The sequence below is a fragment of the Vibrio sp. 1F169 genome (assembly GCF_041439605.1).
In the GTDB taxonomy this organism is placed as follows: domain Bacteria; phylum Pseudomonadota; class Gammaproteobacteria; order Enterobacterales; family Vibrionaceae; genus Vibrio; species Vibrio tasmaniensis_A.
Genome location: NZ_JBGOOI010000035.1, coordinates 1 through 48,437, shown reverse-complemented (window position 1 = coordinate 48,437; position 48,437 = coordinate 1). Strand labels below are relative to the sequence as shown.

39 protein-coding genes are annotated in these 48,437 nt (G+C 45.7%); 31 read left to right on the top strand and 8 right to left on the bottom strand.

Annotated elements, in window-relative coordinates:
- Window positions 1-171: 171 nt before the first annotated feature.
- From pfkA to ACED53_RS14240, 3 genes are all read right to left on the bottom strand, one after another.
- Complete coding sequence (gene pfkA / locus ACED53_RS14250) at window positions 172-1,134, bottom strand: 6-phosphofructokinase (protein WP_009848871.1); 963 nt, start codon at window positions 1,132-1,134, stop codon at window positions 172-174.
- 316 nt (window positions 1,135-1,450) lie between these two features.
- Window positions 1,451-2,359 (bottom strand): CDF family cation-efflux transporter FieF, encoded by a 909-nt coding sequence (gene fieF / locus ACED53_RS14245; protein ID WP_029225530.1) that lies wholly within the window; start codon window positions 2,357-2,359, stop codon window positions 1,451-1,453.
- A 163-nt stretch (window positions 2,360-2,522) separates the two neighbouring features.
- Window positions 2,523-3,032: a CpxP family protein gene (locus ACED53_RS14240; protein WP_012604971.1), complete on the bottom strand. Its 510-nt coding sequence runs from the start codon at window positions 3,030-3,032 to the stop codon at window positions 2,523-2,525.
- A gap of 179 nt (window positions 3,033-3,211) precedes the next feature.
- Between ACED53_RS14240 and ACED53_RS14235 the strand changes: the two genes are divergently transcribed.
- The 4 genes from ACED53_RS14235 to trmL all read left to right on the top strand — a co-directional run bounded on the left by ACED53_RS14235 (window position 3,212) and on the right by trmL (window position 6,531).
- A complete protein-coding gene (locus tag ACED53_RS14235) occupies window positions 3,212-3,901 on the top strand; it encodes a response regulator (protein ID WP_017101332.1) in 690 nt (229 codons plus the stop codon).
- Window positions 3,901-5,280 (top strand): envelope stress sensor histidine kinase CpxA, encoded by a 1,380-nt coding sequence (cpxA, locus tag ACED53_RS14230; protein ID WP_012604972.1) that lies wholly within the window; start codon window positions 3,901-3,903, stop codon window positions 5,278-5,280. The genes ACED53_RS14235 and cpxA overlap by 1 nt, the downstream gene beginning before the upstream one ends.
- 76 nt (window positions 5,281-5,356) lie before the next feature.
- Window positions 5,357-5,974: a superoxide dismutase gene (locus ACED53_RS14225; RefSeq protein WP_012604973.1), complete on the top strand. Its 618-nt coding sequence runs from the start codon at window positions 5,357-5,359 to the stop codon at window positions 5,972-5,974.
- Window positions 5,975-6,051: 77 nt separating this feature from the next.
- Window positions 6,052-6,531 (top strand): tRNA (uridine(34)/cytosine(34)/5-carboxymethylaminomethyluridine(34)-2'-O)-methyltransferase TrmL, encoded by a 480-nt coding sequence (gene trmL, locus ACED53_RS14220; RefSeq protein WP_009844716.1) that lies wholly within the window; start codon window positions 6,052-6,054, stop codon window positions 6,529-6,531.
- Window positions 6,532-6,651: 120 nt separating this feature from the next.
- Here the strand turns inward: trmL and ACED53_RS14215 are convergent, their stop codons facing one another.
- Window positions 6,652-7,176 (bottom strand): FxsA family protein, encoded by a 525-nt coding sequence (locus tag ACED53_RS14215; protein ID WP_012604974.1) that lies wholly within the window; start codon window positions 7,174-7,176, stop codon window positions 6,652-6,654.
- Window positions 7,177-7,460: 284 nt separating this feature from the next.
- On the opposite strand from ACED53_RS14215, the gene aspA reads away from it, so the two are divergent.
- The 11 genes from aspA to ACED53_RS14160 all read left to right on the top strand — a co-directional run bounded on the left by aspA (window position 7,461) and on the right by ACED53_RS14160 (window position 22,192).
- On the top strand, window positions 7,461-8,912 hold the full coding sequence (gene aspA, locus ACED53_RS14210; RefSeq protein WP_009844714.1) for an aspartate ammonia-lyase: 1,452 nt from the start codon (window positions 7,461-7,463) through the stop codon (window positions 8,910-8,912).
- Window positions 8,913-9,093: 181 nt separating this feature from the next.
- Window positions 9,094-10,401, top strand: coding sequence for an anaerobic C4-dicarboxylate transporter (locus tag ACED53_RS14205; protein ID WP_017101331.1), 1,308 nt, complete (start codon window positions 9,094-9,096; stop codon window positions 10,399-10,401).
- A gap of 510 nt (window positions 10,402-10,911) precedes the next feature.
- Window positions 10,912-12,360 (top strand): YfcC family protein, encoded by a 1,449-nt coding sequence (locus ACED53_RS14200; protein ID WP_017101330.1) that lies wholly within the window; start codon window positions 10,912-10,914, stop codon window positions 12,358-12,360.
- An 803-nt stretch (window positions 12,361-13,163) separates the two neighbouring features.
- Window positions 13,164-14,387 (top strand): arginine deiminase, encoded by a 1,224-nt coding sequence (gene arcA, locus ACED53_RS14195; RefSeq protein ID WP_009844709.1) that lies wholly within the window; start codon window positions 13,164-13,166, stop codon window positions 14,385-14,387.
- Window positions 14,388-14,459: 72 nt separating this feature from the next.
- Window positions 14,460-15,371, top strand: coding sequence for a carbamate kinase (gene arcC, locus ACED53_RS14190; RefSeq protein WP_009844708.1), 912 nt, complete (start codon window positions 14,460-14,462; stop codon window positions 15,369-15,371).
- Window positions 15,372-15,549: 178 nt separating this feature from the next.
- Complete coding sequence (locus tag ACED53_RS14185; RefSeq protein WP_017101329.1) at window positions 15,550-16,560, top strand: ornithine carbamoyltransferase; 1,011 nt, start codon at window positions 15,550-15,552, stop codon at window positions 16,558-16,560.
- A gap of 523 nt (window positions 16,561-17,083) precedes the next feature.
- Window positions 17,084-18,013 carry an aspartate carbamoyltransferase gene (gene pyrB / locus ACED53_RS14180; RefSeq protein ID WP_004729720.1) on the top strand — a complete coding sequence of 310 codons (930 nt, stop codon included), beginning with the start codon at window positions 17,084-17,086 and terminating at the stop codon, window positions 18,011-18,013.
- Window positions 18,014-18,028: 15 nt separating this feature from the next.
- Window positions 18,029-18,493: an aspartate carbamoyltransferase regulatory subunit gene (gene pyrI, locus ACED53_RS14175; protein WP_009844706.1), complete on the top strand. Its 465-nt coding sequence runs from the start codon at window positions 18,029-18,031 to the stop codon at window positions 18,491-18,493.
- 327 nt (window positions 18,494-18,820) lie between these two features.
- Window positions 18,821-19,309, top strand: coding sequence for an arginine repressor (locus ACED53_RS14170; protein ID WP_009844705.1), 489 nt, complete (start codon window positions 18,821-18,823; stop codon window positions 19,307-19,309).
- Between the two features lie 175 nt (window positions 19,310-19,484).
- Window positions 19,485-21,350: a protein-disulfide reductase DsbD gene (locus tag ACED53_RS14165; RefSeq protein WP_017101328.1), complete on the top strand. Its 1,866-nt coding sequence runs from the start codon at window positions 19,485-19,487 to the stop codon at window positions 21,348-21,350.
- A gap of 212 nt (window positions 21,351-21,562) precedes the next feature.
- Window positions 21,563-22,192, top strand: a complete 630-nt coding sequence (locus tag ACED53_RS14160; RefSeq protein ID WP_012604978.1) for a response regulator transcription factor — start codon at window positions 21,563-21,565, stop codon at window positions 22,190-22,192.
- On the opposite strand, the gene ACED53_RS14155 is transcribed toward ACED53_RS14160, so the two are convergent.
- On the bottom strand, window positions 22,189-23,940 hold the full coding sequence (locus ACED53_RS14155) for a potassium/proton antiporter (RefSeq protein ID WP_017101049.1): 1,752 nt from the start codon (window positions 23,938-23,940) through the stop codon (window positions 22,189-22,191). The genes ACED53_RS14160 and ACED53_RS14155 overlap by 4 nt on opposite strands.
- A gap of 426 nt (window positions 23,941-24,366) precedes the next feature.
- Here ACED53_RS14155 and ACED53_RS14150 point away from each other — a divergent pair, with 426 nt between their 5' ends.
- The 4 genes from ACED53_RS14150 (at window position 24,367) to ACED53_RS14135 (ending at window position 28,328) form a co-directional block, all read left to right on the top strand.
- Window positions 24,367-24,633, top strand: a complete 267-nt coding sequence (locus tag ACED53_RS14150) for a DUF4212 domain-containing protein (protein WP_004729726.1) — start codon at window positions 24,367-24,369, stop codon at window positions 24,631-24,633.
- A gap of 10 nt (window positions 24,634-24,643) precedes the next feature.
- On the top strand, window positions 24,644-26,347 hold the full coding sequence (locus tag ACED53_RS14145; RefSeq protein WP_017101050.1) for a sodium:solute symporter family protein: 1,704 nt from the start codon (window positions 24,644-24,646) through the stop codon (window positions 26,345-26,347).
- 199 nt (window positions 26,348-26,546) lie between these two features.
- Window positions 26,547-26,930, top strand: a complete 384-nt coding sequence (locus ACED53_RS14140; protein WP_017101051.1) for a hypothetical protein — start codon at window positions 26,547-26,549, stop codon at window positions 26,928-26,930.
- Between the two features lie 12 nt (window positions 26,931-26,942).
- Window positions 26,943-28,328 carry a lyase family protein gene (locus ACED53_RS14135; protein WP_017101052.1) on the top strand — a complete coding sequence of 462 codons (1,386 nt, stop codon included), beginning with the start codon at window positions 26,943-26,945 and terminating at the stop codon, window positions 28,326-28,328.
- A gap of 83 nt (window positions 28,329-28,411) precedes the next feature.
- On the opposite strand, the gene ACED53_RS14130 is transcribed toward ACED53_RS14135, so the two are convergent.
- Together ACED53_RS14130 and ACED53_RS14125 are read right to left on the bottom strand one after the other, a co-directional pair.
- The gene (locus ACED53_RS14130; protein WP_032499250.1) at window positions 28,412-31,843 is read right to left on the bottom strand and encodes a PAS domain-containing hybrid sensor histidine kinase/response regulator; all 3,432 of its coding nucleotides are present in this window, start codon (window positions 31,841-31,843) and stop codon (window positions 28,412-28,414) included.
- A gap of 117 nt (window positions 31,844-31,960) precedes the next feature.
- Window positions 31,961-33,157: a 3-phenylpropionate MFS transporter gene (locus tag ACED53_RS14125; RefSeq protein WP_017101054.1), complete on the bottom strand. Its 1,197-nt coding sequence runs from the start codon at window positions 33,155-33,157 to the stop codon at window positions 31,961-31,963.
- Between the two features lie 242 nt (window positions 33,158-33,399).
- Here ACED53_RS14125 and ACED53_RS14120 point away from each other — a divergent pair, with 242 nt between their 5' ends.
- The 10 genes from ACED53_RS14120 (at window position 33,400) to ACED53_RS14075 (ending at window position 44,337) form a co-directional block, all read left to right on the top strand.
- Window positions 33,400-35,229 carry a DUF294 nucleotidyltransferase-like domain-containing protein gene (locus tag ACED53_RS14120; protein WP_017101055.1) on the top strand — a complete coding sequence of 610 codons (1,830 nt, stop codon included), beginning with the start codon at window positions 33,400-33,402 and terminating at the stop codon, window positions 35,227-35,229.
- A gap of 11 nt (window positions 35,230-35,240) precedes the next feature.
- A complete protein-coding gene (locus ACED53_RS14115) occupies window positions 35,241-35,873 on the top strand; it encodes a 3'-5' exonuclease (RefSeq protein ID WP_009844694.1) in 633 nt (210 codons plus the stop codon).
- Between the two features lie 218 nt (window positions 35,874-36,091).
- Window positions 36,092-38,041, top strand: coding sequence for an acetate--CoA ligase (gene acs / locus ACED53_RS14110; protein ID WP_009844693.1), 1,950 nt, complete (start codon window positions 36,092-36,094; stop codon window positions 38,039-38,041).
- 323 nt (window positions 38,042-38,364) lie between these two features.
- Complete coding sequence (gene aroQ, locus ACED53_RS14105) at window positions 38,365-38,814, top strand: type II 3-dehydroquinate dehydratase (RefSeq protein ID WP_009844692.1); 450 nt, start codon at window positions 38,365-38,367, stop codon at window positions 38,812-38,814.
- A gap of 74 nt (window positions 38,815-38,888) precedes the next feature.
- Window positions 38,889-39,341 carry an acetyl-CoA carboxylase biotin carboxyl carrier protein gene (accB, locus tag ACED53_RS14100; RefSeq protein ID WP_004729736.1) on the top strand — a complete coding sequence of 151 codons (453 nt, stop codon included), beginning with the start codon at window positions 38,889-38,891 and terminating at the stop codon, window positions 39,339-39,341.
- A gap of 15 nt (window positions 39,342-39,356) precedes the next feature.
- Window positions 39,357-40,700, top strand: coding sequence for an acetyl-CoA carboxylase biotin carboxylase subunit (gene accC, locus ACED53_RS14095; protein ID WP_009844691.1), 1,344 nt, complete (start codon window positions 39,357-39,359; stop codon window positions 40,698-40,700).
- Window positions 40,701-40,888: 188 nt separating this feature from the next.
- On the top strand, window positions 40,889-41,776 hold the full coding sequence (prmA, locus tag ACED53_RS14090; RefSeq protein WP_017083825.1) for a 50S ribosomal protein L11 methyltransferase: 888 nt from the start codon (window positions 40,889-40,891) through the stop codon (window positions 41,774-41,776).
- A gap of 141 nt (window positions 41,777-41,917) precedes the next feature.
- Complete coding sequence (dusB, locus tag ACED53_RS14085) at window positions 41,918-42,886, top strand: tRNA dihydrouridine synthase DusB (RefSeq protein ID WP_009844689.1); 969 nt, start codon at window positions 41,918-41,920, stop codon at window positions 42,884-42,886.
- A 23-nt stretch (window positions 42,887-42,909) separates the two neighbouring features.
- Window positions 42,910-43,206: a DNA-binding transcriptional regulator Fis gene (fis, locus tag ACED53_RS14080; RefSeq protein WP_004729744.1), complete on the top strand. Its 297-nt coding sequence runs from the start codon at window positions 42,910-42,912 to the stop codon at window positions 43,204-43,206.
- Between the two features lie 171 nt (window positions 43,207-43,377).
- A complete protein-coding gene (locus tag ACED53_RS14075; RefSeq protein ID WP_017101056.1) occupies window positions 43,378-44,337 on the top strand; it encodes a GGDEF domain-containing protein in 960 nt (319 codons plus the stop codon).
- A 77-nt stretch (window positions 44,338-44,414) separates the two neighbouring features.
- Here the strand turns inward: ACED53_RS14075 and zntR are convergent, their stop codons facing one another.
- Complete coding sequence (gene zntR, locus ACED53_RS14070) at window positions 44,415-44,825, bottom strand: Zn(2+)-responsive transcriptional regulator (RefSeq protein WP_029225500.1); 411 nt, start codon at window positions 44,823-44,825, stop codon at window positions 44,415-44,417.
- A 325-nt stretch (window positions 44,826-45,150) separates the two neighbouring features.
- Between zntR and purH the strand changes: the two genes are divergently transcribed.
- Together purH and purD are read left to right on the top strand one after the other, a co-directional pair.
- Window positions 45,151-46,743 carry a bifunctional phosphoribosylaminoimidazolecarboxamide formyltransferase/IMP cyclohydrolase gene (gene purH / locus ACED53_RS14065; protein ID WP_012604990.1) on the top strand — a complete coding sequence of 531 codons (1,593 nt, stop codon included), beginning with the start codon at window positions 45,151-45,153 and terminating at the stop codon, window positions 46,741-46,743.
- Window positions 46,744-47,025: 282 nt separating this feature from the next.
- Window positions 47,026-48,315, top strand: a complete 1,290-nt coding sequence (purD, locus tag ACED53_RS14060) for a phosphoribosylamine--glycine ligase (protein ID WP_017062702.1) — start codon at window positions 47,026-47,028, stop codon at window positions 48,313-48,315.
- Window positions 48,316-48,437: the final 122 nt, after the last annotated feature.

The window sequence follows — 48,437 nt, the reverse complement described above, 5'->3', positions numbered from 1 at the left end:
CCACAACGGTATGCTAAGAACAAAAATGCCGTTCACTCTTAAGTGAACGGCATTAAACTTAGGTTGGCCTTTTTTGTGCCTGCCGTTTGTGAAAACTCAAACGACAGGCACAAAAAAACCGCTGAACAATCAGCGGTTTTTAATATTTTTTAAGCGAACGCTAAGCTTGGCTTAGAATAACTCTTCTGCAACGCGGAACAACTCAGAACGGTCTGGGTTCTGCATGTTCTCGATACAGTCGATGATATCGTGGTGAACAAGAGCTTCTTTCTCGATACCAACACAACGACCACCTTGACCTTCTTGAAGAAGGTGAACGGCGTAGTTGCCCATACGAGAAGCTAAAACACGGTCAAATGCAGTAGGACGACCACCACGTTGAATGTGACCAAGAACGGTTGCGCGAGTCTCACGACCTGTTGCCGTTTCAATCTCTTTAGCCAGTTCGTTCGCGTCCATCATTAGCTCAGTTAGAGCGATAATTGCGTGCTTCTTACCTTTCGCAATACCATCTTGGATATTGCTGATTAGCTGATCTTTATCTAGGCCAGTCTCAGGTGTAATGATGTACTCACAACCACCCGCGATTGCTGACATAAGCGTAAGGTCACCACAGTGACGGCCCATGATTTCAACAATAGAAATACGTTGGTGAGAAGAAGACGTATCACGTAGACGGTCGATTGAATCGATAACAGTGTTAAGCGCAGTTAGGTAACCGATAGTGTAATCAGTACCCGCGATATCATTATCGATTGTGCCAGGAAGACCGATACATGGGTAACCCATCTCAGTCAGTTTCTTAGCACCCATGTAAGAACCGTCACCACCGATAACAACAAGTGCTTCGATACCGTGCTTCTTAAGGTTCTCGATGCCTTTCTCACGAACAGCCACGTCTTTGAACTCAGGGAAACGTGCAGAACCTAAGAAAGTACCACCACGGTTGATCACGTCAGATACGCTTGAACGGTCAAGCTTTTCGATACGGTCTTCCACAAGGCCTTGGTAGCCGTCGTAAATGCCGTAAACTTCAATGCCAACTGATAGCGCAGTACGAACTACACCGCGAACTGCTGCGTTCATGCCTGGAGCGTCACCACCACTGGTCAAAACACCGATCTTCTTAATCATGCTCACCCTCGATTTTTGGGAATCTATTATTCAATTCTTGTTCTTGCTGATTGTATATCAACAAGATTTTAAATCTATATTTGTACGTTATGTTACATTTCCTCAACAGGAATAGCACTTAAATCACGTAAAATTATGTAACATTTCTACTTCTGTAAGAGTATTACAGTTTTACTCAATAACTTTGTTGATTCACATCAGAATCAACATTAATTGTTACTAAGGTGATTTTTGAATCACCTTTGAGTTAGCAATTTTTACTCACTTTAGTTCAAAAGCCATTCACTTGCCATTTACTGCCTAATTTTTAGACGCATTACCATGAGTGAAATTTCTGCTGCTTCTCTGGGCCAAATACGACCGAATATGGATCTTGATGAATTAATACATCAGCATCAGGGAACACTGAAATAAGCTTTTCCTCTACTTCGTCAGAAATGCGGTGTGCTTCAATCAGTGGGATATTATCTTCGAGTTCTAAATGCAATTGAATGAAACGAACAGGCCCAGAACGGCGCGTTCTTAGTTGATGTACACCCAGTACCCCTTCCACACTCAACGATGCCTCTTTAATTTGCTTGAGCTCTTCATCGGGTAGCTTGTGATCAAGTAGAGATTGCACCGCTTCCATCGCCATTTGGTAAGCACTGTAAAGAATGTAGATGCCGATACCAATCGCGAATACCGAGTCTGCTTGACCGATACCAAACCAGCTCAGTGCTAGCGCCAGCATAATCGCCGCATTCATATAGAGGTCAGATTGATAATGCAGTGAGTCAGCCGCAATGGCTTGGCTACCCGTTTTGCTCACAACATGCTTTTGGAATCGAACCAAACCGAAGGTCATGACCATTGCGAACAAGCTGACATAAATACCAATTTCAGGAGAGTTCAGCTCATGCGGTCGGAAGAAACGTTCAATACCGTTAAGAATAAGGAAACAAGCTGAACCAGAAATAAACATCGCTTGTGCTAATGCAGCAAGAGATTCGGCCTTGCCATGACCAAAGGTATGTTCTTTATCAGCTGGCTGCAGAGAGTAACGAACCACCACAAGGTTAACGACAGAAGCGGCGATATCCAACAGTGAGTCAACGACAGAAGCTAATAAACTGACTGAGCCTGTCACCCACCACGCTGCAACCTTCACAACCAATAATATGGAGGCAATGATGGTGGCAGCCCAAGCGGCGAGCGTAACTAAACGTGCGTATTCTTGTTTCATAAATTGGCTATAAAGTGACTGATAGCACAAAGTATAACCCGCAAAACACCGATTGAATATGACAGCTAGGATCTAATACATTCATTTTAAAGATCAAAAAAAGCGGCACTAGGCCGCTTCTTTCTAAACACTTTCAATCAATCCAGCTTTTTCAAACCATGAATTACTTGTCTTTGTTCATGCGTTTTTCCATTTTGTCCGCACATTTAGCCATGCGATCTTGCTGGATTTCTTTCAGTTGAGTCTTCTGTTCAGGTGTTAGTACGCTCATCATTTGATGTTGCTTCTTCAGCATGGTTAAACGACGCTCTGTTTGCTTCTCTACCATTTGGCTTGCTAGGTCGTTTGCCGCCGCTTCATCAAAGGTATCGGCTAGAACTAAATCTTGAACTTTCTCGTGGTGCGCTTTCATCTGCGCCATCTTGTCCGCTTTATTACCTGAATGCTTTGCTTTCATCTCAGCACGGTTCGCTTCACGCATCTCTTTTAGCTCTGCTTTTTGAGCATCCGTCAGATCCAGTTGACGCATCACTTTTTTGTCAAAGCCGCCACACTTGCCATGCATGCCTTTGTGGTCACCTTTATCGCCACCGCCATATGCGAACGCGCTTGCTGTACCTAACATAAGTGGAAGTGCCGCAGCTACTAGTACAAGTTTCTTAGTCATTTTCATAATTTTTGCCTCAATTCGGTATAATCAGTCATGTGTTGCGTTTGTTTTCAGCGCTTAGATATAGATTAGTCTTTCCCTCGTAAAGCGACGTTTAGAAAGCGTAAAGAATCGTAAAGAGTGAAAGTTGACGAATAATTAGCAGTATTATTAACCTATAAACAACTGATTAAGGCTTCCCAATGGCGAACATTCTTCTTATTGATGACGACTCCGAGCTAACCGGCTTACTTAAAGACATACTGAGCTTTGAGGGATTCACTGTTTCCGAAGCCAACGACGGCTATGCGGGGTTGGAAGCTATCAATGATGAGATAGATTTGATTCTTTTGGACGTGATGATGCCGCGCCTTAACGGTATGGAAACGCTAAAGAAACTAAGAGAAAATTGGGAAACGCCAGTACTGATGCTGACAGCTAAAGGTGAAGAGATCGACCGTGTTATTGGCCTTGAGCTTGGCGCAGATGATTACTTGCCAAAGCCTTTCAGTGACCGAGAGCTGCTCGCTCGTATTCGTGCCATCTTACGTAGAACGCAGATCAACACCGCACCTAAAGCAACCAGTGATAAGGTTCAATATCAAGACATTGAAGTGTTCCCCGGCAAGCAAGAAGCTTATTGTAATGGCCAGCTTATCGATCTTACCACCACCGAGTTCGCTTTGCTGAGTCACCTAATCCAGAACCCAGGGCAAGTGATCACCAAGGAAGCGTTGAGTTTGGATGTGCTGGGCAAAAGGCTTGCAGCGTTTGACCGTGCGATAGACATGCACATATCCAACCTACGTAAAAAAATCCCAGAACGCAGTGACGGTAAATCTCGCATCAAAACCTTACGAGGCCGTGGCTACTTATTGGTAGAGGAAGATTAATGCGTATACCTAAAATCACCAGCTTATATGGACGTATCTTTGCTATCTTTTGGTTCACCATGTTACTGGTGCTTTTGTCGGTACTGTCACTTCCCCATTTAGACCCGCGAGTGGCGCGCGATGTGCCTGCCGATCATCTCGATAAACTCGAACGTATCGCTAAATTCACAGAAAAGCGCTACGCCAAAGAATCTAACCTGGGAAAAATAGTGTTCCAACTTGAGGCACCGCGTAGCCGCAAGGATTCTCGTGCTCGTATTTACCTGACCGACCTTGAAGGCGCTGTCCTTACATCGAAAAGACACTCAAATTACAAACTTAAAGCGATTCGTAATTTTGTTACCTCGATAGATAACCCTGAATTACCCAAGCAAAAGTTATACGGACATTACATGGTAGCAGGGCCAGTCCCTATCACACTCGCTGGAGAAGAATTACTGATGTATGCCGGAGTAAAATGGAACCAACCTCCTCCATTTTTGCTGCGCTTATTTGATAGACCTTTACAACTGTTGCTTGCGGTAATGCTAGCAAGTACCCCACTGCTATTATGGTTAGCTTGGGCATTGAGCCAACCAGCTCGTAGGCTTGAACGCGCAGCACAACGTGTGGCGAAAGGTCAGTTTGAGGTCGATCCCACACTCGAAAAAGGCACCTCAGAATTCAGACAAGCGGGTGAGAGCTTTAACCAAATGGTCGAAGCAGTGAACCAGATGATCTCAGGGCAACAACGCCTACTTTCAGATATCTCACACGAGCTACGATCGCCATTGACCCGCCTACGCATGGCGAATGCACTTGCGATTCGTAAACAAGGTGAGAGCCAAGAGTTAGAACGTATTGATATGGAAGCTCAGCGGTTAGAGCAAATGATCAGTGAGCTACTGACGCTATCACGCATGCAGGTCGACAGCCATATTACTCGTGAGGTTCAGCCTATTTCGAGCTTATGGGAAGAGATTTTAAAAGATGCAGAATTTGAAGCTGAACAGATGGGTAAATTACTGACGTTTTCAGAGATCCCAGACCGTTCTATTTCGGGTAACCCTAAGCTACTGATGAGTGCCTTGGACAATATTACGCGCAATGCTATCTACTACGGTAAAGACCAAGTCGATGTGCAATTCGATGTTGTCCAAGATCGGCTGACGATTTGCGTCAATGATAATGGCGATGGTGTGCCTGATGACGAACTGGATTCTATCTTTAGACCTTTCTACCGAGTTTCAACGGCGCGAGATCGTAACTCTGGCGGCACAGGGCTTGGCCTAACCATTACAGAGAGTGCGATTCGTCAACACAGCGGAACCATCACTGCAAGCCGTAGCCAGCTCGGTGGATTACAACTCAAAATCACCCTGCCTATCCTGCCAGTGTAATACCCCTACAAAGATCACAGTTGATAATGATTTCCATTATCATTATGGTAAGTCCTCTAATTAAGGAGGATTTACCATGTCACACTCTTTTCCTGCTCTACCCTACGCCTACGACGCCCTAGAACCTTACATTGACGCTAAGACGATGGAAGTGCACTACAGCAAGCACCATAGAACCTACTACGATAAGTTTGTTGCGGCGATTTCTGGCAGTGAACTTGAGCAGCAATCTCTGACCGAGATCTTCGCTAACATCTCTCAGCACAGCCCTGCCGTTCGCAACAATGGCGGCGGTTACTACAACCATATTTTATATTGGAACTGCATGGCTCAAGATGGCGGGGGTGAACCAGCAGGTAAACTTGGCGACGCGATCCAAAGTACTTTCGGAGATTTCGAGACGTTCCAAGATCAGTTCGCTCAAGCGGCAATCAATACCTTCGGTTCAGGCTTTGCTTGGTTGGTAGTAGAAGAAGGACAACTGAAAATCATCTCGACCTCAAACCAAGACAACCCGTGGATGGATACCATCGCCAGCAACGGTGAGCCGATTCTTGCACTGGATGTCTGGGAACACGCCTACTACATCAGCTACCAAAACCGTCGCCCTGATTACATCAATGCATGGTGGAACGTGGTGAATTGGAATGCGGTTTCTGAAAACTACGCACAAGCACTCGCGAATAAAGCGTAAGCCAATGGTGGTGAACTGTACTCACTCAGCTTGCCACCGTATACTCTGGCTATCTTTGATTATTCTTGTGAACCAACATGTTTGATATCGCTCTATACGAACCTGAAATTGCGCCCAATACGGGTAACATCATCCGCCTATGTGCTAACTGCGGCGCAAACCTGCACCTGATTGAGCCGCTTGGCTTTGATTTTGAAGAGAAGAAAGTTCGTCGTGCTGGCTTGGATTACCACGATCTAGCGCGTGTTAAGCGTCACAAGAACCTAGAAGCCTTTCTTGAGTATCTAGAGAATGAACGCGAGGGTGACTTCCGCATCTTTGCTTGCACGACAAAGACCACAGGTCACCACGTGGATGCGAAATTCCAACAAGGTGATGTGTTGATGTTTGGCCCTGAGACACGTGGCCTGCCTGCAGAGTTCATCGAAAGCATGCCAATGGAACAACGCATTCGTATTCCAATGATGCCAGATGCGCGTAGCCTCAACCTATCTAACGCGGTTGCTATTATTGCATTCGAAGCGTGGCGACAAATGGGCTTTGAAGGCGCGGTATAACCGAACGCTCCTCCCCTGCTAGCAATAAAAAAGGCTCTTACCATTATCACTTTCTTGCGAAGGATAAAGGTAAGAGCCTTTTCTGTTTTCCCTCTATATAAAGAAGAGAGAAAAAACGGACTAGTTTAAGCGGTTACGATCGTTGTCATCGTCTTTCTTCTCAAACTCACCTTCAAAGGTGTTACCGTCTTTTGATTGATCTGATGGGTCGCGATTAAATGGGTCTTGTCCAAATGGACTCTGACCAAAACCAGCCTGTCCACCCGCATGGAAACCGCCAGACATATTGGTCACCACCATTTTTTCCATCATTTTCTTAGCAATCATCGCTCTTGGTGCTGGTAGCAATACCAACATACCGAGTGCGTCCGTCATAAAGCCAGGAGTCAGCAGCAATACACCAGCAACCGCAAGCATCACGCCTTCAAGAATCTGTTGTGCTGGCATTTCGCCTTGTTGTAATCGACCTTGCACAGACATAAGTGTTTGAATGCCTTGGCTACGAACAAGCGATGCACCAACAAATGCAGTAATCAAAACCAACGCAATAGTTGGCCACAATCCTAAGAAGCCACCAACTTGAATAAATAGCCCAATCTCAATGATGGGTACGAAGATAAAGAGTAATAATAAGATAGGAAACACACGCCCTCCTTTGTTACATCCAGTTTACGCTGAAAGCCCTATCAATCTCAAATTTATCCTGTAAATAAGCGTGTTTATTGACCGAGAATAACTTTGCAAAATATTGACGAAACAAAACCGAAAAAGGTGATCAACTTAATATTTTTATGCGCTAAGTACAGTATCATGTGCCACATAAGTCAGGACGGATTTATCAGCCCAATATTCTAGCGAACGGAGTATTTGCACACAGAATAGGCTAATAACTAACTATATAATCAGAATAATTCTCTAAGGATCCTGTTATGGCTAATCTATCAGAAGCTCAAGTTGAAGCTCCTCAAGCTACTCGTCTCGAAGAAGATCTACTAGGTCAACGTCATGTTCCGGCTGATGCTTACTACGGCATCCACACTCTACGCGCAGTTGAAAACTTCAACATCTCAAATGTAACGATCTCAGATGTACCTGAATTCGTTCGCGGTATGGTGATGACAAAGAAAGCAGCGGCTTTAGCAAACAAAGAGTTAGGTGTAATCCCAAGCGAAGTAGCTAAATACATCATCGAAGCTTGTGACCTCATTCTAGACACTGGCAAGTGCATGGATCAGTTCCCATCGGATGTATTCCAAGGTGGTGCTGGTACTTCTGTAAACATGAATGCTAACGAAGTTGTGGCAAACGTTGCACTTGAACTTATGGGCAAAGAAAAAGGCCAATATGAGTTCATCAACCCAAATGACCATGTAAACCGCAGCCAATCAACTAACTGTGCTTACCCTACGGGTTTCCGTATCTCTGTGTACAACAGCGTTCGTAAACTGATTGACGCTATCGAATACCTAAAAGGTGCATTCGAGCTTAAGAGCCAAGAATTCAACACAATCCTGAAGATGGGTCGTACTCAACTTCAAGATGCTGTTCCAATGACGGTTGGCCAAGAGTTCCACGCTTGGGCTGTAACCATCAATGAAGAAATCAAAAACCTAGAATACACTTCAAAGCTATTGCTTGAAGTTAACCTAGGCGCAACGGCTATCGGTACAGGTCTGAATGCAGCACCGGGTTACCAAGGCCTAGCAGTTAAACACCTAGCGGAAGTAACTGGCCTAGAGTGTGTAGCGGCTGAAGATCTTATCGAAGCAACATCTGACTGTGGCGCATACGTAATGACGCACGGTGCACTTAAGCGCCTAGCGGTTAAACTGTCTAAGATTTGTAACGACTTACGCCTTCTTTCTTCAGGCCCACGCACTGGCTTTAACGAACTAAACCTACCTGAACTGCAAGCTGGCTCTTCAATCATGCCAGCTAAAGTAAACCCAGTTGTGCCTGAAGTAGTAAACCAAGTTTGCTTTAAAGTTCTAGGTAACGACAACACGGTTTCTTTCGCGGCAGAAGGCGGTCAGCTTCAACTGAACGTAATGGAACCTGTTATCGCACAAAGCATGTTTGAGTCTCTAGACATTCTAACAAACGCATGTGTGAACCTACGCGACAAGTGTGTAGACGGCATTACTGTGAACAAAGAAGTGTGTGAATCTCACGTATTTAACTCTATCGGTATCGTCACTTACCTAAACCCATACATTGGCCACCACGAGGGTGATGTTGTTGGTAAGATCTGTGCTGAAACAGGTAAAAGCGTTCGTGATGTAGTTCTAGAACGCGGGTTATTAACCGAAGAGGAACTTGATGACATTTTCTCTGTTGAAAATTTGATGCATCCTCAGTATAAAGCAAAACGCTACGAATAACGTTAGCGAAAAAGGGCTCCAAACGGAGCCCTTTTTTAGGCTCCAATACGGTTAACCATGTTAATTTTGTGGGTTTCTGTTGGTTGCACTTTTGCGAAATAGAATCTAAACCATAGAACTATTATGTGAACATTCCAGCGGCGAATGTTCACATAATAAAATCTAAAATGAGGTGTTACTTATGATTGCAGTAGAACTATTTATCGTCCTGCTCTTTATCTTTTTGGGGGCCAGAATTGGCGGTATCGGTATTGGTTTTGCCGGTGGTGCTGGTGTTATTGCCCTTTCACTGATTCTTGGCGTTCCAACAAGCCAGTCTTTCATCCCGATCGACGTAATCTTGATCATCATGTCGGTTATCACCGCAATTGCTGCTATGCAGGTTGCGGGCGGTATGGACTGGTTGGTACAAATTGCAGAAAACTTTTTGCGTAAACACCCTGAACGCATCACCTTTTACGCGCCGATTGTGACCTTTGTAATGACACTAATGGCCGGTACTGGTCACACAGCATTCTCTACGCTTCCTGTAATCGCAGAAGTAGCGAAAGGCCAAGGTGTTCGTCCTTCTCGTCCACTGTCTATCGCAGTTGTCGCCTCTCAAATTGCTATCACAGCTTCGCCAATCTCGGCTGCCGTTGTCGCTTTCGCAGCAATGCTGGCACCCTTTGGTGTTGATTACCTAACGCTATTGATGGTTTGTATCCCAACAACCTTCATCGCTTGTATGGTTGGTGCGGTTGTTGCTAACTACATGGGTAGCGAACTGAAAGACGATCCTGTTTACCAAGAACGTCTAGAGAAAGGTCTAATCAAACTGGCGACAGAAGAGAAGCGTGAAATTCTACCAACAGCGAAGAGAGCAACGTACATCTTCCTAGCAGCGATTGGTTTCGTGGTTTGCTACGCAGCGGCTATCTCTAGCTCTGTTGGCCTAATTGAAAACCCAGCGCTTGGTCGTAACGAAGCGATCATGTCTGTGATGCTAGCAGCAGCAGCGGCTATCGTGATGTTCACTAAGATTGATGCTGCGAAGATTTCTTCAGCGCCAACATTCCGCTCTGGTATGACAGCGTGTGTTTGTGTACTTGGTGTAGCTTGGTTAGGTTCAACGTTTGTAAACGCACACGTTGCTGAGATCAAAGACGTAGCAGGTGCTCTACTGGCTGACTACCCATGGATGCTGGCTCTTGTTTTGTTCTTCGCTTCTATGCTGCTTTACTCTCAAGGCGCAACAACAGTTGCACTAATGCCAGCAGCTCTAGCGATTGGCGTAGCACCACTAACAGCCGTGGCTTCTTTTGCTGCAGTAAGTGCACTGTTCGTACTTCCAACTTACCCTACGCTACTGGCAGCGGTTGAGATGGATGACACAGGCTCAACGCGTATTGGTAAGTACGTATTTAATCACCCATTCTTCATTCCTGGTGTGGTAACAATCAGTACAGCGGTTGCACTCGGCTTCGCATTTGGCGGCCTATTCATCTAGTAATCACTAATGTTCTAAACTAAAAAAGGAAGCTTCGGCTTCCTTTTTTGTTTTCTGCTCAATGTGTTATTTGATACACGTCAAATAACCGTTATAAAATTCAAAAACCAACTAAAAATAAAGTTTGAATAAAATTCCAGGATTATTCAGGCCATTAATTAGGAATGCCTACCCAGTCAATCTCCCTTTGATTTACCGTCATCCCCATCGAATATTAATCCAAGCTAACTAACCAAAAAACCTTGCCAATTTTCTGCCATTTTTCAGCCCTTTCATTAGCCATTATTTTTGTGAACAGCACCAAACTTAAATACTTACGTAAGGAATAAAATAACCGCAGCTAAATTAAATCTAACTTTATTTGGATTGGTAAATATAAAAACAACCTTAATTTAAAGTCAGCAACTTTATATCGTTGAGTGCTTTATAAGTGTCCGTGTATTTACAATCTATAAATCATTAGTCGCTAATTCACATCACTTCTATTTAAGATGATGTAAGGAGATAGCCATGACAACTCAAACGATACCAAGCGAGAAAAAAAAGGGCGGCTTCTTTGCCAACTTTAAATTTCCTTCTGCCTACACCATTCTATTTATTCTGATTGCGTTCGTCGCGCTGCTTACCTGGATTGTTCCAGCAGGCCAATACGACCGTGCAATGAATGAAGAGCTAGGCCGAGAAGTACCCGTAACCGGAACCTATCAAGCGGTAGAAGGTAACCCTCAAGGCGTGATTGATGTACTGCTAGCGCCTATTGATGGCTTCTACGACCACAATAGCTATGAAGCCGCGGCTATCGACGTTTCGCTGTTCATCTTAATCATTGGTGGCTTCTTAGGGCTAGTAACCAAAACGGGTGCCATTGATGCTGGCATCGAGCGCGTTACCGCCCGCTTAGAGGGGCGAGAAGAGTTGATGATACCGATACTGATGGCATTGTTTGCCGCTGGCGGTACCGTCTACGGCATGGCGGAAGAATCACTGCCATTCTATACATTACTAGTACCAGTAATGATGGCAGCTCGCTTTGACCCTCTAGTTGCGGCTGCGACGGTATTGCTTGGCGCGGGCATTGGGGTGCTAGGCTCTACCATTAACCCATTCGCGACCGTTATTGCTGCCAACGCCTCTGGTATTCCATTTACCGACGGTATCGCGCTGCGTATTGGAATGCTGATTATTGGTTGGGGTATCTGTGTCGCCTACGTCATGCACTACGCAAGAATGGTACAAGCCGATCCAACAACATCGATTGTTTACGACAAATACGAAGAGAACAAAGCGCACTTCCTTGGCAACGCAAGTGGTGAAAAACTGGAGTTCACCGCGACTCGCAAACTGATCCTGGCCATTTTTGGTGGCTCTTTCGCTGTCATGATTTACGGTGTATCCGTTGCTGGATGGTGGATGGCAGAGATCTCCGCGATGTTCTTAGCAGCGACTATTATTGTCGGTATTGTGTCTCGCATGAGCGAGGAAGAGTTCACAACTAGCTTCATTGACGGTGCTCGAGACCTACTGGGCGTTGCGCTTATCATAGGTATCGCACGTGGTATCGTAGTCGTAATGGACCGCGGTATGATCACCGACACTATTCTTTTCTCAGCAGAACAAATGGTGACTGGCCTTTCTTCAGTTGTCTTCATTAACGTGATGTTCTTCTTAGAAATTCTACTGTCATTCTTAGTACCTTCGACCTCTGGTCTAGCAGTGCTGACTATGCCAATCATGGCGCCATTAGCCGATTTTGCTGGCGTAGGTCGTGACCTTGTTATCACCGCTTACCAATCTGCATCTGGCTTGGTCAACTTAATCACTCCAACCTCTGCAGTGGTAATGGGCGGCTTGGCGATTGCTCGTGTCCCTTACGTGCGCTGGGTTAAATGGGTGATGCCATTAATCGGAATCTTGATGGTGTTCTGCATCGTTGTACTAAGTATTGGTGCGCTTATCTAAAACCTACACACCACCTTCTCGTTCAAAGCCGCTTTCTTAGCGGCTTTTTTATTGCTATCTCCCTCAGAGCCAGTCCCAAAACAACCTCACGAGCTGCACACACTCTATTTTAAGCCTCTCTATAGCCAACCTCATCAGCCAACCTTAAACAACCCAAGGACACCTTCGACAAAGCGTAAATCAACGTTTTAACATTGATGTTAAGGCTAATAAAAAACAATCCATTCCTCTCCATTATGTTTATAAAGATATTTAGTCATTTATTAACGTTAATTATATTTAAAGTTATTCACCTTGTAATAACCAAAGGGGAAATAAAAGCTATTTTTTTAGAAAACTGGCTTAAAAAAACCAATTATAAAGTGTGACCACAACAGCTTTATTCGCATTTATTTTGTTAATAAATAATTAATTTCACATCCAAAATTAAATATCTAAATAGAAACTTTGCATACTTCCAAGCTAAGTACATTCTTATCAATAAAACTATTATGCATATAATCCCTAACAATTTTGATTCTAGGAAGGTTCATCAAAAAAGCGTGCATAAAGTTCCCTAACAGCTAACTATTTAGAATGTAATCGTCATGACTAAAAGTGCATAAAGTTTGTTAAAACCCTTAATTTTAAAGGGCTGCGGGATAAAAAACGATTTGTGATAGATCTCTAAGAATACCTGAGTAGCAGGCGTAATATTAATTCCAGACAAGAGATATGAATAAAATAATTCATTATTCTCCACTGAAAATAAATAATTACTCTTAGCGATAAAAGTAATTCAAATATATAAGAGAGAGACGATCATGAGTAAGTTCTATGTAGGTTCTGAAATAGGTCAATTGCGCCGTGTTCTAGTTCACCGCCCAAGACGCGCACTGACTCACCTAACACCCTCTAACTGTCACGATTTACTATTTGATGACGTACTGGCTGTTGAGCGCGCAGGTAAAGAGCATGACGCATTTACTAAAACGCTACGTGATCAGGGTGTTGAAGTTCTTCTTCTTACTGACCTACTAGCAGACACACTAGCAGTGCCAGAAGCGAAAGACTGGCTACTAAGCTGCCAGGTATCTGATTACCGTTTGGGTAAAACATTCGCTAATGATGTGCGCTGCTACTTGGGCGACTTACCAAACTTAGAGCTAGCAAAAATCCTAACGGGCGGTCTGTCTTACGCTGAAATGCCAATGAAATCATCTTCAATGATGCAAGGCATGCACGCACCAACTGACTTCATTATCGAACCTCTACCAAACCACCTATTTACTCGTGACACATCTTGCTGGGTATACGGTGGCGTATCTATCAACCCGATGGCGAAACCTGCTCGTCAACGTGAAACAAACCACGTTCGCGCTATTTACCGCTGGCACCCAACATTCGCAGGCGAAGACTTCATTAAATACTTCGGTGATGAAGAAAACATCAACTACGACAACTCAACAATCGAAGGTGGTGACGTTCTTGTTCTCGGCCGTGGCGCGGTTCTTATCGGTATGTCTGAGCGTACAACAGCACAAGGTGTTGAACACTTAGCGTCTAGCCTATTCAAACACGGTCAAGCGACACAAGTTATCGCAATGCAGCTACCAAAACACCGTTCTTGCATGCACTTAGACACCGTGATGACTCACATGAACGAAGATACGTTCTCTGTTTACCCTGAAGTGGTAAGTAAAGACGTGCAGTGCTGGAACCTAACTGGCGATGAGTCAGGCGCAGTGAAAGTGAAAGAAGAAGGCTACTTCGTAACAGCTATCGAGAAAGCACTTGGCGTAGACAAGCTAAACCTAATCACAACGGGTGGCGACAACTTCCATGCAGAACGTGAGCAGTGGAACGATGCAAACAACGTTCTAACGGTTAAACCTGGCGTTGTTATTGGCTACGAAGGCAACACATACACCAACGAAAAATACGACAAAGCAGGCATCACGGTTCTTCCGATTCCAGGAGACGAACTTGGTCGCGGTCGCGGTGGTGCACGCTGCATGAGCTGCCCAATTGAGCGTGATGGTATCTAATCACTAAGACGAAACGGCCAAGTTGAACGACCTTAAATAATCTCAACTTGGCCAAAATGAGAGAACACAATTATGACTAAGCAAACTGTTGTTGTTGCACTCGGCGGTAATGCCCTACTTCGTCGCGGTGAGCCGTTAGAAGCCGATGTTCAACGCCGTAATATTGAAACGGCTGTTAAAACCATCTCTGAAATCGCGAAAGTGTACAACGTGGTTCTAGTGCACGGTAATGGTCCACAAGTTGGCTTACTTGCTCTGCAAGGTTTGGAGTACAAAAAAGTAAACCCGTATCCATTGGATGTATTGGGCAGTGAGACTCAAGGCATGATCGGCTACATGCTGATGCAAGAGTTCAAAAACTACCTGCCTGACCGCAACATCTCATGCATGTTGACGCAAATGACCGTTGATCCAAACGATCCTGCATTCGCAGATCCAACTAAGCCAATTGGCCCGATCTACGAAGAAGCAGAAGCGCGTGAGTTAGCGGAGAAATTCCACTGGATCGTAAAACCAGACGGTCAACATTTCCGTCGAGTAGTGCCAAGCCCACGCCCTACTGGCATTGTTGAACACGAAGCGATCACTCAACTTATCGATGCAGGTCACCTCGTAATTTGTACTGGCGGTGGTGGCATCCCAGTGAAAAAAGAAAATGGCAAATTAGTCGGCGTTGAAGCGGTTATCGACAAAGACATGTCAGCGGCTTTCTTGGCGAAACAATTGGATGCGGATGCACTACTTATTCTGACCGATGCTGACGCTGTTTATCTTGATTGGGGCAAACCGACTCAACACGCACTGCGCAGTACTACACCAAGTGAATTGGCGAAGTTTACATTTGATGCAGGCTCAATGGGGCCAAAAATTGAAGCATCGTGCGAGTTCATTCAGCAAGGCGGCAAAGTAGTGGGTATCGGCGCACTCGAAGATGGTTTGCAAATCCTGCAAGGCCAAGCGGGCACCAATATCACCAAAGGTTAATGCACTAGCGAGCTTTATCATCTTGAGAGCCTTAAACCTTGAGAGCTTTTAAAGCTTGCGAAAACAGATTAAACGAAACAAACAAAACCGAACAACTTTAACTAAAAATTGAATCGCGCTTTCTTGAATTTTATTTCCCTGTAACAAGGAAGCGCCTAAATCTAAGAAGGAATACATCATGGCTTTTAACCTACGCAATCGTAACTTCCTAAAACTACTAGATTTCACTCCACGCGAAATTCAACACTTGTTAGATCTTTCTATGGAGCTAAAAAAAGCGAAGTACAACGGTTACGAACAGCCAACACTGACTGGCAAAAACATTGCGCTTATCTTTGAAAAAACCTCAACTCGTACTCGCTGTGCATTCGAAGTAGCAGCATTCGACCAAGGTGCTCGAGTTTCTTACTTAGGCCCATCTGGCTCTCAAATTGGCCACAAAGAATCAATGAAAGACACCGCTCGCGTTCTAGGCCGTATGTACGATGGCATCGAATACCGCGGCTTTGGTCAAGAAATCGTTGAAGAGCTAGGCGCTTACGCTGGCGTTCCTGTGTGGAATGGCCTGACTGACGAATTCCACCCAACACAAATCCTAGCTGACTTCCTAACTATGACGGAATACGGCCGTGGCAAGCAATTGCATGAAATCAAGTTTGCTTACCTAGGTGATGCTCGCAACAACATGGGCAACTCTCTGATGGTTGGTGCTGCTAAAATGGGCATGGACATTCGCCTTGTTGCTCCAAAACAATTCTGGCCAGAAGAAGCGCTATTAGCTCAATGTCGTGAAATCGCAGAACACACTGGCGGCAAAATCACGCTAACAGAAGATGTTCAAGAAGGCGTGCAAGGTTGTGACTTCCTATATACCGACGTTTGGGTATCAATGGGCGAAGCGAAAGAAGCATGGGCTGAGCGTATCAACCTAATGATGCCTTACCAAGTCAACATGGACATGATCAAAGCAACAGGCAACCCACATGTGAAATTCATGCACTGCCTACCTGCTTTCCACGGCGAAGATACAACTGTCGGCAAACAGCTTGCTGCTGAATATCCGCAGCTTAAAGATGGCGTAGAAGTGACGGATGAAGTGGTTGAGTCTGAATACTCTATCGTGTTCGATGAAGCAGAAAACCGCATGCACACCATCAAAGCAGTAATGGTTGCGACATTAGGCAGCTAATTACCTAAGAAACTAAGAAACTAAGAAACTAAGAAACTAAACAGTTAAGACGTTAAAAATTAAGAAGCTAGGCACTCACTTGTTCGAAATACGTTGATAAGTTAAGTGCAATGACAGGGAAATGCGGGTGGCGTTCTTGGGATTTTGACCTTGAATAAAACTCGCATTTTTTTTCATGCGGTTGAAGAGATAATTTCCTGGAAAACCCTGTAAGTCTTAGCCCCAACAAAGACTTAAATGGGAGTTCAAAATGGACGTAATCTCGCATAAAAATCCATTAAATGAATACTTTACAGAAAGTATTGCATGGCCTTTTTATCTGAGTATAATCCTCCGCAATTTGTCTTAAGAGAGCAAAAAATGAACCGCAATTTTTTCGCACATGATTGTCAGCCAATACGCCTTAGAACGGCGTTGGTGTCATTTTTATTTTGCTCTATTGATCATTTCGAAGCCTCCTATTTTTAGGGGGCTTTTTTTTGTCCGCAATTTGACTGTATGCATAGAAAAAGGAAGACCCGTTATGGCGCATTCGTTATTTAACAAGCACATCATCTCCATTCCAGAGCTATCTCGTGATGAACTGGAGCTTATCGTCGATACTGCAGCAAGACTCAAAGCAGAACCAAACCCTGAGCTGCTGAAAAATAAAGTCGTTGCGAGCTGCTTCTTTGAGCCTTCAACTCGAACTCGCCTCTCATTTGAAACCGCAGTTCAACGCCTTGGCGGCACAGTCATCGGCTTTGATAATGGCGGCAACACATCGCTGGCGAAAAAAGGCGAAACACTTGCCGATTCCGTTCAAGTGATTTCATCTTACGTGGATGCCTTTGTGATGCGTCACCCACAAGAAGGCGCGGCGCGCTTAGCGTCTGAATTTTCTAACGGTGTGCCAATTGTGAATGGTGGCGACGGTGCAAACCAACACCCAACGCAAACCTTATTGGATCTGTTCTCGATTTACGAAACGCAAGGCACGCTCGATAACCTCAATGTGGCTTTCGTCGGCGACCTAAAATATGGCCGTACCGTACACTCTTTGACGCAAGCACTATCAAAATTCAATAACGTGCGTTTCTTCTTTATCGCGCCAGAAGTGTTAGCGATGCCTGATTACATCTGTGAAGAATTGGAAGAGATGGGCATCCAATACAGCACCCACAGCAGCATTGAAGAAGTAGTGCCTGAACTGGATGTCCTGTACATGACTCGCGTACAGAAAGAGCGCTTCGATGCATCGGAATACGCGCACATGAAGTCGGCTTACATTCTAACGGCCGATACCTTGAAAGATGCACGCCAGAACATGAAGGTGCTTCACCCATTACCACGCGTCGATGAAATCACAACCGACGTAGATAAAACGCCACACGCTTATTACTTTGAACAAGCTGAAAACGGTGTATACGCTCGCGAAGCCCTATTGGCCCTAGTTCTTAACGACACTTTATAAGCAGGAGAAACAGTCATGGTTAAACAAACTCAGCTACAAGTAGAAGCAATCCGTAACGGCAGCGTGATTGACCACATCCCTGCTCATCTTGGTATCAAAATCCTTAAACTGTTTAAGCTACACAAAACAGAACAACGCATCACCATGGGATTGAATCTGCCATCATCTGCGCTTGGTCACAAAGATCTGATAAAGATTGAGAACATCTTTCTGACCAAGGAACAAGCCAACCAATTGGCTCTGTATGCGCCGCAAGCGACGGTAAATCAGATTGAAGAGTACAAGGTGGTTAATAAGCTAACATTAGTACTGCCAGACCAAATCAACAGTGTGTACTCTTGCCCGAATAGCAACTGTATTTCGCACGGTGAACCCGTTGAAAGTAGCTTTAAAGTGCAGCTAAAACACGAAAACGTCCAACTAAAATGTCACTATTGTGAAAAAGTATTCTCTCGCGAGATCATGAGTGAAATCCGCTAGCCCTTAGCGCTCTTACCTTCGTAAAAGAAACCGCTCAAACTGCATGGATATTTATTCCCAACCCGGAATAAATATCCACTTACCCAAAGAATAAAATTCCACAAAAAAAGCAAATAACCAGAATTTTGTTTGGTGATCGCCTTCAAAAAGATAACTATTCTTTAGTGGTAGACTGGATGAATAGAAGATCATACATCACGCATACCCTTCCTATTTATTTCGGGATTCATCGGTAAGCCCTAATTAACAATCGTACTCTACGGCTTTGGGAGTGCGTTCTGCGCTATGGACAAGCGATACCCACACGTTGGCTTTAAGGAGTTGTTCATGAACCAAATCACTGAGCACGGTTGCTTGTATTCAGCTGAAGATAAAACACTGACTGCAGCGTGCAAACGCTTACTACAACAGCAAAGCTTCTCGACCCAGAACCAGCTGCGAGAGAAACTCGTCGACATTGGTTATACAGGCATTAGCCAGTCGACTGTGTCTCGTATTTTGTCACAACTCGGTGTTGTCAAAATCCAGAACGCCTGTGGCAAAAAGGTTTACTGCATCACCGTAGAAAGCGCACCGGTACGTGTCGATGCGTCAATCTCATCACAAATCGAATTAATTACTCACAACCAAGCAATGGTGATCGTAAAAACAAACCCTGGTTGCGCACAGTTGGTCGCAAGATTGGTTGATATCGACCCACATACCGAGATTATCGGTACGGTTGGCGGCAATGACACGGTGTTAATTATTCCGAAAGACACCACGAATATAGATGCTTGCGAACAAGTAGTAAGAGCACGCTTAGGAGTGGCTTAAATGTCTTATTGGCAAAAGCTGACAACTCATGTTGAGCGACTGACACTCTCTCGACTGCCCCAGAAAATAGCTCACCCGCCTTAGGGGATATTTGTTTACCGATGAAACTAATCACAAACTATTACGGTCTGATTGAGTTAAGATACCTTCAACTCCATTTTGATGACTAAATAGTATGCGACGACTTGCCACATTACTTTTTGTTTGTGTTTCCCTGTTCACCCAGCCTGCGTGGGCGCTTTTTGGAAACGACAACGCCGAGCCAAGCTTCGGAGGCAATAACAACGGTTTTGTCCCTGTAGACCAAGCTTTCCCTTTCAATTACTACCAGCAAGACGGCAAGGTCCTTCTCGACTGGCAAGTAAAAGAGGGCTACTACCTCTATCAACATAGCCTCTCGTTCACTGGCCAAAATCTCACTATCGGCAATGTTGAAATGGAAAATGGCCAACCACACCAAGATGAATTCTTCGGTGAGGTGAGCATCTATACTCAGCCATTATTCGTGCAAGTTCCTCTACAGAGTTACCAAGATGGCTCACAGCTTATCGTTAAGTATCAAGGCTGTGCAGATGCTGGTTTCTGTTACCCACCAGAGATCCGAGTAATCGACATTGAACCGTTTACTGCGACGAGTTCTGGGGATATGAAAAGCAGTGATGAGCAAAACAGTGGTGCTTTACAAGGTTCTTCTGATGCAGCTGGTGAAGCTGACAATTCAGTACAAGCCTTTTCTCCTACCGCTGACGCAGCAAGCAATACCACTCAACAAACCAATGCTCCCGTTTCAAAAGAAGCAGGCTTAGCCGATAAGCTCGGTGACAGTTGGTGGACGCCACTATTATTCTTAGCTCTCGGTGTTGGCTTAGCCTTTACGCCGTGTGTTCTGCCTATGTACCCAATCCTAACCGGTATCGTATTAGGCGGCGGCAAGCTCAGCCAAGGTCGTGCGCTGATGCTGTCCTTCATCTACGTGCAAGGCATGGCGCTGACCTACACCTTATTGGGTTTAGTGGTTGCTTCAGCAGGCATGCAGTTCCAAGCTGCGATGCAACACCCTTACGTATTAATCGCGCTGAGTGTTCTGTTCGTGACGTTGGCGATGTCGATGTTCGGCGTTTATAACCTACAACTACCAAGCAGCATCCAAACTTGGCTTAACAACCAAAGTAACAAGCAACAAGGTGGCAATACCTTGGGCGTGTTCGCAATGGGTGCTATCTCTGGTTTGGTGTGTTCACCTTGTACCACAGCGCCACTGTCAGGCGCGTTACTGTATGTGGCTCAAAGTGGCGACCTATTAACCGGAGCGATCGCTCTTTATGCGTTAGCGATGGGTATGGGTATTCCGCTGATTTTGGTTGCGGTGTTTGGTAATAAGCTACTACCAAAAGCAGGTAGCTGGATGGACAAGGTGAAGATCGTATTCGGCTTTATCTTGCTGGCAGCGCCTATCTTCCTGCTAGAGCGAATTATTCCTGAATTGTGGGCAACGGTACTTTGGTCTGGTCTTGGGTTCATCGCCTTTGGTTGGCTTTACCACAGCAAGAATGCACTGCCATTCGGTGGTTGGAAACAGAGCGCTGTAGGTATCATCGCGATGCTTGGCCTGTTCGCATCAGCTCAACCTGCGCTAAATTACTGGTTCGCAGAAAAGAGCGTTGTGGTTGAACAACAAATCCAATTTTCCCGCGTCAACACGGTTGAAGAGTTAGAAATCCAGCTCATCGAAGCCAAGAAACTCGGCAAGCCAGTGATGCTCGATTTCTACGCCGATTGGTGTGTGGCATGTAAAGAGTTTGAGAAGTACACCTTCCACCAAGCCGATGTTGAGAACAAGCTTTCTGATTTCGTCCTGCTTCAGGCTGACGTAACGAGAAACATGCCTCAAGATATTGAACTGCTTAAACAATTACAGGTACTCGGCTTACCAACCATTGAGTTCTGGGATGGCGAGGGTAACCATGTTCCAAATGCTCGTGTGACGGGCTTTATGCCTGCCGATGTATTCTTGAAACATATGCAAAACCACCAGCTATAACGGCAATATTCACCGGAATATCCGCCTAAACGAAAGCCGCACCGCCCCTCCGTAACGAGATGGCAGTGCGGCTTTTTTACTATTCAGAGTAACACTTTCTTATTCTGGGGATAAAAGTCGATATGGTTCAGACTTTTAATGCATAAATATTGTCCACATACTCAATCAGGATGATAATAAATATTAACTAAATTGTTAAAAGTATGAACGTCATGGACTCGACCTATACCATCATCATTGCTGATGACCACCCTCTCTTTCGCAACGCCCTGTTTCAGTCAGTTCATATGGCTATCAGCGGTGCGAACCTGCTTGAGGCTGATTCTCTCGATGCCTTACTGACTCTACTAAAAAAAGAAGATGAACCGGACCTGTTACTTCTCGACCTTAAAATGCCGGGAGCAAACGGGATGTCGGGCTTAATTCAACTGCGTGCTGAATATCCAGATTTACCGATTGTGGTGATCTCAGCCAGCGAGGATGCCAGCGTTGTCACTCAAGTGAAGAGCCACGGTGCGTTTGGCTTCATTCCTAAGTCGAGTGATATGCGTGAATTGGTGAGTGCACTCAATCAAGTGCTGAATGGCGACCCGTTCTTTCCTGAAGGGCTTATTACCAATAATGCAGCCTGTAGCGACCTTGCGGAAAAGCTTTCCACACTGACGCCCCAGCAATACAAGGTGTTAGGGATGCTTTCAGACGGCCTGCTGAACAAGCAAATCGCGTATGAATTGAATGTTTCGGAAGCGACTATCAAAGCACATATGACAGCCATCTTCCGTAAACTGGATGTGAAAAACCGAACTCAGGCGGTTATCTTGCTACAAGAAGTCCACAACTAAACTTCACTGATATCCTCTTCTAAAGTCGTCTTTGGCAAACATAAACCCAACCTGACGACTTTATGATCATCTATCTCTGCGACCACCCAAGTAATGTCATGCCACATAAAGCTATCACCCAATACAGGGTGTGCACCAAGCTCTCGCTCTGCCAATTGTTTTAGCGTCATTTCTCGCTCTTCTTCCGAGCCCAGTTCGATACCATAACAATCACTGACCGCTGCAATCGATAGTTCGACATCCAGGAAGAAATCACCAAAGAATCGAGCGGCCTCTTCAGCTAGAGGAGCCTCACTGAATAGCGCACTTAAGCTATCTAGGTCTTTATCTTGACCAAGCACACAGAGAATATCGTTCGCCTCTAACACGGTGCTACCCGATGGGTGAAGCAAAGCATCTTTTCTAAACAGTGCCGTAATTCGCGTCCCTTCTGGCATAGACAAACGTTTAAGCGGTTCACCAACACACCACTTTTCCTCTTTCAGCTTGTAGACAAACATCTCCCACTCACTGGTCGGATAAATCTCCATGCCGGTACGAGAAATCGGCGTCGGTGTCGGTGGCAAGGTCACCTGAGCCAACCTCGCAACTTTCATCAAGCTACCGCCCTGAACAATCAGCGAAACCATAACCACGAAGAAGGCGATGTTGAAGTAAAGTTGGGCATTAGGCAGACCAGCCATCATCGGGAACACAGCCAAAATGATCGGCACAGCGCCACGTAAACCTACCCAAGAAACAAACCAACGTTCTTTGGTGGTAAAGCTTCTGAACGGCAGTAAACCCAACCAAACAGACAATGGGCGAGCAAACAAGATCATACCGAAAGCCAATGCTAACGCAGGAAGTGCAATGTCCATCAATGTCGATGGCGTCACCAATAAACCCAACACCAAGAACATCACGATCTGACTTAGCCACGTCATGCCATCAAGAACATTAAGGATAGAGTGTCGAGAACGCGTCGGACGATTACCAATGAACAGACCTACGAGGTAAATCGATAAGATGCCACTACCGCCAAGCATGTTAGAGAACGCAAACAGAGCCACGCCCCCACTGAGTACCAGAATGGAGTAAAGGCCATCAGCCAGTTGTACTCGATTGATTAAGCTCCATAGAACCCAGCCGCCGCCAATACCAACAAGAGTACCGATACCAAACTGCATCGCAAAACTTTGCAGTAGGAAGTTCATTCCCATCTCAGCGTCAGGGTTGCCTAACAGCGCAATTAAAGTCACCGTCAGGAAGACCGCCATTGGGTCGTTAGTGCCTGATTCGATCTCTAGAGTTGAACCCACACGCTCATTGAGACTCTGTCCTTTCAGCAAAGAGAATACCGCTGCCGCATCGGTTGAACCAACAATCGCCCCGACCAAGATGCCCTGCATTAATGACAAGTCAAACAGCCAAGCCGCCATTAATCCGGTTAAGGTTGCTGTACATGCGACACCTATCGTCGCCAGCGAGAGCGAAGGCCAGAAAGCGACCTTGAAGCTCGCCACCTTGGTTCGCATACCGCCATCCAACAGAATCACGGCAAGCGCAAGGTTACTCACCAAGTAGGTCAGTGAGTAATCATCGAAATGAATATTACCGGGTCCATCTTCACCCGCTAACATACCAACGAACAAAAAGATCAAAAGAATCGGAACGCCCAATCGAGAGGACACTTGTGAGAAAAGTACGCTGATGGCGATGAGTACGGCACCAGTCAAGAATAAGTGGTTAATGGTTATTGCGTCCAATTCGTTCCCCCAAAGAATAAAATCCGAGCTTTAAGCCTGTTGATCTTTTGCCGTTTAGCAAGGCACGGTCGGTGAAAGTGCCGTAGTTACTATAACAAACTTATGTTTCGCTTCGTGTCATAAGCAGGGCTAAATACAGTTTCTCGGTCATTTAGTTGTTAAATTTTATGACTCGCACTCTAATTCATCCCTCTTTGTTAGACCTTTGGCTAATTTAACAATACTGTAACATCACATTTTTCTATGGTTATGTCTCCTAGCTCCCATATTTCAGTACATTAGCGCTAATACCATCCCGACTAAAGTTGCACAGATCCCTTGACTTATCCTTGCTACATTCTAAATCGTAACATTACGTTAACACGCTATTTTACAAAACGGTTTCACAAAAACGGTTTCTACGAAAACGGAATAAAGGAGAAGGCAATGGCGTTCGAATCTACGGAACATGCTCAAGCCTACTGGAAGGAAAACTTGGGAATAATGGGAACACTACTCGCAATATGGTTTGTGGTGTCTTACGGCGCTGGCATCTTATTTGTGGATGTCCTAAATACCATTCAATTTGGCGGATTTAAGCTAGGTTTTTGGTTCGCTCAACAAGGTTCAATTTATACCTTCGTGGCGTTGATATTTATTTACGTTGTTCGCATGAATAAGCTGGACAAAAAATACAACGTACAGGAAGACTAGAGGCTAGAACATGGATATTCAAACTTGGACGTTTATTCTCGTCGGTATTACTTTCGCAGTCTATATCGGCATCGCAATCTGGGCTCGCGCTGGAACAACTAGTGAATTCTACGTTGCTGGCGGCGGTGTACACCCAGTAGCAAACGGCATGGCAACAGCCGCTGACTGGATGTCGGCAGCATCATTCATCTCAATGGCAGGTATCATCTCATTCGTTGGTTACGACGGTGCGGTTTACCTAATGGGTTGGACAGGTGGTTATGTACTGCTTGCGCTATGTTTAGCACCTTACCTACGTAAGTTCGGTCAGTTTACGGTTCCTGATTTCATCGGTGAACGTTACTACTCGAAAACAGCACGTATGGTAGCGGTATTCTGTGCAATCTTCGTATCGTTCACGTACGTTGCAGGCCAAATGCGTGGTGTTGGCGTTGTATTCTCTCGTTTCCTAGAAGTTGATATTAACCTAGGCATCATCATTGGTATGGGTATTGTGTTCTTCTACGCAGTGCTTGGTGGTATGAAAGGCATCACTTATACGCAGGTAGCTCAATTCTGTGTCCTCATTTTCGCCTTCCTTGTTCCAGCAATCTTTACCTCAATCATGATGACAGGTAACCCACTTCCACAAGTTGGTATGGGCTCTACGCTATCAGGTACAGATGTATACCTACTTGATAAACTGGATGGACTAACCGAAGAGCTCGGATTTACCGCCTATACCGAAGGTAACAAGAGCATGGTAGATGTATTCTTCATCTGTGCAGCTCTAATGGTAGGTACTGCCGGTCTTCCACACGTAATCATTCGTTTCTTCACGGTACCAAAAGTACGTGATGCTCGTATCTCAGCGGGTTGGGCACTACTGTTCATCTCATTGCTATACACAACAGCACCAGGCGTTGCAGCCTTCGCTCGTGTAAACATGATCGAAACGATTAACGGCCCAGACATGCAAGGTGTCGCAGCAGCAGAAGCACCAAGCTGGTACAAAAACTGGGAAAGCACTGGCCTAGTTGGTTGGGAAGATAAGAACGGCGATGGCAAAATGTTCTACTCGGGCGATGAGCGCAACGAGATGAAGATTAACCGTGACATCATCGTACTGGCTTCTCCAGAGCTAGCAAAACTACCAAACTGGGTTGTAGCACTACTTGCAGCCGGTGGCCTAGCAGCCGCACTATCAACAGCCGCGGGTCTACTATTGGTAATCTCAACGTCGATTTCACATGACTTGTTGAAGAAAGGCTTCAGACCAAACATGACCGACAAGCAGGAGCTGTTAGCCGCTCGTTTAGCTGCCATGATCGCGATTGTAGGTGCAGGTTACTTGGGTATTAACCCACCAGGCTTTGTAGCACAGGTAGTAGCGTTTGCCTTCGGCTTAGCCGCAGCATCCTTCTTCCCAGCCATCATCCTAGGTATCTTCTACAAGAAGATGAATAAGGAAGGCGCAATTGCAGGTATGTTGTCAGGTATTGCCTTCACAGCAAGCTACATCATCTACTTCAAGTTCATTAACCCAGCAGCAAGCACACCGGAAAACTGGTGGTTTGGTATCAGCCCAGAAGGCATCGGTACGCTAGGTATGTGTCTAAACTTCGTAGTATCAATTGCAGTGAACAAAGTGACCACTGAAGTTCCTGAAGATGTACAAGAGATGGTTGAGAACATTCGTTACCCGAAAGGTGCTGGTGAAGCTCACGACCACTAAGCACTACCACGAAACAAAGATGTTTAGCAAAAATGAATCAGTACTTACATTGTAGGGATTAGGTACTGACTCCAGAAAGCCGATACTTCATGTATCGGCTTTTTCTTTTCCTACTCACTTTATAAAAAGAGAAACAAAGGGTTGTTTTTAAAATCTCATTTGATAATGATTATCATTAACACTCATTGGTGAGATGCAGATGATGAAAGAGCAGCAGGTTCTTTATTCGAGGTTTTACAAAGCACAGGATCGCTTTGCTTCATTAGAACAAGTTCAAGGCCATGAGCCGTTTGTGATTCGAGAGTATATCGAGTGCGCACTCACGCTTTCGGCTTATTATGAAAAGCATGCCGCCCAAGAAAACATCTTGTTGTGCGAGCTGTATCTGCGCCAAGTTTTCTTCCATTTAATTGAAGCGATTGAGTCTCCAGAGCGCAGTTTCACCTTTCGTCATATCTGCCTAGACTCTATTCACTCACCACTATTTTATTTGAAACGCCACTACTGCCAGCAACCACAAGGCCAAGCGCGTTTTTTGAATCTCAGCCAAACACTACAACAAGTCCAAGCCCCACTTGGCTAACAAGGATAGAACATGACCCTACAATTTCGGATAGAAAAAGACAGCATGGGCGAAGTGAAAGTTCCTGCCGATGCGCTATACCAAGCACAAACTCAACGTGCCGCGGATAACTTCGCGTTTAGTTCACACAAGATGCCAACCAGCTTCATTCAAGCACTGGCGTTAATTAAGCTGGCCGCCGCCGATACTAATGCTCAGCTAGGTTTACTGGAAGGTGATATTGCCAACGCGATAGCCGAAGCCAGCCAAGAGATCATCGATGGTAAACACCTCGAGCAATTCCCTATTGATGTCTATCAGACGGGCTCTGGCACCAGCTCTAACATGAATGCTAACGAAGTGATTGCGACACTCGCTTCAAGAAGCCTGCAAAGAGACGTGAACCCGAATGATCACGTAAACATGGGGCAAAGCAGTAACGATGTCGTGCCAACAGCAATTCAAGTCAGTGTCGCTTTGATGGCAGAAAATAAGCTACTACCTGCACTTACCCACCTTTCTGCGGCGCTTACCGTAAAACAGCATGAACTTGCTGAGGTAGTCAAAACTGGCCGTACCCATCTAATGGATGCAATGCCGATTACCTTTGCTCAAGAGCTTGGTGGTTGGAAATTTCAGATTGAACATGCCAAGCAAGCGATAGAAAGCAGCTTGCCAGCAGTCAAGGCGCTTGCTCAAGGTGGCACAGCGGTTGGTACGGGGATCAATGCCGACCCACGCTTTGCCGATAAGTTTGCAAGTAACCTGTCTCAATCGACAAAGATCAGTTTTACCTCGAGTGAAAACTTCTTTTTTAACCTCAGCAGCCAAGACGCGATCGTTGCGCTGTCAGGCCAGCTCAAAACTGCAGCAGTTTCGATCATGAAGATCTCAAACGATCTTCGCTGGATGAATTCAGGGCCGTTGGCTGGCTTAGGGGAAATTGAGTTGCAGGCTCTACAACCGGGCTCGTCTATCATGCCTGGCAAGGTAAACCCTGTAATTCCAGAAGCTGCAGCCATGGCGGCGGCTCAAGTAATAGGTAATGACACCACCATTACGATTGCAGGCCAATCGGGTAACTTCCAATTGAATGTGATGCTGCCCGTTATTGCTCATAACGTATTAGAAAGCATTGAGTTGTTAGCAAACAGTTCAGTCGCACTGGCTGATAAAGCAATTTCTACCTTCATGGTACGCCAAGACAACCTCGATTTGGCACTGTCAAAGAATCCAATTCTGGTGACCGCACTTAACCCTGTGATTGGCTACTTGAAGGCGGCTGATATTGCCAAGAAAGCCTATAAAGAAGGCCTACCAATTCTGGATGTCGCAGAAAGAGAAACCGATCTTAGCCGAGAAGAGCTCAGCAAACTGCTTGACCCAACTACACTCACTCAAGGCGGTATTGCGGGTTAAAGTAAATCGGTCATCCATAACCGAGCGAACAGATCGAAAAAGGCCTCAGCTGAGGCCTTTTTAATATCTAAGAGTTAATTAAACTAACTCACCCGATTTAAGACCGCTCTGAGTTTTAGCGGCTTGACGGGTTTAGCGATAAAGCTGAAGCTATTGGCTTTTATCGCTGCCAGCATGTCATCGGTTCTATCAGCACTGATGATGACCCCTTCAAAAGAGTCCCCAAGGCGCAAACGACACTGCTGCAATACTTCGAGCCCCGTTCTGCCATTATCTAAACGGTAATCAGAGAAAATCACATCCGGCTGCCAATCATCATCGAGACACTTCAAACTTTCGACTAAGTCGACGGCGGTCTTAACTTCACAGCCCCATCGCCCTATCAAGTTCTCCATACCGACCAAAATTTCTCGCTCATTATCGACACACAGTATTTTCAAGTGCTCGATATCACTGGTCGCCATTGGCGTAGAAGCTTGCACAACCGGAGCCACTTGCTCTGCTCTCGCTAAGGTGATGGAAAAGACGCTGCCTTCTCCCGGCCATGAACGCATCGAGATTTGATGACCAAGCACATGAGCAATCCCTTTCGAAATCGCCAACCCTAATCCCAACCCCTGATCGGCACGAACTTGACTACCTCGCGTAAACTCTTCGAATATCTCTTGTTGCTTGTCTTCATCGATACCGGTTCCGTTATCCCACACATCAATGCGTACTTGACCATTGACTCGTCTCGCACCGAGTACCACTTTTCCTTCAGGGTTATAGCGAAACGCATTCGTTAAAAAGTTCTGAATCACTCGTCTTAATAACTTAGGGTCAGAGTGAATAAACAGTGACGATGGGATCATCTGAAATTGGATCTTCTGCTGCGTTGCTAAAGCACTAAATTCGGCATTCAAATTGGTCAGCACATCATGCACGGCAATCGCGTGAATGTTGGTTTCTAATTTTCCTGACTCCAATCGCGAGATATCAAGCAGGTCGCCAATCAGATCTTCAGCCGCACCCAACGCACTTTCGATATGAGAAGAAAGCTGCTTCTCCTCTTGCTCTTTTGCCACCTCAGATAGCGAAGAAGCAAACAAGCGAGCTGCATTTAATGGCTGCATCAAATCGTGACTAACAGCCGCAAGAAAACGACTCTTAGATTGTGATTCTTGGTCAGAGATTTGCGTCGCCTTTACCAAGCGATGGTTAAGCTTCTCGAGCTCTTGAGTTCGTTCATGGACTCTCGATTCCAAGCTTTCATTAGCATCTTTTAGCGCTTGCTCTGCTTGTCTGAAAACCGTGATGTCGGTAAAGCTCATGACGAAGCCACCACTAGGCATTGGGTTACCTTGCACCTCAATCACTCGACCATCCGGACGAATACGAGATGAGGTGTGTCGCGTGCCTTGCTCAAGGTGATAAACACGGCGTCGAACGTGATCTTCTGGGTCGCCTGGGCCACATAAACCTTGCTCTGCATTGTGACGAATTACATCTGAAATGGGTCGACCCACCTGAATTAAGCCAGCAGGGAACTCAAACAGTTCTAAGTAACGTTGATTCCACGCCACCAGCCTCATTTGTTTGTCAATTACTGCAATGCCTTGACCAATATGTTCAATCGCACCTTGCAGTAAACCACGACTGAAATCGTACAATTCAGAGGCTTCATCAACGATGGTCGCAACTTCCTCAAGCTGCATATTTCTGCCCTGCAAGGCCGAAGTAAGTACTAACTTAGCTGAAGATGCACCGAATACACCAGCGAGCACACGTTCTGCATGTCGAATCAGGCTTGCGGGCGCTTGTTGGTTAGGAAGTAGCGGCTGCCCGTGCTGTTGCCAATAACTCTGTAAGGCACTTTTCGCACGCTTACGCCCCACAAAACGAGACGCCAGCATCTCTAATTCAGCGACAGTCACACGGCTTTGATAGAGGCTGATATTCTCATTTTCTGGTAATGGGGTACCAATAAAAGCAGCCGATTGTAAGCGCTCACTTAGGCTTGGGCGAGTTGTCATCGAAACCACGGCATAGCACAAGGTATTGAGCACAATACTCAGCACAATGCCCCAGTTCGAGCTGCTGATATCCCAACTGCTGAGCAACTCTGGTGGCGTAATAATCCACAGTAAAAGGTTACTTTCACTATCGCCCGCCAGCATGCTGGTTTGGCTCATCAGGGTGATCAGCCAAATCAACGAGCCCACCATTAAGCCGACATAAACCCCCTTCCGGTTGCCCGGACGCCAGTACAAACCACCAATAAGTGCTGGCGCGAATTGAGCAATCGCCGCAAAGGAAAGAAAGCCAATCGCCGACAGTGAGTGAATGGTATCGAGCGCTTGATAGAACAGCCAAGCACCAAGTAACAGCAGTAAAATCAACCCACGCCGAATCACCAGCAACATGCCAGAAAAATGTCGATGGGTTCTTTGAGTTAGGCGCATACGGCGCAGCAGCAATGGCATCACTAAATCATTCGATACCATGATCGCTAATGCGATGGTCGAGACAATCACCATGCCACTCGCCGCCGAAGTACCTCCGAGGAAAGCTAACAAAGCAATGTGATTCGCACCTTCTGCCATTGGTACACTGATCACGTAAGTATCAGCCGGCATGTCGGTGAGCAGCCCTTGTCCTGCCCAAGCAATTGGCAGCACAAACAGGCCCATCAAAATCAGATAAAGTGGAAACAACCAGCGAGCGGTATGCAAGTCTTGAGGACGTTCGTTCTCAACCACCATGGTGTGGAATTGGCGCGGCAGACAGACAATCGCCAACATGGTCAAAACGGTATGAATAATTAAGGTCGGAATATTAGGCGATTCGTAGGTGGAAGCCGCCACATCAAACAAGTCAATTTTGTCACTGCTCAACGCCAGGTAGATAATAAACAGGCCAACAATCAGGAATGCCGCTAGCTTAACAATTGACTCAAACGCCACCGCCATCATCATGCCACGGTGATGCTCTGTGTTATCGATATGCCGAGTACCAAACAGCATGGTAAAAATGGCCAAAGCACCGACCACAAACCAAGACACGTGATAATCCTGATAGCCGAAATCAGACGCTAGGTTTGGCGCAACAATATCTAGCCCCATGGTGATACCACGCAGTTGCAGCGCGATATAAGGAAGAATACCGACCACGGCAATCACGGTGACGGCAACAGCCAAGCCCTGAGATTTTCCATAACGAGCCGCGATAAAATCGGCAATTGAAGTGATGTGTTCACGCTTTGCAATCAAGATCAACCGCGCCAAGATCCGCCACCCGAGTGTAAAGACCAGAATGGGGGCGAGATAGATGGGTAAAAAGGACCATGGGTTATTGCTCGCCTGTCCGACCGTTCCATAGAAAGTCCAAGAGGTACAATACACTGCAATCGAAAGACTATAGATCCATGGGCGCCAACGCGATAGCCAACGAACCTGCCTGTCTCCATACCAAGCGATCAGAAATAACACGCCCAAATAGGCTAAAGAGACTGGAATTACTATCCATCCTTGCATTAAAAACCCTTTTTCATCCATAAAAAAACCTCTCCATAAGGGAGAGGTTTCATTTAACTAAGGATGGGTCATTAACTCAATCGAATCGCTTAAATTCTGTGCTTCAGACTCTAATTATCAGCATTTGCTGTTAGATTCTAATTGTTCCGAACCTGATTGATTAATCTCAACCACTGAACTTCTCTCGTCCAACTTAATGAACAGAGCAAGAGCCCCCATCGCGGCCATACCCCAGAAGATGTTTGCCCCCCAAAGCTCATAGCCCCAACCACTTAAGGTCGTCATTAGTGCGATAACAGCCCCCAATGGAATCGCGTTATACAGAGCTTGCAGCGCGACCATTTTATTCTGTTCTTCTGATTGAATGTATTGAATGGCTGCGATGTGTGCCATAGCAAACGTTACACCATGCAGCATTTGCACCATAACTAAGGCGAAAATCGCCGTTGTTGATGCCGTAATACCCCAGCGAGCCATCACACCGATTGCAGCTACCACGAACAGAGTACGCATTGACCAGCCAGAGAATAAGCGCTTACTGAGAGCAAACACAGCCACCTCAGCAACAACACCTAGGCTCCATAAATAACCAATAATCGCTTCTGAGTGACCTGCTTCTTTCCAGTAAATCGCACTAAAACTGTAGTAAGCCGCATGGCTACCTTGCAGCAACGCCATCAAGGCCAAAAATTTAACCACAGACGACTCACGCAGTAACTCACCTAATTTTGGTCGCACTGCTTGTTTCTCAGATTGCGTTACTGGCATCACGTTAGGGTTTCTCATCGCTAACATTAACGACAACAGCACACCAGCAAGCGCTGTATACAAAATCATATCAGTGCCGAACTGTGCGACTAAATAACCCACCACGGTTGAACCTGCAATAAAAGCAATCGAACCCCATAAACGAGTGCGTCCATAGTCAAGCATCTTAAGACGACTGTAATGGTTAGCCATTGCGTCAGAAAGAGGGATAACCGGCCCACAACAGAGGTTAAACAGTACTGTTGCCAACAGCATCAATAGAAAACTGCCTCCAGTGAAGAAGTGGAAGCCAACAAATAACAATGAGGCGAAGCTCAACCAGCGCAGAGCGGGCAAAAGATTCTCTACGTTATGGATGCGCGGCGTAATCACAAGGTTAGCAACACAGCGAGTCGCAAAACCAATACCAATCAATACACCGATGTCTCCTGCAGAAACGCCTTGGTCTTCAAACCACAACGCCCAAAATGGCAAGTACACACCATACGCAAAAAAGAAACCAAGAAAATACTGAGATATCCATCCGTAAGGAGAGGGGCTAAACATAAATAACCTATAAAGTGTGCGGAAAAAGGCGGCTCCAATTATGCCTATCTAGAGTAGGATGAAAAAGGGAATTATTACTGGGATAGCATTCCTATATTTAATTAGCCTAGATATCACTTATCACTTATCACTTATCACCAAGCTATATCACGTTCATCGATATCTAGTCTGCATTTAGACTAAAGTCGTCTGGAGCTTCGCTGGTATTTTGTCAGACTGATTAAAGACTCCCACTTCTTGTGATGCTTATGCCTGAAAAATTTAATATGCAGCACCCACCCTTCGATAGCCTGTCCGATACGGAACAATTGAAGCTTCGCTCTTCATTAGACGTGGTGTATTACCGCTCTCAAGAAGTGATACTGGAAGCAGATAGGCCGAGCAGACACCTGCACATCCTGATCAAAGGAGCCGTTGAAGAGCGCGCGAGCAGTGATGGTGAGATTTACGCACATTACGCCAATGACGATATTTTTGATGTGCGCAGCCAGTTTGAACCTCACACCAAACATCAATATATCGCACTCGAAGACACCTTAAGCTACCTACTGCCTACCGATGTTTTTCTCGATCTTTATCACGCCAATGGTCAATTTGCCGCCTACTTTGATAGTAACCTGTCGACACGGAAAACTCTGATTGAGGCCGCTCAGCAGCAACAAAACCTTGCCGAGTTTATATTGACCAAAGTGGATGGCTCTATCTATCACCCACCACTGATTCTTGAGCCAGGGCAACCCATCAACCAAGTGACTCAAATCCTAAAAGAACAAGGCTTAGACTCGGCGCTGGTGCATTTAGACGACAAAGGCATAAAAGATTTTGGTTCAGGCTCCTTACCGTATGGGATCGTCACACGAACCAATTTATTGCACGCTGTAATGCTCGATAACTTCCCACAGGATACGCCCGTTGGCGAGATTGCAACATTTCCGGTGATGCACGTAAACCAAGGGGATTTCTTATTTAATGCCATGATTACCATGACCAGAAACCGGGTAAAAAGGTTGATGGTTTGTGACGGTCTAAATGCTGTCGGCATGGTGGATATGACACAAATCCTCAGTGCATTCTCCACTCACTCTCACGTGCTCACTTTGCGTATTGCGCGATCCACCAGCATTGAAGAGCTCGCATTAGCCTCCAACAAACAACGTCAACTGGTCGAAAGCCTACTCAATAACGGCATTCGCACGCGCTTCATCATGGAGCTAATTTCAGCCGTTAATGAACAGATCATAGAGAAAGCGTTTGAGTTGGTTATCCCACCCGCACTGCATAATCATTGCTGCCTCATCGTGTTGGGTTCCGAAGGCCGTGGAGAACAAATCCTCAAAACCGATCAAGACAACGCGCTAATAATTCAAGATGGCTTGGAGTGGCACCAATGCCAGAGCGCCATGAACGACCTCACTCATACATTGCAGCAATTGGGCTATCCACTCTGTCCGGGCAACGTGATGGTCAACAACCCCAAATGGGTGCATTCAGAACAAGAGTGGAAACAAACCCTCACCCGTTGGGTAAAAAAAGCCACGCCAGATACCGTGATGGATATCGCGATCATGGCGGATGCACACGCCGTTGCGGGTAATAGAGAGTTATTAAAACCCGTAAAGCAGCACCTAAGTGATTTGATGCTCGGACAAGAATTGATTCTGACTGAATTCTGCCGACCGGCTCTGAACTTCTCAGTACCCCTCACCCTGTTTGGCAATGTTAAACAATCCAAGTCAGGGCTCGATATCAAACAAGGCGGTATTTTCCCTATCGTGCATGGTGTGAGGGCACTCTGTCTTGAGCATGGTGTCACGGTAAACAACACCTTCGAACGCATTGAACAGTTGGTCTGTAAGAAAGTGCTTGAGCAAAGTACCGCCGATAACCTTAGTGAAGCACTCAAACAGTTCTTTAAGTGGCGCTTAGCCCAAAGACTTTCTCAGCAGCACAGTAGCAACAAGATTAACGTCAAATTGATGGAGCGAGCAGACAGAGACCTGCTTCGCCATAGCTTGCATGTGGTCAAAAAATTCAAGCAATGGCTTGGCTACCACTATCAGATACGGGATTAGGCGATTGAACGATGAATAGATTGGTTCGTTATTACTGGCATCATAAACTCAAAGGCTCTACTTATCAGCCTCTGTTTACTGCGCCTGCTAATCACGAATACGTATCTCTCGATTGTGAAACCACCAGCCTCGACCCCAATCAGGCAGAATTAGTCACCATTGCCGCAACCAAGATCATCGGCAACCGAATCATTACCAGCCAACCTTTTGAAGTCCGATTGCGCGCCCCTCAATCGCTCGATTGCAATTCAATAAAAATCCACCGTATTCGCCATCAAGATCTAAAGCACGGCATCGAAGAAAAACAGGCTTTAATCGAGCTACTGAACTTCATTGGAAATCGTCCTTTAGTCGGCTATCACATCCGCTATGATAAAAAAATCCTCGATCGCGCCTGTTTAAAACAGCTTGGATTTCCACTGCCTAACCGATTAGTCGAAGTAAGCCAACTTTATCAAGACAAGCTCGAAAGGCAGCTGCCTAACGCCTATTTTGATCTCAGTATGGACGCTATCTGTCGCCAGCTCGATTTACCTATCCCCGTCAATAAACATGATGCATTACAAGACGCTATCTCCGCCGCCCTGATCTTTGTTCGCCTGAAACATGGTGACCTACCCCGTTTCAACTCTTCTTATTCTTAATTCAACCACTGGCGCTTCACATAGAGAGCAACATCTCAAAAATGAACTTAACTCGCTATTTTGTAAGTGAAAAGCAACGTCTCATCCTAAAGTCTAATTGTGGAAATCGCCGTCCTAGTCGAGAGTGATAACACAACGACGGTTCTGTAATAGACCTAGAAACTGAACACAAAGGAAGTTGCCAGTTCATTAGGAATGTAGGCACAAGGAGAGATGCAATGAGTGAAGCCCACGTTTATCCGGTAAAAGAAAATATTAAATCAACCACACACGCGGATAATGACACTTACCTAGCCATGTACCAGCAATCTGTTTCTGACCCTGAAGGCTTTTGGGGTGAACACGGAAAAATCGTTGATTGGATTAAACCTTTCACACAGGTAAAAAATACCTCTTTCGACCCTGGCCACATTGATATTCGCTGGTTTGAAGATGGCACGCTTAACGTTTCGGCTAACTGTATCGACCGCCACCTTGCTGAGCGCGGTGATGAAGTCGCTATCATCTGGGAAGGCGATGATCCGGCTGATGACAAAACGCTAACTTTTAATGAACTACACAAAGAAGTGTGCCTGTTTTCAAATGCTCTAAAAGAGCAAGGCGTGCGCAAAGGTGATGTAGTTTGTTTATACATGCCAATGGTTCCAGAAGCTGCGGTTGCGATGCTGGCGTGTACCCGTATAGGTGCGGTTCACACAGTAGTATTTGGCGGTTTCTCCCCAGAAGCACTGTCTGGTCGTATTATCGACTCAAATTCTAAAGTCGTTATCACTGCCGATGAAGGCGTGCGTGGCGGCCGTGCGGTTCCACTGAAGAAAAATGTCGATGAAGCACTGACGAATCCTGAAGTGAAGAACATCGAAAAGGTTGTAGTATTCAAACGTACTGGCGGCGATGTTGCATGGCACGAACACCGCGATGTGTGGTGGCACGATGCTATTGCTAATGTATCTGCAGATTGTCCTCCAGAAGAGATGAACGCAGAAGACCCACTATTCATCCTTTATACGTCAGGCTCAACAGGCAAACCTAAGGGTGTTATGCACACCACCGGTGGTTACCTTGTTTATGCAGCAATGACCTTCAAATACGTATTCGATTACCAAGAAGGCGAAACTTTCTGGTGTACAGCCGATGTGGGTTGGATTACCGGTCACACATACCTTGTTTACGGACCGCTTGCCAATGGTGCAAAAACCATTCTGTTTGAAGGCGTGCCGAACTACCCGAACACAAGCCGCATGAGTGAAGTGGTCGATAAGCACCAAGTTAATATTCTTTATACTGCGCCAACAGCTATTCGTGCATTGATGGCGAAAGGCAATGAAGCCGTTGAAGGCACGTCTCGTGACAGCCTAAGAATCATGGGCTCAGTGGGTGAACCTATCAACCCAGAGGCGTGGGAGTGGTACTACAAAACAATCGGTAATGAGCAGTCTCCAATTGTTGATACATGGTGGCAAACAGAAACGGGCGGAATCTTGATTGCACCGCTACCAGGCGCAACAGACCTAAAACCGGGCTCAGCGACGCGTCCATTCTTCGGTGTGCAACCGGCGCTGGTTGATAACATGGGTAACATCATTGAGGGTGCAACAGACGGCAACCTAGTGATTCTTGACTCTTGGCCAGGCCAGATGCGTACCGTTCACGGCGATCATGACCGTTTCGAACAAACTTACTTCTCGACCTTTAAAGGCATGTACTTCACCAGTGATGGTGCTCGTCGTGATGAAGACGGTTACTACTGGATTACTGGCCGTGTTGATGACGTTCTGAACGTATCAGGTCACCGTATGGGTACCGCTGAGATTGAATCGGCTCTAGTCGCATTTGATAAGATCGCAGAGGCTGCGATTGTCGGTATCCCTCATGATATTAAAGGCCAAGCGATTTACGCTTACATCACGTTGAATGATGGTGAGTTCCCAACCGCAGAGCTTCATAAAGAAGTCAAAGACTGGGTACGTAAAGAGATTGGCCCAATCGCAACGCCAGATGTACTGCACTGGACCGACTCATTACCAAAAACTCGTTCAGGTAAAATCATGCGTCGTATCCTGCGTAAGATTGCCACTGGCGATACTGGCAACCTAGGCGATACGTCGACACTGGCAGACCCAAGCGTGGTCGATAAGCTGATTGCAGAGAAAGCCGAACTGGCATAAGCAACCCGTTACATTACGTAATTACTGTTTAAAACAGCGCCTTTCTAAACCGTCACCTATGTGGCGGTTTTTTTATGGCTGATCTTGATCTCAAATATCCTCGACAAAATTAAGGCTAAGGCGCTTTTTTGTTAAGTTGGTAACAATCTCACACTCTCTCAATAGGAGATTAGACCAGTAAATTGCTGCGATTTGCGCTGAATTAGCTATAATCTGGTTCTAATTTTTAAATTTGGGTTTTTCTTACTGGAAATTATCCCCAAATTTTCAATAAAATGGCAACATTCACGTTCGTAAACACGATAAAGGAAGATAGCCCCACAATGTCTACAAAGTTTCGCATTCTAGTTTTAAATGGACCAAACCTTAATCTGTTAGGCCTTAGAGAACCTGCACACTACGGTTCTCAAACACTTGACCAGATTATTAGCTCATTGACCGAGCAAGCGAAAACACACGATGTTGAGCTATCTCACTTACAGTCAAATCGTGAGTATGAGCTGATTGAAGCTATCCATAGTGCTTATCAAAATGTTGATTTCATTATTATCAACCCAGCGGCCTTTACACATACCAGTGTGGCGTTGCGTGATGCACTACTTGGTGTTGCTATCCCATTTATTGAGGTTCACCTATCGAATGTTCACGCACGTGAACCATTCCGTCACCACTCTTACCTGTCTGATAAAGCAGAAGGTGTGATTTGTGGCTTAGGTGCCCAAGGTTATCAATTTGCTTTGACAGCTGCGCTCAACAAGCTCAACGCAAAGTAAATAAAAACAACGAACTATTACTAACCTACTCAGTCAAAGAGTAAGTTCAATCAACAGATAAAGAGAAAGAAACAATGGATATTCGCAAAATCAAGAAGCTAATCGAATTGGTTGAAGAGTCTGGTATTTCTGAGCTAGAGATCTCTGAAGGTGAAGAGTCAGTACGAATCAGTCGTAACAGCCCTGTATCTGCAGCGCCTATTCAATATGCAGCAGCTCCAGCTCCTGTAGCCGCAGCAGCACCTGCGGCGGCACCTGTAGCTGCAGAAGCGGCAGCTCCTGCGGTTCCTGCTGGTCACCAAGTTCTTTCTCCAATGGTTGGTACTTTCTACGGCGCTCCAAGCCCAGATGCAAAACCGTTCGTTAAAGTGGGTCAATCTGTAACTGCTGGCGAAACACTATGTATCGTTGAAGCAATGAAAATGATGAACCAAATCGAAGCTGATAAATCTGGTGTTGTAACGGCTATCCTAGTTGAAGACGGTCAACCAGTAGAATTCGACCAAGCTCTAGTAATTATCGAATAATAGAGAGCACTCATTATGTTAGATAAATTAGTAATCGCGAACCGTGGTGAAATTGCACTGCGTATTCTGCGAGCATGTAAAGAACTTGGCATCAAAACGGTAGCAGTTCACTCAACCGCTGACCGCGATCTTAAGCACGTACTGCTTGCTGACGAAACCATTTGTATCGGTCCAGCTCGTGGTATCGATAGCTACCTGAACATCCCTCGTATCATCAGCGCTGCTGAAGTAACGGGTGCAGTTGCTATTCACCCAGGCTACGGCTTCCTATCTGAAAATGCAGATTTTGCAGAACAGGTAGAGCGCAGTGGTTTTATCTTCGTTGGCCCTAAAGCTGAAACCATTCGCATGATGGGTGACAAAGTGTCAGCTATCACGTCAATGAAAAAAGCGGGTGTACCTTGTGTACCAGGTTCTGACGGCCCTCTTGACGACGACGAAGCGAAAAACAAAGCGCACGCTAAGCGCATTGGTTTCCCTGTAATCATCAAGGCTTCTGGCGGCGGCGGCGGTCGTGGTATGCGTGTTGTTCGTACTGAAAAAGAACTAACAGAAGCTATCGCAATGACTCGTGCTGAAGCAAAAGCATGTTTCAATAACGACATGGTTTACATGGAAAAATTCCTAGAAAACCCACGTCATATTGAAGTACAAGTGCTTGCCGATGGTCAAGGTAATGCTATCCACCTAGGTGAGCGTGACTGTTCAATGCAGCGTCGTCACCAGAAAGTTGTGGAAGAAGCACCAGCTCCAGGTATCACTGAAGAAATGCGTAAATACATCGGCGACCGTTGTACTCGTGCATGTCTTGAGATTGGTTACCGCGGCGCAGGTACATTTGAATTCCTATACGAGAACGGTGAGTTCTACTTCATTGAAATGAACACTCGCATCCAGGTTGAGCACACGATTACTGAAATGGTAACGGGTATCGATCTAGTGAAAGAGCAACTTCGCATTGCTGCTGGTCAGCCTCTATCATTCACACAGGATGATATTAAGCTGCGCGGCCACTCAATCGAATGTCGTATCAATGCAGAAGATCCCGTACGTTTCCTACCGTCTCCGGGTAAGATCACGCGCTTCCATGCTCCAGGTGGTATGGGCGTACGTTGGGAGTCTCACATCTACACGGGTTACACAGTGCCACCACACTACGATTCAATGATTGGCAAGCTGATCACTTACGGTGAAAACCGTGATGTTGCTATCGCTCGTATGAAGAACGCATTGGGTGAAATGATTGTTGAAGGTATTAACGTTAATACTGAGCTTCAACTGTCTATTATGAACGACGAAAACTTCCAACACGGTGGGGCAAACATCCACTACCTTGAGAAGAAGCTTGGTCTACAATAGACGCTAGCCTTCCGTAATTCGTTCTCTGTAGAACAGTAATAAATGCTCACTTCGGTGAGCATTTTTGTTTGTAAATACTCGCAATAATCAATTCATCATCCCCATTATATTCCGTGGGGTTTTGGTGAATTTGCTCATATTTTCTGCTAGACTCGCCATCCAATTTTTCTCATATAGAAGATGCAGCCATGCCTTGGATTCAAATCAAGCTTAATGCTACCAATGAAAATGCCGAACAAATCGGCGACATGTTAATGGAAGAGACTGGTGCTCTTTCTGTAACTTTCCTGGATGCACAAGATACCCCTGTATTTGAGCCTCTGCCGGGCGAAACTCGCCTTTGGGGTGATACTGACATTCTCGCGCTTTACGACGCTGAGACTGACACTGGTGTCGTTCTAGCGCAGATTAAAGCAAGCAACATGTTCCCTGCAGACTTTGCTCACAAAGTAGAGCAAATTGAAGACAAGGATTGGGAACGTGAATGGATGGACAACTTCCACCCAATGAAGTTTGGTGAGCGTTTATGGATCTGTCCTAGCTGGCGCGATATCCCTGAACCTGACGCTGTAAACGTAATGCTGGATCCCGGTCTTGCATTTGGTACAGGTACTCACCCGACAACGGCATTGTGTCTTGAGTGGCTTGAAGGCTTAGACCTTACAGGCAAAACCGTGATCGATTTCGGTTGTGGTTCAGGCATCCTAGCGATCGCTGCGATCAAACTTGGCGCGGCAAAAGTTATCGGGATCGACATTGATCCTCAAGCCCTGCTTGCATCAAAAGACAACGCACAACGCAATGGCGTGGCAGAGCAACTAGAAGTGTTCTTACCACAAGATCAACCGGAAGGTTTACTTGCTGACGTTGTTGTTGCCAACATCCTTGCAGGTCCACTACGCGACCTTTCTGGCATCATTAAAGGCCTAGTTAAGCCAAATGGTGTACTTGCAATGTCGGGTGTTTTAGATACACAAGCGGAAGATGTTGCGACTTATTATCGTGATGAGCTTCACATTGATCCGATCATTGAACAACAAGAATGGTGTCGAATCTCAGGTCAGAAGCAAGGCTAGGTAAGACTTTGAGCGCTAATTGATTGAAATTTAAACAAATTACAAAAACAAATTGTAAATGCTCAAATATTAGTCTTTTCACGCAGCGAAAAAATGCGTAAAATGCGCGCCCTTGCTGGTACAGAACTGTGATGACATTTTTTGAAAATCGGAAATTATCAACTTAAGAACAATCTAATCGTCGCTCCTATGGCTGGCGTAACGGATAGACCATTCCGTGAGTTGTGTCTTCGTTACGGTGCGGGGATGGCAGTCAGTGAAATGATGTCCTCCAATCCGAAAGTTTGGAAAACGTCAAAATCTCAGCAGCGTATGGTACATGAAGGCGAATCGGGCATTCGTTCAGTACAAATCGCTGGTGCAGATCCACAGCTTATGGCCGAGGCTGCTCAATTCAATGTTGCTAACGGTGCGCAAATCATCGATATCAATATGGGTTGCCCAGCAAAAAAAGTGAATAAGAAGCTTGCGGGCTCAGCCCTACTTCAGCATCCAGAACTCATTGAAGATATTCTGAAGGCGGTGGTAAATGCTGTCGACGTTCCAGTAACGTTGAAAACGCGCACAGGCTGGGATACAGACAATAGAAACTGTGTCCAAATCGCGAAAATAGCCGAAGACTGCGGCATACAAGCTCTTGCCCTTCACGGGAGAACTCGCGCTTGTATGTACAAAGGTGAGGCAGAATACAAACACATTAAAGCAGCGAAACAAGCAGTATCTATTCCGGTTATCGCTAACGGTGATATCGATAGTCCGGAAAAAGCGAAGTTTGTGCTGGAGTACACCGGCGCTGATGCTTTAATGATAGGTCGACCTGCCCAAGGACGTCCTTGGATTTTTAACGAAATCCTACACTATTTGGAAAACGGCACCACGATGGACCCACTCCCGATTTCGGAAGTGAAAGACATCATGCTTGGTCATGTGCTCGCTCTACATGAATTTTATGGAGAGTTTTTAGGCCCTCGCATCGCTCGTAAGCATGTGGGTTGGTATCTAAAAGAACATGAACAAGCGAGTGAGTTTCGCCGTACCTTCAACGCATTCGAAGCAGGTGATCTGCAGCTTGAAGCGCTAGAAGGTTTTTTTGATAACGTTGCACCATAATTACGAGAAGAGCTAGACCGAATATGTTCGAACAAAATCTGACTTCAGAAGCATTGACAGTAACTACAGTTACATCACAAGACCAAATCACGCAGAAGCCACTACGTGACTCAGTTAAAGCATCATTGAAAAATTACCTTGCTCAATTAAACGGTCAAGAAGTCAGCGAGTTATACGAATTAGTATTAGCTGAAGTTGAACAGCCACTACTAGACACTATCATGCAGTACACTCGCGGTAACCAAACTCGCGCAGCAACCATGATGGGTATTAACCGCGGTACTCTTCGCAAGAAACTTAAAAAATACGGCATGAACTAATCGTTCTTTCGTAATTTACTGAATTAGAAGCCGAGCTCTTTATTGAACTCGGCTTTTTTTTGTTTATATGGCAACAAGCGAACAATTATCAATCAATTAATTAGATGTAACGATTGATAACGTAATCACTACCGATATAATGACCCATTAATCTAATCGTCTGGAAGCTACATGCTTGATATGAAAAGGGAAGAATGGCTTAGCACACTGATCCGTGAACTGCCTGATCGTCATCTTCTGTTGGATACATCCGGACGTATTGTTGAAAACTTTGACAATCCAAATCACCACACAGTTTCAGAACTGTTGCCTCCCGCGGTTGAAAAGCAGCTGTTAGAGGCGGCGAAGCAAGCTTATTCCAGTCGCGAAATTCAATACATTCGATACTCTCTTGCGCCCTGTCAGCAACTTCAGCTTTCTATTGAACAACTTTTCGCTCAAGGGGAAGAATCTGCAGAATCAGACGATCGATATTTTGAATCGACATTAAAGCCATTGTATCTCTCGCCAGAAAAGCAATACGTGCTGTGGCAAGAGCGAGATATTACTAAAGCACAGCAACGTGAAGCTGAGCTGATAGAACTCGCTGAAATCGATGAGCTAACTGGGATTTTAAATAGACGTGCCTTTTTACTTGGGTTGGAAAGAGAGTTCAGTCAATCGCCTAAGCAAAGCTTAACGTGTTTGATGATAGACATAGACCACTTCAAAGAGATCAATGATCAAGTTGGCCACCTTTCTGGTGATGAGGTAATCGTTCAAGTTGCGAGTTTATGCCAACAGTCAATAGACTGCGATGATTATCTAGGTCGCTTGGGGGGCGAAGAATTCGGTGTCATTCTCACACACACCAGTGCCATTGAAGCTTATTACGTTGCAGAGACAATTCGTAAAACAATTAAATCAACGCCATGCACCGTAGACGGCCACATCATCTACCCAACAGTCAGCATCGGTGTTGCTGAATACACACCACATCTTAAAACCATAAAAGAACTATTGGCTCAAGCTGATAGAGCCATGTATTCTTCAAAGCAGACTGGCCGCAACCAAGTCACGCTTTACCATAATAACCTACCCACTTTAAAAATTGACGCTCAACTAAGAGCCAAAATACTGCAAGCTTCCTAGGGTTATTAACCGTAGTAAACCTATCTCCCTAACGGGGACCTTCTCAGCTATTTACCATCAGCAGCACAGCATGAGCTTTATTTATCTTCGCTCGCCAAAGCACCTAAGATAGAACAATGGCTCGCATCGTCATCTACATGACCGCAGCAAGCATCATTAATCTTCTTTAATGCCGTGCGTATTCTGCCAAGTTCACTGATTTTTTCATCAATAAGTGTCAGCTTTGCCGTTGTGATGGCTTTCACTTCCGAGCAACTGTGCTGTGTTGCTTCCAAGCGAATCTCGAGCAATTCCTTAATTTCATCTAAACTCAGCCCTAACGCTTTAGATTTAAGAATAAAGGTCACCTGTTTTTGATTGTTTTCATCATATAAGCGATATCCTGAGTCACTGCGACTGGCAGGAGCAATCAGGTTACTTTTTTCATAAAACCGCAAGGTATCGGCTGTCACACCGCATCTTTTCGCTAATTCACCGATCTGAAACATGTTTTTTCCTACTGTTCCGTCCATTCCACAATTAACCTTATCGTTACTTTTCAGGCTGAAATGGCACTTTTCATAATTAATTTTGAGATGCCAAACGATTGCGCGAGCTTTTTTGTAATAAATTAGTTAGAATCTGCGCCATCAAATTTGGAGTTGGTTATCTTATTGCTTAATCATAAGACAAACCCAAAAGGTCTTTACCAAAACTGGCCAATATTTTATCTCTTACTGGTATCTAAGATAATCCACGCTAAGAAGATAGAAACAAGTTCTTTTTTGGCAAATATCTTTATTTTAACCCCATGAATTTGAGGAAGATGGAAGCATGAATAACGCTCGTCCAATTCGCCGCGCTCTAATCAGCGTATCAGACAAAACTGGTATCGTTGAATTTGCACAAGCTCTTGCTAACCGTGGTGTAGATATCCTATCTACCGGTGGCACTGCTCGCCTGCTTGCTGAAAAAGGCATCTCTGTTACAGAAGTATCTGATTACACTGGTTTCCCAGAAATGATGGATGGCCGTGTTAAGACTCTGCACCCAAAAGTTCATGGTGGTGTTCTAGGCCGTCGTGGCCAAGATGATGACGTGATGGAAACTCACGGTATCAACCCTATCGATATGGTTGTTGTAAACCTATACCCATTCGCAGAAACCGTTGCTAAAGAAGGTTGTACCCTTGCTGACGCTGTTGAGAACATCGACATCGGCGGTCCTACAATGGTTCGCTCTGCAGCGAAAAACCACAAAGACGTAACTATCGTTGTTAACGCACACGACTACGAGCGCGTTGTTGCTGAAATGGACGCGAACGAGAAATCTCTAACGCTAGAGACTCGCTTCGACCTCGCTATCGCAGCATTCGAGCACACAGCTTCTTACGACGGCATGATCGCAAACTATTTCGGCACTATGGTTCCTTCTTATGGAGAGAACAAAGAAGGTGACGAAGAGAGCAAATTCCCTCGCACGTTCAACCAACAGTTCGAGAAAAAGCAAGACATGCGCTACGGTGAGAACAGCCACCAAGCAGCGGCATTCTACGTTGAAGCAAACCCTGAAGAAGCGTCTGTTTCTACTGCTCGCCAAATCCAAGGTAAAGCGCTTTCTTACAACAACATTGCTGACACAGATGCAGCACTTGAGTGTGTGAAAGAGTTCGACGAGCCTGCATGTGTGATCGTTAAGCACGCTAACCCATGTGGTGTTGCACTAGGTGAAGACATCCTAGAAGCTTACGACCGTGCATTCAAAACAGACCCAACGTCTGCATTTGGCGGCATCATCGCTTTCAACCGTGAGCTAGACGCTGCAACAGCAACGGCTATCACTGAGCGTCAATTCGTTGAAGTTATCATTGCACCATCTGTTTCTGCGGAAGCAGTAGCAATCGTAGCGGCTAAGAAAAACCTTCGCCTGCTTGAGTGCGGTGAGTGGACAACTAAGACAACTGGTTTTGACGTGAAACGCGTTAACGGCGGTTTGCTAGTTCAAGACCGCGACCAAGGTATGGTTTCTGAAGATGACCTGAAAGTGGTTTCTAAGCGTCAGCCAACAGCTGAAGAATTGAAAGATGCTCTATTCTGCTGGAAAGTAGCGAAGTACGTTAAATCTAACGCTATCGTTTACTCGAAAGGCGACATGACTATTGGTGTAGGCGCAGGCCAAATGAGCCGCGTTTACTCTGCGAAAATCGCAGGTATCAAAGCGGCAGACGAAGGTCTACAGGTTGAAGGTTGTGTGATGGCATCAGATGCATTCTTCCCATTCCGTGACGGTATCGACGCGGCAGCAGAAGCTGGCATCAAGTGTGTTATCCAACCGGGCGGCTCTATGCGTGATGACGAAGTTATCGCTGCAGCAGACGAACACGGCATGGCGATGATCTTTACGGGCATGCGTCACTTCCGCCACTAATTTCCTCTTCGTATTTGGCACTGTGGCGTCGTTAGCTGCTTTCGCCCACCCCGGTCACATAGCGAGCTATGCTTCCGGGGATGGGCTCAATTGCTGCCTAGCCACATCACCAACTACTTTGAGCAAAACTTATAATTTTGTTTTTTAAATATTCCGATATTTGAAATACGTAGAGCAAGTCAGTGACTTTAGTTCAAGGAAAACACGCGGAGCTTATGACCATAAGTGAGCATGTTTGACACAGAAATAAAGGCTCTGAAGCAACTATAAGGATTTTAAAACATGAATGTATTGATTATCGGTGCCGGCGGTCGTGAGCATGCACTTGGTTGGAAAGCGGCACAAAACCCAAACGTTGAAACAGTATTCATTGCTCCAGGCAACGCAGGTACTGCACTTGAGCCGAAACTAGAGAACGTAAACATCGGCGTTGAAGACATCGCTGGTTTAGTCGCGTTTGCTCAAGATAAAAAAATCGAACTGACTATCGTGGGCCCTGAAGCACCATTGGTTATCGGTGTGGTTGATGCATTCCGCGAAGTGGGCCTACCAATCTTTGGCCCAACTCAAGCGGCAGCACAGCTTGAAGGCTCTAAAGCATTCACCAAAGACTTCCTAGCTCGTCATGATATCCCAACAGGTTACTACTCAAACTTCACTGAGATTGAGCCAGCTATCGCTTACGTTCGCGAGCAAGGCGCTCCTATCGTAGTGAAAGCTGACGGTCTTGCGGCAGGTAAAGGCGTTATCGTTGCGATGACACTTGAAGAAGCAGAAGACGCAATCAAAGACATGCTAGCGGGCAACGCCTTTGGCGAAGCAGGCAGCCGCGTGGTTATCGAAGAGTTCCTTGAAGGCGAAGAAGCAAGCTTCATTGTAATGGTTGACGGTTCTAGCGTGCTTCCTATGGCCACCAGCCAAGATCACAAACGTGTTGGCGACAAAGACACTGGCCCTAATACTGGCGGCATGGGTGCTTACTCTCCAGCTCCAGTGGTAACTCCTGAAATCCATAACCGCATCCTTGAGGAAGTTATCTACCCAACGGTACGTGGTATGGACGCAGAAGGCGCTCCTTACACTGGTTTCCTTTACGCAGGACTAATGATCGATGCTGACGGCACACCTAAGGTTATCGAATACAACTGCCGCTTTGGCGACCCTGAAACGCAACCTATCATGATGCGTATGGAGTCAGACCTTGTTGAACTTTGCCTAATGGCTATCGATGAGAAGCTAGACGAAGCAGAATCTAAGTGGGATCCACGCGCTTCTATCGGTGTTGTTCTTGCTGCTGGCGGTTACCCTGCTGACTACGCAAAAGGGGACGTTATTTCACTGCCAACCAGCGAAGTTGAAGGCCAAAAGGTTTTCCACGCGGGTACGACAAATAACGAAGCTGGCGACGTTGTGACAAACGGTGGCCGTGTACTTTGTGCAACGGCACTGGGTAATACGGTTTCTGAGGCTCAAGAGCGCGCTTACGCGTTGACGAAGCAAGTTAGCTGGAATGGTATGTTCCACCGCAATGATATTGGTTACCGTGCGATTGCGCGCGAACAAGAACAGTAATCAGTCTACGACTCGCTTATGTTCGAATGACCGCAAGCAAGTAACAACAGAAAAGGCGCCTCGGTTGGCTAATGCCGTTCACTTAAGAGTGAACGGCATTTTTGTTCTTAGCATACCGTTGT

What these genes read in the sequence shown, in the direction of transcription:
- ACED53_RS14170 (WP_009844705.1), top strand. Translation starts at nt 18,821, where the DNA reads ATGAACCAAATCACTGAGCACGGTTGCTTGTATTCAGCTGAAGATAAA.
- pyrI (WP_009844706.1), top strand. Translation starts at nt 18,029, where the DNA reads ATGGTTAAACAAACTCAGCTACAAGTAGAAGCAATCCGTAACGGCAGC.
- ACED53_RS14145 (WP_017101050.1), top strand. Translation starts at nt 24,644, where the DNA reads ATGGATATTCAAACTTGGACGTTTATTCTCGTCGGTATTACTTTCGCA.
- ACED53_RS14165 (WP_017101328.1), top strand. Translation starts at nt 19,485, where the DNA reads ATGCGACGACTTGCCACATTACTTTTTGTTTGTGTTTCCCTGTTCACC.
- ACED53_RS14130 (WP_032499250.1), bottom strand. Translation starts at nt 31,843, where the DNA reads ATGCAAGGATGGATAGTAATTCCAGTCTCTTTAGCCTATTTGGGCGTG.
- ACED53_RS14235 (WP_017101332.1), top strand. Translation starts at nt 3,212, where the DNA reads ATGGCGAACATTCTTCTTATTGATGACGACTCCGAGCTAACCGGCTTA.
- fis (WP_004729744.1), top strand. Translation starts at nt 42,910, where the DNA reads ATGTTCGAACAAAATCTGACTTCAGAAGCATTGACAGTAACTACAGTT.
- ACED53_RS14160 (WP_012604978.1), top strand. Translation starts at nt 21,563, where the DNA reads ATGGACTCGACCTATACCATCATCATTGCTGATGACCACCCTCTCTTT.
- ACED53_RS14115 (WP_009844694.1), top strand. Translation starts at nt 35,241, where the DNA reads ATGAATAGATTGGTTCGTTATTACTGGCATCATAAACTCAAAGGCTCT.
- ACED53_RS14205 (WP_017101331.1), top strand. Translation starts at nt 9,094, where the DNA reads ATGATTGCAGTAGAACTATTTATCGTCCTGCTCTTTATCTTTTTGGGG.
- ACED53_RS14140 (WP_017101051.1), top strand. Translation starts at nt 26,547, where the DNA reads ATGATGAAAGAGCAGCAGGTTCTTTATTCGAGGTTTTACAAAGCACAG.
- purH (WP_012604990.1), top strand. Translation starts at nt 45,151, where the DNA reads ATGAATAACGCTCGTCCAATTCGCCGCGCTCTAATCAGCGTATCAGAC.
- aroQ (WP_009844692.1), top strand. Translation starts at nt 38,365, where the DNA reads ATGTCTACAAAGTTTCGCATTCTAGTTTTAAATGGACCAAACCTTAAT.
- purD (WP_017062702.1), top strand. Translation starts at nt 47,026, where the DNA reads ATGAATGTATTGATTATCGGTGCCGGCGGTCGTGAGCATGCACTTGGT.
- ACED53_RS14120 (WP_017101055.1), top strand. Translation starts at nt 33,400, where the DNA reads ATGCTTATGCCTGAAAAATTTAATATGCAGCACCCACCCTTCGATAGC.
- pfkA (WP_009848871.1), bottom strand. Translation starts at nt 1,134, where the DNA reads ATGATTAAGAAGATCGGTGTTTTGACCAGTGGTGGTGACGCTCCAGGC.
- trmL (WP_009844716.1), top strand. Translation starts at nt 6,052, where the DNA reads ATGTTTGATATCGCTCTATACGAACCTGAAATTGCGCCCAATACGGGT.
- ACED53_RS14150 (WP_004729726.1), top strand. Translation starts at nt 24,367, where the DNA reads ATGGCGTTCGAATCTACGGAACATGCTCAAGCCTACTGGAAGGAAAAC.
- ACED53_RS14125 (WP_017101054.1), bottom strand. Translation starts at nt 33,157, where the DNA reads ATGTTTAGCCCCTCTCCTTACGGATGGATATCTCAGTATTTTCTTGGT.
- acs (WP_009844693.1), top strand. Translation starts at nt 36,092, where the DNA reads ATGAGTGAAGCCCACGTTTATCCGGTAAAAGAAAATATTAAATCAACC.
- fieF (WP_029225530.1), bottom strand. Translation starts at nt 2,359, where the DNA reads ATGAAACAAGAATACGCACGTTTAGTTACGCTCGCCGCTTGGGCTGCC.
- arcC (WP_009844708.1), top strand. Translation starts at nt 14,460, where the DNA reads ATGACTAAGCAAACTGTTGTTGTTGCACTCGGCGGTAATGCCCTACTT.
- ACED53_RS14075 (WP_017101056.1), top strand. Translation starts at nt 43,378, where the DNA reads ATGCTTGATATGAAAAGGGAAGAATGGCTTAGCACACTGATCCGTGAA.
- zntR (WP_029225500.1), bottom strand. Translation starts at nt 44,825, where the DNA reads ATGTTTCAGATCGGTGAATTAGCGAAAAGATGCGGTGTGACAGCCGAT.
- ACED53_RS14185 (WP_017101329.1), top strand. Translation starts at nt 15,550, where the DNA reads ATGGCTTTTAACCTACGCAATCGTAACTTCCTAAAACTACTAGATTTC.
- pyrB (WP_004729720.1), top strand. Translation starts at nt 17,084, where the DNA reads ATGGCGCATTCGTTATTTAACAAGCACATCATCTCCATTCCAGAGCTA.
- ACED53_RS14200 (WP_017101330.1), top strand. Translation starts at nt 10,912, where the DNA reads ATGACAACTCAAACGATACCAAGCGAGAAAAAAAAGGGCGGCTTCTTT.
- aspA (WP_009844714.1), top strand. Translation starts at nt 7,461, where the DNA reads ATGGCTAATCTATCAGAAGCTCAAGTTGAAGCTCCTCAAGCTACTCGT.
- cpxA (WP_012604972.1), top strand. Translation starts at nt 3,901, where the DNA reads ATGCGTATACCTAAAATCACCAGCTTATATGGACGTATCTTTGCTATC.
- ACED53_RS14240 (WP_012604971.1), bottom strand. Translation starts at nt 3,032, where the DNA reads ATGAAAATGACTAAGAAACTTGTACTAGTAGCTGCGGCACTTCCACTT.
- arcA (WP_009844709.1), top strand. Translation starts at nt 13,164, where the DNA reads ATGAGTAAGTTCTATGTAGGTTCTGAAATAGGTCAATTGCGCCGTGTT.
- ACED53_RS14225 (WP_012604973.1), top strand. Translation starts at nt 5,357, where the DNA reads ATGTCACACTCTTTTCCTGCTCTACCCTACGCCTACGACGCCCTAGAA.
- prmA (WP_017083825.1), top strand. Translation starts at nt 40,889, where the DNA reads ATGCCTTGGATTCAAATCAAGCTTAATGCTACCAATGAAAATGCCGAA.
- accB (WP_004729736.1), top strand. Translation starts at nt 38,889, where the DNA reads ATGGATATTCGCAAAATCAAGAAGCTAATCGAATTGGTTGAAGAGTCT.
- ACED53_RS14135 (WP_017101052.1), top strand. Translation starts at nt 26,943, where the DNA reads ATGACCCTACAATTTCGGATAGAAAAAGACAGCATGGGCGAAGTGAAA.
- accC (WP_009844691.1), top strand. Translation starts at nt 39,357, where the DNA reads ATGTTAGATAAATTAGTAATCGCGAACCGTGGTGAAATTGCACTGCGT.